The sequence below is a fragment of the Gordonia namibiensis NBRC 108229 genome, assembly GCF_000298235.1.
GTDB classification, from domain to species: Bacteria; Actinomycetota; Actinomycetes; order Mycobacteriales; family Mycobacteriaceae; genus Gordonia; species Gordonia namibiensis.
In genome coordinates this window covers 1-51512 of sequence record NZ_BAHE01000027.1, presented here as the reverse complement: position 1 = coordinate 51512, position 51512 = coordinate 1, and the positions used below count along the sequence as shown (strand labels likewise).

The 51512-nt window shown below is 67.8% G+C and carries 47 protein-coding genes; 9 read left to right on the top strand and 38 right to left on the bottom strand.

What is annotated here, in order from left to right; translation table 11 throughout:
* Positions 1-53: 53 nt before the first annotated feature.
* Positions 54-1556 (bottom strand): phospholipase D-like domain-containing protein, encoded by a 1503-nt coding sequence (locus GONAM_RS15305; RefSeq protein ID WP_040536666.1) that lies wholly within the window; start codon positions 1554-1556, stop codon positions 54-56.
* 260 nt (positions 1557-1816) lie between these two features.
* Here GONAM_RS15305 and GONAM_RS15300 point away from each other — a divergent pair, with 260 nt between their 5' ends.
* From GONAM_RS15300 to GONAM_RS15280, 5 genes are all read left to right on the top strand, one after another.
* Positions 1817-2371, top strand: coding sequence for a CHAP domain-containing protein (locus tag GONAM_RS15300; RefSeq protein ID WP_040536664.1), 555 nt, complete (start codon positions 1817-1819; stop codon positions 2369-2371).
* Positions 2368-3480 (top strand): DUF6670 family protein, encoded by a 1113-nt coding sequence (locus tag GONAM_RS15295; RefSeq protein ID WP_006867664.1) that lies wholly within the window; start codon positions 2368-2370, stop codon positions 3478-3480. Before GONAM_RS15300 ends, GONAM_RS15295 begins: the two co-directional genes overlap by 4 nt.
* Positions 3477-4109, top strand: a complete 633-nt coding sequence (locus GONAM_RS15290) for a DUF2461 domain-containing protein (protein ID WP_006867663.1) — start codon at positions 3477-3479, stop codon at positions 4107-4109. The genes GONAM_RS15295 and GONAM_RS15290 overlap by 4 nt, the downstream gene beginning before the upstream one ends.
* 265 nt (positions 4110-4374) lie before the next feature.
* On the top strand, positions 4375-5772 hold the full coding sequence (locus GONAM_RS15285) for an amidohydrolase family protein (RefSeq protein ID WP_006867662.1): 1398 nt from the start codon (positions 4375-4377) through the stop codon (positions 5770-5772).
* Between the two features lie 8 nt (positions 5773-5780).
* Positions 5781-6725, top strand: coding sequence for a putative antibiotic biosynthesis monooxygenase (locus GONAM_RS15280; protein ID WP_006867661.1), 945 nt, complete (start codon positions 5781-5783; stop codon positions 6723-6725).
* Position 6726: 1 nt separating this feature from the next.
* Here GONAM_RS15280 and GONAM_RS15275 read toward each other — a convergent pair whose 3' ends face one another.
* Positions 6727-7134 carry a YchJ family protein gene (locus GONAM_RS15275; RefSeq protein ID WP_040536662.1) on the bottom strand — a complete coding sequence of 136 codons (408 nt, stop codon included), beginning with the start codon at positions 7132-7134 and terminating at the stop codon, positions 6727-6729.
* A gap of 96 nt (positions 7135-7230) precedes the next feature.
* Between GONAM_RS15275 and GONAM_RS15270 the strand changes: the two genes are divergently transcribed.
* Positions 7231-7443, top strand: coding sequence for a dodecin (locus GONAM_RS15270; protein ID WP_006867659.1), 213 nt, complete (start codon positions 7231-7233; stop codon positions 7441-7443).
* A gap of 18 nt (positions 7444-7461) precedes the next feature.
* On the opposite strand, the gene GONAM_RS15265 is transcribed toward GONAM_RS15270, so the two are convergent.
* Positions 7462-8346 (bottom strand): alpha/beta fold hydrolase, encoded by an 885-nt coding sequence (locus GONAM_RS15265; RefSeq protein ID WP_006867658.1) that lies wholly within the window; start codon positions 8344-8346, stop codon positions 7462-7464.
* 76 nt (positions 8347-8422) lie between these two features.
* Between GONAM_RS15265 and GONAM_RS15260 the strand changes: the two genes are divergently transcribed.
* Entirely contained in the window at positions 8423-9043 is a 621-nt protein-coding gene (locus GONAM_RS15260; protein ID WP_006867657.1) for a TetR/AcrR family transcriptional regulator, read from the top strand.
* Here the strand turns inward: GONAM_RS15260 and GONAM_RS15255 are convergent.
* From GONAM_RS15255 to GONAM_RS15235, 5 genes are all read right to left on the bottom strand, one after another.
* Positions 9017-9691: a TetR/AcrR family transcriptional regulator gene (locus GONAM_RS15255; RefSeq protein WP_006867656.1), complete on the bottom strand. Its 675-nt coding sequence runs from the start codon at positions 9689-9691 to the stop codon at positions 9017-9019. The two genes, GONAM_RS15260 and GONAM_RS15255, sit on opposite strands and share 27 nt — an antisense overlap.
* A 93-nt stretch (positions 9692-9784) precedes the next feature.
* Positions 9785-10930, bottom strand: coding sequence for an acyl-CoA dehydrogenase family protein (locus GONAM_RS15250; RefSeq protein ID WP_006867655.1), 1146 nt, complete (start codon positions 10928-10930; stop codon positions 9785-9787).
* A gap of 21 nt (positions 10931-10951) precedes the next feature.
* Positions 10952-12649, bottom strand: coding sequence for a class I adenylate-forming enzyme family protein (locus GONAM_RS15245; protein ID WP_006867654.1), 1698 nt, complete (start codon positions 12647-12649; stop codon positions 10952-10954).
* Between the two features lie 24 nt (positions 12650-12673).
* Complete coding sequence (locus GONAM_RS15240; RefSeq protein WP_006867653.1) at positions 12674-13423, bottom strand: SDR family NAD(P)-dependent oxidoreductase; 750 nt, start codon at positions 13421-13423, stop codon at positions 12674-12676.
* 33 nt (positions 13424-13456) lie between these two features.
* On the bottom strand, positions 13457-14248 hold the full coding sequence (locus GONAM_RS15235; protein ID WP_006867652.1) for an enoyl-CoA hydratase-related protein: 792 nt from the start codon (positions 14246-14248) through the stop codon (positions 13457-13459).
* Between the two features lie 448 nt (positions 14249-14696).
* Here GONAM_RS15235 and GONAM_RS15230 point away from each other — a divergent pair, with 448 nt between their 5' ends.
* Both GONAM_RS15230 and eutC read left to right on the top strand, forming a co-directional pair.
* The gene (locus GONAM_RS15230) at positions 14697-16106 is read left to right on the top strand and encodes an ethanolamine ammonia-lyase subunit EutB (protein ID WP_006867651.1); all 1410 of its coding nucleotides are present in this window, start codon (positions 14697-14699) and stop codon (positions 16104-16106) included.
* Positions 16103-16915 carry an ethanolamine ammonia-lyase subunit EutC gene (gene eutC, locus GONAM_RS15225; protein ID WP_006867650.1) on the top strand — a complete coding sequence of 271 codons (813 nt, stop codon included), beginning with the start codon at positions 16103-16105 and terminating at the stop codon, positions 16913-16915. Before GONAM_RS15230 ends, eutC begins: the two co-directional genes overlap by 4 nt.
* A 21-nt stretch (positions 16916-16936) precedes the next feature.
* On the opposite strand, the gene GONAM_RS15220 is transcribed toward eutC, so the two are convergent.
* From GONAM_RS15220 to GONAM_RS15075, 30 genes are all read right to left on the bottom strand, one after another.
* A complete protein-coding gene (locus tag GONAM_RS15220) occupies positions 16937-17272 on the bottom strand; it encodes an SHOCT domain-containing protein (protein WP_006867649.1) in 336 nt (111 codons plus the stop codon).
* Positions 17273-17285: 13 nt separating this feature from the next.
* Entirely contained in the window at positions 17286-17723 is a 438-nt protein-coding gene (locus GONAM_RS15215) for a DUF6325 family protein (protein WP_006867648.1), read from the bottom strand.
* On the bottom strand, positions 17720-19558 hold the full coding sequence (locus GONAM_RS15210; RefSeq protein ID WP_006867647.1) for an AMP-dependent synthetase/ligase: 1839 nt from the start codon (positions 19556-19558) through the stop codon (positions 17720-17722). The genes GONAM_RS15215 and GONAM_RS15210 overlap by 4 nt, the downstream gene beginning before the upstream one ends.
* A gap of 110 nt (positions 19559-19668) precedes the next feature.
* On the bottom strand, positions 19669-21651 hold the full coding sequence (locus GONAM_RS15205; protein WP_006867646.1) for an ABC transporter ATP-binding protein/permease: 1983 nt from the start codon (positions 21649-21651) through the stop codon (positions 19669-19671).
* A 202-nt stretch (positions 21652-21853) separates the two neighbouring features.
* Positions 21854-22318, bottom strand: coding sequence for a hypothetical protein (locus tag GONAM_RS15200; protein WP_006867645.1), 465 nt, complete (start codon positions 22316-22318; stop codon positions 21854-21856).
* A 10-nt stretch (positions 22319-22328) separates the two neighbouring features.
* The gene (locus GONAM_RS15195; RefSeq protein WP_005196163.1) at positions 22329-23207 is read right to left on the bottom strand and encodes an acyl-CoA thioesterase; all 879 of its coding nucleotides are present in this window, start codon (positions 23205-23207) and stop codon (positions 22329-22331) included.
* Positions 23208-23243: 36 nt separating this feature from the next.
* Complete coding sequence (pyk, locus tag GONAM_RS15190) at positions 23244-24668, bottom strand: pyruvate kinase (protein ID WP_040536658.1); 1425 nt, start codon at positions 24666-24668, stop codon at positions 23244-23246.
* Positions 24669-24845: 177 nt separating this feature from the next.
* Complete coding sequence (locus GONAM_RS15185; protein ID WP_006867643.1) at positions 24846-26351, bottom strand: glutamate synthase subunit beta; 1506 nt, start codon at positions 26349-26351, stop codon at positions 24846-24848.
* Positions 26344-30915 carry a glutamate synthase large subunit gene (gene gltB / locus GONAM_RS15180; RefSeq protein WP_006867642.1) on the bottom strand — a complete coding sequence of 1524 codons (4572 nt, stop codon included), beginning with the start codon at positions 30913-30915 and terminating at the stop codon, positions 26344-26346. The genes GONAM_RS15185 and gltB overlap by 8 nt, the downstream gene beginning before the upstream one ends.
* A 602-nt stretch (positions 30916-31517) precedes the next feature.
* A complete protein-coding gene (gene lgt / locus GONAM_RS15175; RefSeq protein ID WP_006867641.1) occupies positions 31518-33452 on the bottom strand; it encodes a prolipoprotein diacylglyceryl transferase in 1935 nt (644 codons plus the stop codon).
* 139 nt (positions 33453-33591) lie between these two features.
* Positions 33592-34401 (bottom strand): tryptophan synthase subunit alpha, encoded by an 810-nt coding sequence (gene trpA, locus GONAM_RS15170; RefSeq protein ID WP_006867640.1) that lies wholly within the window; start codon positions 34399-34401, stop codon positions 33592-33594.
* Positions 34398-35729, bottom strand: a complete 1332-nt coding sequence (gene trpB, locus GONAM_RS15165; RefSeq protein ID WP_006867639.1) for a tryptophan synthase subunit beta — start codon at positions 35727-35729, stop codon at positions 34398-34400. Before trpB ends, trpA begins: the two co-directional genes overlap by 4 nt.
* 61 nt (positions 35730-35790) lie before the next feature.
* Positions 35791-36609, bottom strand: coding sequence for an indole-3-glycerol phosphate synthase TrpC (trpC, locus tag GONAM_RS15160; RefSeq protein WP_006867638.1), 819 nt, complete (start codon positions 36607-36609; stop codon positions 35791-35793).
* Positions 36610-36790: 181 nt separating this feature from the next.
* Positions 36791-37552: a Trp biosynthesis-associated membrane protein gene (locus GONAM_RS15155; RefSeq protein WP_006867637.1), complete on the bottom strand. Its 762-nt coding sequence runs from the start codon at positions 37550-37552 to the stop codon at positions 36791-36793.
* Entirely contained in the window at positions 37549-39141 is a 1593-nt protein-coding gene (locus GONAM_RS15150; RefSeq protein WP_006867636.1) for an anthranilate synthase component I, read from the bottom strand. The genes GONAM_RS15155 and GONAM_RS15150 overlap by 4 nt, the downstream gene beginning before the upstream one ends.
* Positions 39138-39317 carry a tautomerase family protein gene (locus tag GONAM_RS15145; protein WP_005196179.1) on the bottom strand — a complete coding sequence of 60 codons (180 nt, stop codon included), beginning with the start codon at positions 39315-39317 and terminating at the stop codon, positions 39138-39140. The genes GONAM_RS15150 and GONAM_RS15145 overlap by 4 nt, the downstream gene beginning before the upstream one ends.
* 39 nt (positions 39318-39356) lie before the next feature.
* Positions 39357-39755, bottom strand: a complete 399-nt coding sequence (gene hisI, locus GONAM_RS15140; protein ID WP_006867635.1) for a phosphoribosyl-AMP cyclohydrolase — start codon at positions 39753-39755, stop codon at positions 39357-39359.
* A 19-nt stretch (positions 39756-39774) separates the two neighbouring features.
* A complete protein-coding gene (gene hisF / locus GONAM_RS15135) occupies positions 39775-40548 on the bottom strand; it encodes an imidazole glycerol phosphate synthase subunit HisF (protein ID WP_006867634.1) in 774 nt (257 codons plus the stop codon).
* 71 nt (positions 40549-40619) lie between these two features.
* Positions 40620-41441, bottom strand: coding sequence for an inositol monophosphatase family protein (locus GONAM_RS15130; RefSeq protein WP_006867633.1), 822 nt, complete (start codon positions 41439-41441; stop codon positions 40620-40622).
* Complete coding sequence (gene priA, locus GONAM_RS15125; RefSeq protein WP_006867632.1) at positions 41441-42184, bottom strand: bifunctional 1-(5-phosphoribosyl)-5-((5-phosphoribosylamino)methylideneamino)imidazole-4-carboxamide isomerase/phosphoribosylanthranilate isomerase PriA; 744 nt, start codon at positions 42182-42184, stop codon at positions 41441-41443. Before priA ends, GONAM_RS15130 begins: the two co-directional genes overlap by 1 nt.
* A 53-nt stretch (positions 42185-42237) precedes the next feature.
* A complete protein-coding gene (locus GONAM_RS15120) occupies positions 42238-42537 on the bottom strand; it encodes a hypothetical protein (RefSeq protein ID WP_006867631.1) in 300 nt (99 codons plus the stop codon).
* The gene (gene hisH, locus GONAM_RS15115; protein WP_006867630.1) at positions 42534-43175 is read right to left on the bottom strand and encodes an imidazole glycerol phosphate synthase subunit HisH; all 642 of its coding nucleotides are present in this window, start codon (positions 43173-43175) and stop codon (positions 42534-42536) included. Before hisH ends, GONAM_RS15120 begins: the two co-directional genes overlap by 4 nt.
* The gene (gene hisB, locus GONAM_RS15110) at positions 43172-43795 is read right to left on the bottom strand and encodes an imidazoleglycerol-phosphate dehydratase HisB (protein WP_006867629.1); all 624 of its coding nucleotides are present in this window, start codon (positions 43793-43795) and stop codon (positions 43172-43174) included. The genes hisH and hisB overlap by 4 nt, the downstream gene beginning before the upstream one ends.
* Positions 43792-44955 carry a histidinol-phosphate transaminase gene (locus tag GONAM_RS15105; protein WP_040536655.1) on the bottom strand — a complete coding sequence of 388 codons (1164 nt, stop codon included), beginning with the start codon at positions 44953-44955 and terminating at the stop codon, positions 43792-43794. Before GONAM_RS15105 ends, hisB begins: the two co-directional genes overlap by 4 nt.
* A complete protein-coding gene (gene hisD / locus GONAM_RS15100) occupies positions 44952-46295 on the bottom strand; it encodes a histidinol dehydrogenase (protein ID WP_006867627.1) in 1344 nt (447 codons plus the stop codon). Before hisD ends, GONAM_RS15105 begins: the two co-directional genes overlap by 4 nt.
* A gap of 171 nt (positions 46296-46466) precedes the next feature.
* Positions 46467-47495, bottom strand: coding sequence for an ABC transporter substrate-binding protein (locus GONAM_RS15095; RefSeq protein ID WP_006867626.1), 1029 nt, complete (start codon positions 47493-47495; stop codon positions 46467-46469).
* A gap of 99 nt (positions 47496-47594) precedes the next feature.
* Positions 47595-47966, bottom strand: coding sequence for a 4Fe-4S dicluster domain-containing protein (locus tag GONAM_RS15090; RefSeq protein ID WP_006867625.1), 372 nt, complete (start codon positions 47964-47966; stop codon positions 47595-47597).
* Positions 47963-49576 carry an FAD-dependent oxidoreductase gene (locus GONAM_RS15085; RefSeq protein WP_006867624.1) on the bottom strand — a complete coding sequence of 538 codons (1614 nt, stop codon included), beginning with the start codon at positions 49574-49576 and terminating at the stop codon, positions 47963-47965. Before GONAM_RS15085 ends, GONAM_RS15090 begins: the two co-directional genes overlap by 4 nt.
* The gene (locus tag GONAM_RS15080) at positions 49569-50324 is read right to left on the bottom strand and encodes an ABC transporter ATP-binding protein (RefSeq protein ID WP_006867623.1); all 756 of its coding nucleotides are present in this window, start codon (positions 50322-50324) and stop codon (positions 49569-49571) included. The genes GONAM_RS15085 and GONAM_RS15080 overlap by 8 nt, the downstream gene beginning before the upstream one ends.
* A gap of 3 nt (positions 50325-50327) precedes the next feature.
* Complete coding sequence (locus GONAM_RS15075; RefSeq protein ID WP_006867622.1) at positions 50328-51203, bottom strand: ABC transporter permease; 876 nt, start codon at positions 51201-51203, stop codon at positions 50328-50330.
* Between the last annotated feature and the right edge of the window lie 309 nt (positions 51204-51512).

The window sequence follows — 51512 nt, the reverse complement described above, 5'->3', positions numbered from 1 at the left end:
GCTGGCGCTCCTCACACCTCGGCAGCGTCAGCGTCTCGTCGCAGGGACGGATTTCAGCGCGTGGAAGTCAAGCGCGTCAGACGTTTTCCGGCTCCCCGCCGGAGCACACTGCGGTAGACCCGTTCGACCAGCGGGGTGCTCGCGTCCTCCGGGTCGACGAGCTCGTTCTCGGCGATGATCGAGGCTTCGTCATCGATGACGTCACGGTCGAACAGTTCGAGTGTGCGGCCCGGGGTGGCCAGCGCCTCGATCGCGCCGACCAGCGAATCCGTCTCTCGCACAGCGTCGTCGAAGACCTCGGCATCGACGCCGAGGTGTTCCGACAGCAGCCGGGTCCGCACCGACGTGATGTTGTCGCGGATGCGTGCATCGTCGGGGTCGTCGCGGCGCGCCTCGATCGCGACGTCGCATTCACTGTCGAAGCCCAGCGATCGGTTGTTCAGATTGGACGAACCGATGCGCAACAGGATGTCGTCGACGACGAGCACCTTGGCGTGGACGTAGATCTCGTCGCCCTCCGAGGTCACCGGATAGTAGGCGCGGAACCGGTCGTGGACGTCGGCACGCCACAGCATCCGGAGCAGTTTGTGCCGTGCACCGTCCATGGCCAGTCGTTCGACCGGGCTGTCGGCATGCCGCGGGAGGACGACGACGATCTCGGGACCATCGGGTTCGGCGAGTCGTTCGGCGAGCGCATCCGCGATCTCGCGGGCCGCCAGGTACTGGCTCTCGATGTAGATCGTGCGTCGGGCCGCTGCGAAGGCTGCCTTGTAGAGTCGGCGGATCTCGTCGACTTCCTCGCGGTCGTTGTAGTGCGGGATGGTTCGGGCGACCCCGACCTCGCAGTCGGTGAACGTGACCCCGAGTTCCTCGGGCCAGATGTCGGGACCCTCGGTGTCGACGAGGGGCGCCAGACGTTCACCGGTCGCCGCTTCCCACCGGTCGACGGCGACACCTGCGACGACACGTGCCGCATCCCCGTCGAGCGCGACGGTCACGTCATGCCAGGGACCATGTGGCTCCCCGTCGGGATCACGACGGAAGTCGTTGTGCGAGAGGTGCTCCGAAGTGTCCCAGCGATCGACAGTCATGTCGATACCGCCGCAGAACGCGAACTGATCGTCGATGACGGCGATCTTCTGGTGATGCGCGGCCGACACCGGATGGGCGGCATCGATCCGAAAATGCAGTCGACGCCCCGTCAACAGGTCCTGGACGAACGGCGGCGCCACACCGCGCAGCATCCCGGTGAAGGCACCCGTGCTCCAGCGCAGCACATAGATCTCGAGTCCCGGCCGGTTCGCGCCGAGCCACTTGAGGAATTCGCCGAGCCGGTCGGGAACGTCTCCCTCCGGTGACCGCGGGTCCAGACTGATCCTCGTGTCGACATCCCAGCCGATCAGGATGACGCGGCGTCGCGCCTGCAGGAGCGCCGACTTTGCGTGCAGGAAGTAATCCGCCGCATCGACGATGCAGGCGACGCGGTCGGCAGTGGCGATCTCCCGACACGTGTCCCCCGCACGCAGTATCGGCTCGTGCCCCGGTTCGTCCGTCATGTGGTGTTCCGCCCCGTTCTTCTCACGGTCGTGATTCGCAGCCCCCGCCAGCCCGTCATTCTGCCAACACCCCGCAGCGCAGCGCGGCACCGCACCGCGTGGCACTCCTTACACTCGTCGGGGTGAGACCCGACTCGGCCAGTGACCTTGCGGAACAGAGGGACCTTGCGGAACAGGGGGACCTCGAAGAACGCAGGGACCTCGGCGAACGCCCAGCCCGTCGACGACGCCGGCCGTTCGTCGTCGCCGCCGCGCTCGTCATGGTCCTGATGTTGGGCGCAGGGGTGATCGCCTGGCGCACCGTCCCCGAGCGGTGGCTGCCGTGGGACACTGCGGAGTTTCCCCAGGTCGACGCCGGCCAGCTGACGCCGACACAGAACCGGATCGTCGAGTTGCTCCGCGACGAGCACGCCGCGCAGCGTCCGGGCACCTTCTACTCCGAAGGCGTCGACGAACCGTGGTGCGCGAACTTCGTCAGCTGGATCATGCGCGAGGCCGGGGCGCCGTTCGCCAACCCACACTCGGGGCACTGGCGGATTCCGGGGGTGTTCACCCTCCAGGAGTATTTCGAGGACAGCCGACGTTTCGAGCCGGTCGGCGACTACACGCCCCGCGTGGGCGACGTCGTCCTCTACGACCGGTCGTCGGCCCTGGGCCAGCACACCAATATCGTGGTCCGGGTCGACGGCGACGAGGCCACGACGGTCGGGGGCAACGAGATGCGCAAGATCCGGGTACACGAACTGGACTGGAGGTCCGACGGCGGCGTCGTCGGGTTCGGACGCCTCGACCTCGAGCGGGATGCCGAGCGATGACCGACGATAGACGGCTGATCTACCGCTCGCGCCCTCCGGGCGCTTTGCGACCCGCACTGGCGGTGGCCCGGCACTTCACCGACTCCGCACACCTCGCCTCGCAGAAGCCGTTCGACGGATCGCTCGATCTCCTGCCGCACACCGAACTGCCGGGCCGCTTCGGGTGGAGCCACTACGGCCTCATGTTGCCGTCTCTGCCCGACCCACACCGATACCTGAGCCTGATGGTCATGGCCGGCATGACCGGTCTCCGCGCCTTCGACTTCCCGCAGGAGGCCACCCCCGACGACCCGCAGGACATCATCGTGGCCTCCGCGTCGAGTGGTGCCGACAGCGCCTACGCGCGGGAGGTGCTCTCCATCCGACGCGACGGGCGGTTCGCACCGAACCGCGCAGAGTTCGGCACCCTGGCGTCGATCACCGGGACGCACCCGCAGTTCGACATCCGGATCCATGCAGATGATCTCCACGTAGAGCTGACGATGACCTGCCGTCCCAATCCCACCTGGTTCGTCAGATCACCTGTCTGGCAGCACATCGGTCACCTGGGACGCTACCGGGGTCAGGTGACGCACCGCGGTGCGACGACCGAGATCTCCGGAGTGGGGAACCTCGAGTACGCGCGATCCATCAGCCCCTACGTGGTACTCCGCCGCGCCACGGACCGGCAGATCCCGCTGGAGTGGTTCAGTTATCACGTCGTCGACCTACCCGGTGAACGCCAGATCCTGTTCACCCAACTGGGGGTCTCCGGAAGCATCGTCGAGACCAACGTCATCCGCCGATCACTCGACGGCGCAGCCGATCACAAGGTCCACGAGGGTTATCACCGCGTCCTGGAGACGGACGACACCCCCACCACGGACTCACACGGGAACGAGCGATTCCTCCCCCGCGTCTTCGAGTTCGGTTGCAGCGGCGTCTCGGTCGTCGGAACCTACGACTGTCCACAGCGATTCGCGGTCGGTCGCGGTTACATCTCCGGTTACGACGCACGGGTGCGCGTCGACGGCGAGGAGTTCACCACGCGGGGGTATTCCGAGCACATCGACGAACGACCCCACCGCCACCGGAACGGGTCCGGTACAGCGAAGACAGGAATGCCATGAGCTTCGACGGATTCCCCGAAGCCGCTCTCGACTTCTACGACGATCTCGAGATCGACAACTCGAAGTTCTTCTGGGAGCAGCACAAAGAGATCTATCGCGCCGCGGTCGCGGAACCGATGACGGCTCTTGCCGAAGAACTCGCCGACGAATTCGGCATCGCCAAGCTGTTCCGCCCGTACCGCGATGTGCGCTTCTCCAAGGACAAGTCTCCGTACAAGACGCACCAGGGTGCATTCGTCGCGGTGGCTCCGGCCACCGGGTACTACATCCAGATCGGCGCACCCGGTGTCCGGGTCGGCGCGGGTTTCTACGAGGCTGCGCCGGCGCGCCTCGCCGAACTGCGGAAGGCCATCGACCACGACCGGCACGGCCCCGAGCTCGAGCGCATCGTTCGAAAACTCGCCAAGGCCGGATGGGAGATCGGCGGCGACCGCCTGAAGACCGCTCCGCGCGGCTACGACATCGATCATCCGCGCATCGAACTGCTGCGCCACAAGTCGCTCTTCGCCGGCCGCGACTACGGCTTCGACGAGGTCATCCACACCCCGGCGCTCGTCGACCGCGTCCGCAAGGATTGGCGCGAGACCAATACGCTCGTCGACTGGATCGTCCGCCACGCCGCCACCTGAACACCGAGCGTCCCGAACGACTTTCGCGTCACGCCCCGAGACATCGGCCATCGGCTACGGGGTCCGCGGGACACGAATCGGTAGCGGTTCGCAATCTGGTCCCTCTCGCTCAGGTCGGCGAGTTCATACTGGCTGCGAGCCTGTGACGATGGCGCCGTCCACTGCGCCACCGTCAAGCCGACCTGCGTCAGCACCTCGGGCGTGCGATTCTTGCTCGGTGATGCCCGTTCACGTGATGTCCGCCTGCGAGCGGAGGAGCCTGTAGATGCCCGATCATGTTCACCACGGTCACATCTTCCATCTGGCCGGCAACCCGTTGATCACCGAAGCGTCGGACGCGCTCGTCGAGATCCCCGACGGGGCGCTGGTGGTCGGGGCCGACGGCACGATCAAGTACTGCGGTGAGAAGTCCCGCCTACCAGCAGAGTTCGCGTCCGCCCAACGGCACGAACACCCCGGCGGCTATCTGATCCCCGGATTCGTCGACACGCACATCCACTTCCCGCAGACCTATGCGGGTGACTCCTACGGTGGCGGACAGCTTCTCGAGTGGCTGAACCTCTGCATCTTCCCGTCCGAATCGCAGTTCGTCGATCCCGAGTTCGCGCGGACCGCGGCAGTCGAATTCACCAAGCGACGGGTCGCGGCCGGGACGACCGCGATGATGGCGTTCGGGTCGGCGTTTCCCCACGCGCAGGACGCGCTGTTCGAGGAGACCCGCAAGGCGGGGCTGCGCCTTGTCTCCGGGCGCGGAATCCAGACCGTCGGAGGCGACACCGCGAAGCCGCTGCTCACGTCGGAGGAGGATGCAATCCGCCTGACGAGGGACGAGATCGAGAAGTGGCACGCCGCCGACACCGGCGACCACCGAACGGCGCTCCTGCACGTCGCGATCGTGCCGAGGTTCTCGTTGTCGGTGACGACCGAAACCCTGCGGAATCTCGGCGAGCTCTACGACGAATACCGCGACCGGGGTGTCTACGTGCACACTCACCTCAACGAGAACCACCGGCCGGGTACCGGCGAGATCGACACGACCAAGGACGTCTATCAGGTCGACTCGTACCTCGACACCTACGACGGCAAGTTCCTTCCCGGCTCGCAAGTCGGCGGCAAGAGCCTGCTCGGGCCGCGCACCATCCTCGCTCACAGCGTCCACTGCCAGGATGCCGAACTCGCGCGTATGGCCGAGACCGGGACCTCGATCTCCCACTGTCCGGTGTCACAGCTGTTCCTCGGGTCCGGGACGATGCCGTGGAAGCGCACGGTCGCCTCCGGGGTCAACATCTCCGCGGGAACCGATTTCGGCGGTGGCGACGAGTGGTTGATCCCACGCGTCCTCGGTGACGCATTCAAACAGCACATCACCGAACCCGGCGAGGCCGGGGTGTCGATGCACCCGGCGGAGATGCTGTTCATCGGGACCCTCGGCGGGGCCCGCGCGCTCGACATGGAGAACCGCTTCGGGAACTTCGACGAGGGCAAGGAAGCAGACTTTCTCGTCATCGAACCGGTCGACGGCCTGAAAGCCATGCTGGACAACGCTGTCCGCTCCGACGACCCCGTACTCGCCCGCGATCAGACCCTCTTCGGGCTGCTCATGGGAATTCGCGAATCCTCGATCGCCGAGGTCTACGTCCAGGGCCGACAAGTGGTCCTGTAGCCAGAGCAATGGTCGTCACCCTGTCGGTCTTCCATCCCGCTTCGCAGGCGGGATTTGCCGACTGGGCGGCATCGCTCGCCGGGTCGGCGGCCGACACCGAGGGTTGCCTCGGTACCGACATCTCGACGGTGACCGACGGGCATTTCGAACCGGCGGTGGCGGCGACGTTCGCAGACCCCGAGGCCTGCGACCGCTGGCTCGACAGCACCCAGCGGGCGGAGATCCTGCGCCGGGGAAGCGATCTGGGCTTTCTGCCGTCGGCGCCGACGCTCCTACTCGTCGACGGCGAGGCTCCCCCAACCGGAGTCGGCGCCTTCCGTCACGACATCCTCCCGGGCAGGTCCGACGAGTTCCTCCGCGCGCAGCGTGAACTGACCGACGCCGCATCGGAGTTCAGCGGATATGAAGGAACCGCCCTGTTCATCGACGACGCCACCGGGTCCGCGCTGTCGGTGTTGCGCTTCCGCACCGCCCGGCAGCTATCGGCCTGGGTGTCATCTCGGGAACGCGGCGAAGCGCTCGACATCTTGCGATCGAGCCTCACCCACGACTTCGAGACGATGTCGGCGACCACCGCCTTCGGCACCACGGTGCGCACCGACAACGGCCGCTTCCGTCAGACGCCGAACTGGAAGTCGGCGATGATGGTCCTGTTGGTGCTGTACCCCACGGTGATGATCCTGTCCCGGTTCCTCGGACCGGTGCTCGACCGTATCGGAGCGGAACCATGGCTGGCACTGTGGCTGAGTCAGGTCGTGAGCGTCGGGTTGATGCAATGGTGGCTCATGCCGTGGGCGGCGAAACCGTTCCGCCGCTGGCTGGATCCGGTGGACGGCAACGGCCTGCGCAGCAATCTGGCCGGGACCGTGACGATTCTGCTGCTCTACATCGTGTGCCTGGTGATCTTCGCCAACGTCACCTGGCTCCAGTTCTGGGATTACGTGGACAGCTGACTCAGCCGAGCACCCCGTCGAGATAGACCCACCGCCCGTCGTACCGGGTGAAACGGCTGCGTTCGTGGAGTGACCCTCGCTCGGAACCGGACTTGTAGTACGCGGTGAAGGTGACCTCCCCCTCGGTGTCGAACGGCGATCCACCGTCCGTCGACTCGACGTCCAAGCGGTACCAGCGCATCGCGTCGTCGAGTTCGAGGTCGTCCGGGCGGGTGTCGGGGTGCCAGCTGACCAACAGGTGGTTGCGGTCACCGAGGGCGAAAGCGGTGAAGCGCGAGCGCATCAGCGCCTCTGCGGTCGGCGCGGCGCGCTCACCGGCGAGGACGGGTCCGCAGCATTCGCCGAAGGCGAATCCGGACAGGCACGGGCACCTCGCGCCGGGATCTCGGTTTGCCGATTCGGTGTTCATTCCCCGCATCTTAGGGGTAGACAGAAACGAGATCACCCAAGAGGCGGTCCGGTTGCCCATGAGGTGACCGGGCCGACCCCAACGGAGGGAGAATCCTTGTCCGACAATGTTTATCGGGTCATCGAAGTGGTCGGTTCGGCCGCGACCGGCACCGACGACGCGATCCGGAACGCCATCGCCCGTGCATCGCAGACGGTCAACCATCTGGACTGGTTCGAGGTGACCGAGACCCGTGGTCACATCGAGGACGGACAGATCGCGCACTTCCAGGTCACCCTGAAAGTCGGCTTCAAGATCGAAGGCTCCTGACTCCGGAGCCCAGACGTACTAGCCCCTGGTGGCGGCGGTGAGGAATGCGCCGATCTCGCGCGCGACTGCCTGCGGTTCGTCGAGCATGGACAGCACCGCCGCGCCGGGGATCTCGGCATAGCGGCCCCGCGGCGCGAGTTCGGCGAGACGTGGTCCGTGCGCCGGTGGCATCACCCGGTTGTCGGGCGACCACAGCACGAGCACCTCTCCGCCGAACCCCCGCAATGCCTCGGTTTTCCGAACCAGCTCGGCGGGATCGAACGACGTCGTCGCGTACTTGGTGACGTCGCGCCGGATACGCGGGTCACGCAGGACCGGGTCCGTCCACCGGCGAATTCGTTCGTCGTCGACGGGCTTGTCGACCATCCATCCCCACAGCACCGGCAATCGCCGAAGCCACCCGACCCGCAGCTGGCGTGCCGCCAGGGTGATGCCCCCGGGCAGGCGCACCGCCAGGGTGGCCATCTTGCCGGGCAACCCGGGCGGGAAGTTCTCGAAGGCCTCGCACGGGAGAACCACCATCCTCGCGACACGCTCGTCCCGCCCGAGCGAGGTGAGGAACAGCGAACCGCCCCAGTCGGAATGAACGAGGGTCACGTCGCGCAGGTCGAGGGCGTCGAGGATGTCCGCGACCAGCCCGACCATCCCGTCCATCGAAAGGACCGCGTCCTCGTTGAGGGGGATACGGTGCGACCCGAGGGGAAGGATCGGGCGGATGTAGCGAAACCCGTTCGGCAGCAACGGGATCACGTCGTCCCACACCGCGTGGTCCATGAGTAGGCCGTGCAGGAACACGACCGGCGGCCCCTCCCCGTCCTCCGCGTACTCGACCGTGCCGGCCGGCGTTTCGATTCGCTGGAGAACACCCGGCGCGGCGCTCGTCTTCCGGTTGAGCTCGGACATGGTGCACGCTCCTCACCTCGGACGGACGAGGCCGACCCGGCCTCTAGAATGATCATTCTAGAATCATTGTTCTAGAATGACCAGGGTGAAGACCGATGAGCGCATCGTGGTGGCGATGACCGAGCTCCTGCGCCGGCAGGGGTACGCCGCGACCGGGATCAAACAGGTCGTCGAGACGTCCGGTGCCCCCATCGGTTCGATCTATCACCACTTCAAAGGCGGCAAGCGGGACATCGCGGCCGCCGCACTCCGACAGTCCGGAACGGCCTACGGCGAGTTGGTCGGCATGCTCCTGGCTCCCTACGACGACCCCGCCGACGGGATCGAGGCGGCGTTCGTCGCCGCCGCGGAGACCATCGAACAGGGCGGGTGGCTGAACATGTGTCCCGTCGGGACCGTCGCCGGCGAGATCGCCGACGCCGAACCCGACCTCCGAGAGATCGCCGCCGAGGTCATGTCGTCGTGGATCGACACCGGCGCGGCCCTGTTCACGGCGCGCGGACTCCCCGAGGCGGACGCCCGCTCACTGATGACCGCGGCGGTGTCGGCGCTCGAGGGAGCGTTCATCGTCGCCCGCACCCAGCGCTCCACCGACGCCATCCTCGCCGCGGGACGGGCGATGGGCTGCTACGCGCGCGCGCTCGCCACACCGGCTCGGGCGGAACCGATCTCAGAGGCGGGCGAGGTACGTCGGTAGGGCGTCCTCGACGACGAGGGACTGCAACGCGAAGCGGAGCTGCGCCGAGACGTACCGGTCGAGGTCGTATCCGGGCGCGAAATGCCAGTGCTTGAGCGCCCATCCGTGCGCCAGCATCATCAGGTCGAAGACCACGAGGTCGGCGTCGACATCGAGGATGAGCCCGGCCTCGATGCCGGCGGTGACCGCGGCCCGCATCGGCGCGGAGGTCTCGACCTCGAGTTCCTTGATCCGCTCACGTCCCGCGGCGTCGAGCGTGCGGCTCTCCCGGTAGGTCAGCACGACGGCGTCGCGGTTCTCGTCGACGATGGTCGCGTATTGCCGGAATCCCGCGATCAACTGTTCGACGGGGTCGTCGCCGGCACGGTCCATGGCGGGCTGGAGCTGATCCCGGAAGGCCTCGAGGATGTCGACGATCGCGGCGAGCAGGATCTCTTCCTTGCCGCCGAAGTACTTGTAGAACAGTCCGACACTGACCTGCGCCTCCTCGGCGAGCGCCTGCATCGACATCTGGTGGAAGCCGGTGCGCTCCATGACCTTCACCGCGGCGTCGAGCAGCTGACGGCGGCGCGTGGACACACGCACCGCGCGCACCGCCTCCTCGACGGCCAGGTCGGCCGACGACCTCGCCGTGGCAGGTTTCGCCATCGCAGTACTTCCTTCTGATCCGCTCGTGAGCGCCGAGTCGATCCACGGGCTGCACCCGGGAAGTTGAATCAGCGTTCACTCACTGTACAAGCCCTAGAGACCGAGGTCCTTGGCGACGATCGTCTTCATGATCTCGGTGGTACCGCCGTAGATGGTCTGGATGCGGGCGTCGACGAACGCGCGCGACACCGGGTACTCCCGCATGTAGCCGTAGCCGCCGTGCAGTTGCAGGCACCGGTCGGCGGTGCGTACCTGCAGCTCGGTGGCCCACCACTTGAGTTTCGCGGCCCGTGCCGGCGTCAGCTCGCCGGCCACGTGTTCGGCTATGCAGTCGTCGAGGAAGGTACGGGCGATGTCGAGTTCGGTCGCGAGCTCGGCGGCGACGAACTGGGTGTTCTGGAACGACGAGATCGGCGACCCGAAGGCGGTGCGCTCCCGCACGTACTCCAGAGTGCGTTCGAACGTACCCTCGGCGGCCGCGACGGCACCGACGGCCAGCGACAGCCGTTCCTGCGGGAGGTTGCGGACGAGCTGGTAGAAACCCTCGCCCTCCTCACCCAGCCGGTTGGCCACGGGCACGCGCATGTCCTCGAAGGACAGTTCGCTGGTGTCCTGCGCGTGCAGCCCGATCTTGTCGAGTTTGCGACCCCGCACAAATCCGGGAGTGTCCGCCTCGACGACGAAAAGCGTAAGCCCCTTGTGTTTTTCGGGGCCGGTCCGGGTCGCGACCACGAAGAGGTCGCCGTTGCGACCGTTGGAGATGAAGGTCTTCGCACCGTTGACGACGTAGTGGTCACCGTCGCGGACCGCGGAGGTACGGATGCCGGCGAGATCGCTGCCCGCCCCGGGTTCGGTCATCGCGATGCCCAGCACGGTGTCACCGCCGACCACACCCGGCAACCAGCGCGCCTTCTGCTCGTCGGTGGTCAGCTCCGTGAGATACGGCAGGACGACGTCGTTCTGCAGGGAGAAGGCGATGGCCTCGGCGGCGGCGCCGGTGCGTGCCACCTCGTCGATGAGGATGGCGTTGTACCGGAAGTCGTCGACGCCGGGACCGCCGAACTGTTCGGGTACGGGAAAGCCGAGAAGGCCGTTCTTGCCTGCTTCGACGAACAGTCCGCGGTCCCACTGTCCGGCGCTCTCCCAGTCGGCGTGCGCGGGGGTGATCTGTTCGGCGACATAACGTCTGACCGTCTCACGGAAGTGTTTGTGTTCGAGGTCGTGGATGAGTGAAGACATCGATTCTCCGGTTCGGATGTGTCAGCCGTGGACGCGGTCGGTGGCCGGCGCGGCGAACACGCCGTCGGCCATCTCTCGTGCCGCGGATTCGGTGGCCTTGTAGTGCAGCTTCTTCCCGGTCGCCGACACCGGCAGCGAGTCGACGATGCGATAGGCGCGCGGACGTTTGAAGCTCGACAACATCGGGTGCGTGCGGCAGTACGCGTCGAGGTCCTCCGGAGTGGGGGCATCCCCGTCGGCGGGCACGATGTAGGCGACGACGAGGCTTCCCCACTGTTCGTCGGGCACACCCACCACGAGCGAATCCGCCACTCCGGGATGACCGTTCAGCGCCTCCTCGACCTGGACCGGGTGGACGTTCTCACCGCCGGACAGGAGCATGTCGTCCTTGCGTCCGACGATGGTGACGAACTCGCCCGCATCCCAGGTGGCCAAATCGCCGATGTACAGCCAGCTGCCGTTGTACTTCGCCTTCTCCTGCTGCGGGGAGTCGTAGTAGGCGGCTGCGCATTTGGGTGACCGGATGATGACCTCGCCGACTTCTTCACCGTCGCGGGCGACGACCTCGTCCGGGCTCGCCAGGTGGCCGTCGTCGTGGACGCGAACCACGCGGACGTCGTCGTCGATGCAGGCCCGCCCGGCGGTTCCGGCGTGGTCGGGCAGGTCGTCGGGACGCAGGAAGGTGTTCCAGAAACCCTCGGTGCTGCCGTAGCCGTTGAAGATCCGCGGGGTGAGCACCTCTTGGTAGCGCAGTGCGGCCTCGCGTTCGAGCGGTGCGCCCATCGTGACGATGCCGCGCAAACTGGAGAGGTCACGCGGGTTCGCCGACTGTGCGGTGGCGAGCATCGCCAGGTTGGTCGGCGCACCGATGAGGAACGTCAGGCGGTACTTCTCCACCCAGTCGAGGGTGAGCTCCGGGTCGAAGGTGCGCATCGGAACGACCGAGGAGCCCAGGTAGAACGACGGATTGGGCCCGGCACAGTAAAGGCCGCCACGGTGGAACCACGGGGTCATGTTCAGCGTCCGGTCGTCCGGTGACAGCGGGAAGTGCATGATCACGTCGTGCGCCGAGAAGATCTCGATGGCCGAGTTCATCGGCACCGCTTTGGGCATACCCGTGGTCCCCGAGGTGTACAACCGGGTCGTCTCGTCGAAGACACCGCGCGTGACCGTCGGCGTCGCACGACCGGCGACGGGTAGGTCGTCGAAGCGGATGGAGCCGGGGACGAGTTCCCCCTCACCGACCCCGACCAGCAATTCCGGTGTGTGCTCGGCGAGCGCGATCGCCTCACCGACCATGGCGCCGAGACCGGCGTCGTAGACGTAGACCTTCGGTCGACTGATGTCGAGGATGACGGCCGTCTCGCCGGCCGCGAGCCGGAAGTTCACCGGTGACCCGACCGCTCCGGCCGCCTGCGTCGCCAGGTAGAGCTGTGCGAACTCCGGGCCGTTCAGCAGCTGATAACCCACCACGTCGCCGTCGGTCACCCCGCGGTCGGCGAGACCGGCCGCGAGTTCGTCGACCGCAGAACCGAGTTCGGCGTACGTCCACTTCCGGTCGGTGAGCGGGTCGATCATCGCGATCTCGCCGGCGTATCGGCCGACGTTGCGACGGAATCCGTTCAGGTAGGTGAACTCGTGCTCGAAGAAACTGCGGTACGCGTGTGCGTCGTAGACGTAACTCGTGTCGGGGGTCATGTCGATTCCCTCAGTTGTCATCTCGGTCCTCCGGTGCTGGGCCGGTCAGCCGGCCATGGTGAGACCGCCGCTGACGCTGACCACCTGGCCGGTGATGAACGACGCCGCGGAGGAGGCGAAGAACAGGACGGGTGCGGCGACCTCGTCGGGTCGTGCGAGCCGGCGGAACGGGATCGCCTTCACCAGAGCTTCTTTCAGCTTCTCCGGCTGGGCCTGGAACAGCGGGGTGTCGGTGGGCCCGGGGCAGACCGCGTTGACGGTGATCTGGTACCGGGCCATCTCCCGCGCGAGCGACTTCGAGAGGGCGATGACGCCGCCCTTGGCTCCGGCGTAGATGGTCTCGCCCGCCGATCCGACACGACCGGCGTCGGAGGCGAGGTTGATGACACGGCCGCCCTGCCAGCCGTCGGTCTTCGACGCCTCCACCATGCCGGGCAGGAATGCGCTGGCCATGTGCACGGGACCGAGGTAGTTGATGGCCACCACCTTCTCGGCGAATTCGGTGGTGGCGTTGAGGAACTGGTCCGTGCGGTCCCACCCGGCGGCGTTGATGAGGATGTCGGGGACGCCGACCTCGGCGTTCACGGCGTCCCGGAGTTCGTCGACCTTCGTCCGGTCGGCGACGTCGACGGCCATCGGGACGATGGAACCGGCCTCCTCTGCGGTGCGCTTGGCGGCCTCGAGGTCGAGGTCTGCGGCGACCACCGTGGTGCCCTGCGCCGCGAAGCCGAGCGCGATGGCCTTGCCGATGCCGGACCCGGCGCCGGTCACGACGGCGATGTGCTTGTCACTCATGAGGTTTCCTCTGTCCTGTCGCGGGGACGGTGATCAGGCACCGACGTACTGGTTGAACTGCGGCGCGCGCTTCTCCGCGAAGGCATTGGCTCCCTCGAGCCCTTCCGGGGAATGGGTGAAGAGGTCGAGCGCGCTCATCGCGAGATTCGACAGCCCGGCCTGGTGGTCGGTGTCGGCATTGAAGCTCTGCTTGAGGAAACGCAGCGTGGTGGGCGACTTCTCGGCGATCTCGGCGGCGATCTTCTTCGCCTCGTCGAGCAGGTCCGCAGCCGGGACGACCCAGTTGACCAGGCCCCACCGTTCGGCGGTCTCGGCGTCGTACTGCCGGCACAGGTACCAGATCTCCCGGGCCCGCTTCTCCCCCACCACACGAGCGAGGAAGGCCGAGCCGAACCCCGCGTCGAAGGAGCCGACCTTGGGTCCGGACTGACCGAAGCGTGCGGTGTCGGCGGCGATGGTGAGGTCGCACAGGACATGCAACACGTGACCACCGCCGATGGCGAGTCCGTTGACCGCGGCGATGACCGGCTTGGGGATGTCACGGATCGTCTTGTGCAGGTTGCCGATCTCGAACATGCCGCTCTCGCTGGGACCGTAATCACCGGTCTCCGCACGCTGTTTCACGTCGCCACCGGTGCAGAACGCCTTCTCGCCGGCCCCGGTCAGGATCACCGCCTGCACGCCGTTGTCGGCCCAGGCGCGTCGGAAGGCGTTGATCATCTCCTCGACCGTCTTGGCACGGAAGGCGTTGTACCGGTGCGGCCGGTTCATCGTGATGATCGCGGTGGGACCTTCGACCGTGTAGTCGATGTCTTCGTAATCCATCCTGTTCACTCCTTGCGGTGGGGAATCGCCCGAGGCACGTCCGTGCGGGCATCTGCGGTGATCAGCGGTGATTTTTCGAGAGGTACGAGTCTCTTGATGAACTCATGTGTTGGTATGAGTGAACGTACATTCATCGGTTCGGATGTGTCAAGGGTCACTCCCGTGCCGGTGTTCCCGCTGGTCCATTTCCTTCCCGCGGACCGGATTCCTTCCCGCGTGTCAGGCCTGACCCGCGGGAGGGAATCAGTCCGGCGGGAGGGAAACCCGCACGCGGGAGGGCGTCGGGGCCGGCCTCGCGTTCCCGCGCATCCGTTTCCAATCCGCTGATTGAGCTCAAGCAGCGCGAGGGAATCAGTCCGGCGGGAGGGAAACCCGCACGCGGGAGGTCACTCGAAGAGCCACTGTTCGTCATGCACAGCGGGCCGGGCGAACCTAGACTTCGGGGACCATGCGATTCACCCAGACCATCTCCGGGACGACCTACGAGTTCGACGGCCTCGTCGAACTGATGGCAAAGGCCACGCCGCGGCGCTCCGGCGACGAGCTGGCCGGTTGCGCCGCCACCTCGGATGCCGAACGTGCTGCTGCGGCATGGCAATTGGCCGATGTCCCGCTGTCGGCGTTTCTCGACGACCTTCTCGTCCCGTACGAGTCGGACGAGGTGACCCGCCTCATCGTCGACACCCACGACCGCGCGGCTTTCGCGGAGATCTCGCATCTGACGGTCGGCGGGTTCCGCGACTGGCTGCTCGAGATCTCCACCCGCTCCGACGCGGCCGAACGCATCGCCCGCGTCTCCCCCGCCGTCACCCCCGAGATGGCCGCTGCGACATCGAAGATCATGCGCAACCAGGACCTGATCCTGGTTGCCTCGGCCATTCGGGTCACCTCGGCTTTCCGGACCACGATCGGCCTCCCCGGCCGCATCGCCACCCGACTTCAGCCCAACCACCCGACCGACGATCCACGCGGTATCGCCGCAGCCACCCTCGACGGCCTGCTGATGGGTTGCGGCGACGCCGTGATCGGGATCAACCCGGCCTCGGACTCACCACAGGCGACCGCCGACCTGCTGCACATGCTCGACGACATCCGGCAGCGGTTCGAGATCCCGATGCAGTCCTGCGTCCTCTCGCACGTCACCACCACCGTCGACCTGATCGCTCAGGGCGTCCCGGTGGACCTCGTGTTCCAGTCCATCGCCGGAACCGAGGGAGCCAACACGGGATTCGGGGTGAACCTGTCGATCTTGCAGGAGGCCAACGAGGCCGGCCGATCGCTGCGGCGGGGCACGGTCGGCGACAACGTCATGTATCTAGAGACCGGTCAGGGGTCCGCGTTGTCGGCGGGCGCCCACCTCGGCACCGGCGGCAAACCCGTCGACCAGCAGACCCTCGAGACGAGGGCGTACGCGGTGGCACGCGCCCTGGACCCGTTGCTGATCAACACCGTCGTCGGGTTCATCGGCCCCGAATACCTCTACGACGGCAAGCAGATCATCCGCGCCGGACTGGAAGATCACTTCTGCGGCAAGCTTCTCGGCCTCCCGATGGGCGTCGACGTCTGCTACACCAACCATGCCGAGGCCGACCAGGACGACATGGACACCCTGCTCACGCTCCTCGGCGTCGCGGGCGCGGCCTTCGTCATCGCGGTACCCGGCGCCGACGACGTCATGCTCGGCTACCAGAGCCTGGCCTTCCACGACGCGCTGTACGTCCGGCAGGCACTCCGGTTGCGTCCCGCACCGGAGTTCGAGGCATGGCTCGCCCGTCTCGGCATGTCCGACGCCGACGGCCGAATCCTGCCGGTCGACCCGGCCGCCTCCCCGCTACTGCCCCTGGCGGCCGGTCGATGAGCACGCCCGACGAGTCTCGACAGTCCCCGGCCCCCGACGGCGGTGACGACGTCTGGGCCGCGATGCGGCGGACCACCCAGGCGCGCATCGGTCTGGGACGCGCCGGCAGCTCGTTGCCGTCGCGTCGCGTACTGGAGTTCCAGGCAGCGCACGCGGCAGCGCGGGATGCGGTCCACGAACCCCTCGACGCCGAGGCCTTCGCCGAGACGCTCTCCGGTCTCGACCTCGGCGATCCGGTCGTCGTGACGAGCCGGGCCTCCGACCGTGGCGAGTATCTGCGCCGACCGGATCTGGGCCGCATGCCCGAGGATCTGTCCGCCCTCTCCGAAACCGGCGCGGAGATCGGCATCGTCATCGCCGACGGGCTGTCGCCACGCGCGGTCGTCGACCATGCCCACGGCCTGGTGGCCGCCCTCCTCGACGCCTTCGAGGGTCGCTACACCATCGCCCCGCCGGTCATCGCCACCCAGGCGCGCGTGGCGCTCGGCGACCACATCGGCGAGGCACTCGGCGTCACGACCCTCATCGTGATCATCGGTGAGCGACCGGGACTCTCGGTCGCCGACAGCCTCGGCATCTACCTGACCCACCTGCCCCGACCCGGCCGCACCGACGCCGATCGCAACTGCATCTCCAACATCCACCCGCCTGACGGACTGCATTACGAGGTCGCCGCACGGGTCACCGCAGCGCTGGTCGACGGCGCCCGCAAACTCGGCCGGTCGGGCGTGGCGCTCAAGGACACCTCGCGCCAGGCCGCCGTCGAGAACGTCGACGCCGCAGACGAACGCACCGTCGACCCGTCCTGACCGGACACCAGACCCGAGGTGTCACGTCCCGAGGATCTTGGCCTTCTGCGCGGCGAACTCGGCCTCGGTGAGGATGCCCTGCTGGTACAGCGCACCGAGCTCCTTCAGGGCGGCGATCGTGTCCATGCCGCTCGACTGCGCCGGTGGTTGGGGCGGCTGGGGCGGAGGAGGTGATTCCGGGTAGGGCGTCGGCGCGTACTGCGGGTCGGGATACCGCTGAGCAGTCGGGTCCTGCTGGGTGACGGTCCCCTGCTGTGCCCACCGACTGGCCTGGCGTCGGGACACCCGGTTGCTCACCGCCGTGGCGGTTCCGGAGATCACGGCCGTGCGGGCGACCCCGCGGATCAGACCTGGCATGACATCTGTCCCTTCATTCCTCGATTGCGTCGAGCGTCTCGAGCAGCGCGTCGACCGGTATCCGGCCCGACGCGACCACTCGCCCGCCGTTGTTGCGCAGGGCGGTGGCGAACGGAGCCGCCCACAGGTTCTCCCACACGAGAATCGCCGCGCTGGAGCCGGGTTCCAGCGCGGCGGCGGCCTCGCCGATGTCGGTGTCGTCGAGGATCGACGTCGCCGCCCCGTCGAAGATCGCGAATTCGGCGCTCAGCTCCCCGATCTCGAGTTCGGCGATGGAGCCGTCGTCCGCCTTGGTCAGGAAGACGATGTCGATGAGTCGCACGATCCCGCGGTCGATCAGGTCCATCAGGTAGGGCAGCGCCTCACCCGTCGGCTGGGTTCCCGCCCACTCGACGACCACGTAGTCGACCGGGCCGAGTTCGCGATCCGCCGACTCGTCTCCGTTGGTCATGACCGCAGATCCACGACGGACCCGCTCGGCTCGGACTCGTACAGCGCGCCGATCTCGGCTGCATACTTGGTCGCGATCGGGTTGCGGCGCAGCTTCATCGTCGGGGTCAACTCGTCGCCGCCCGGGTCCCACGCGGCCGGGACGATGGTGAAGCGTTTCACCTGTTCGACCCGGGACAGCTTCCCGTTGCCGGCCCGGATCGCCGCGGAGACCTCCTCGACGATCTCGGGATGAGCCGACAGTTCGACGAGATCGGCGCCGGGCATGTCCAGTTTGTTCGCCCGCATCGCAACCGCCTCCGGGTCGAGGACCACCAGCGCCGACACATACGGCTTCGCGTCGCCGATGGCCACGACCTGACTGATCAACGACGATGCCGCCTTCATCGCGTTCTCGATGTTGGTGGGCGACATGTTCTTTCCGGACTCGTTGATGATGAGTTCCTTCTTGCGGTCGACGATCGTGACGTTGCCGTCGTCGTCGATCGTCGCGATGTCGCCGGTCGACAGCCAACCCTCGGCGTCGATCGTCTCGGCCGTCTTCTCCGGTTGTTTGCGATAACCACGCATGACCACCGGACCGCGGACGAGCAACTCCCCGTCGGCGGCGAGCTTGACCTCCATGCCACGCACCGGGGAACCCACGGTGCCGACCCGCAGATTGTCCGGGGTGGTCATCGTCGAGACGCCGGTGGTCTCCGACATGCCCCACACCTCGAGCACGGGAATCCCCAGGCCCAGGAAGAACTTCAGCACTTCCGGCGGGATGGCGGCCGCTCCCGAGCCGGCGAACGACACCTCGTCGAGCCCAAGGGCGGCGCGCACCTTGTGCAAGACCAGCTTGTCGGCCAGTCCGTGCTGGACCCCACCGAGGAGGCCTGTCCCCTTGCCGTCGATGCGCGCCTGCGCGTTGGCCGCGCCGACCCCGAAAGCCCAACCGGCAAGTGCCTTTTTGACCGGACTCGACTCCTCGGCGAGTTTGGCCTCGATGCCGGCGCGGATCTTCTGCCACACGCGCGGTACCCCGAAGAAGAACGTCGGGTGCACATCGGGCAGCGCTGCGGCGATCTCACGCGGATCGGGCACGGTGGTGATCTGGATGCCGCGCATCATGTTCGCCGCATGCGACGACACGCGATCGGCGATGTGCGCGGCCGGGAGGTAGGAGATGGCGCGATCGTCGAACCCGACCTCGAGCTTCTCGGCCAGCGCGGCCATCTCCGCGACGATGTTCCGATGGGTGATCTCGACACCCTTGGGCGGGCCGGTGGTGCCCGACGTGTAGATCAGTGTCGCGAGGTCCTCGGGTTCCACCGCTTGCCAGGACGCGGCGAAGTCGAAATCCGCAGGAGGAGGCGTGTGTTCGAGCTCGTCGAGTGAGATGGTGCCGTCGGCCATGCCGTCGACGACCACGATGCGTTCGACGCCGGTGTTCGCGGCGGTGATCACCGGCAGGAAGACCTGCTCGGTGATCACGACCTTGTTCTCGGCGTTGCCGAACAGGTACTCGATCTGGTCGGGAGCGCTGGTGTTGTAGATCGAGAACGGGACCGCACCGAGGTGGAGCGCCGCGGTGTCGACGAGATGGAACTCCGGCCGGTTGGTGAGCATGATGCCGACGGTGTCCCCGCGCCCCACGCCGAGGGCGGCGAGACCGCCGGCGATCGCCTCCACGCGGGTGGCGTACTGCGACCAGGTGATCTTCTGGATGCCGCCGACGGTACGGATCGCCACGGCGTCCGGACGGACGGTGACGGTCTGTTGGAACGCGGCCGGGAGAGTCGACACGTCGACTCCGGTTTCATGGGGAAAGGTGATCAGGTCTGCTGTGGTCATCTGGGCCCCTACTCGCCGGTGCGATGGTTGTGGTGCGCATCACACTAGCGAGTAGGTGCGGGAGCCAGGATCAGATCACGCAAACACGCCCATGATCGACAACCTGCAGGTCAAGACCGTTTGTCAAGCGAAGGACTCGAGTCGATCGGCGACAGCGTCCAGGCCCCGTCGCCGGTCAGTTCGAGCACTTCGGTGTGGTGCTGATCGGTGGTGCTGCGGTGGCTGACCGACACCAGGATCGTGTCCGGGAGTTCGGTGCGAACAAGTCGGTAGAGCGCGTACTCGAGGCCTTCGTCGACCGCCGAGGTCGCCTCGTCCATGAACACCGCCTGCGGCTTCGTCAGCAGGATGCGGGCGAAGGCCACGCGCTGCTGCTCACCCGGTGACAGGACCTTGGCCCAGTCCTCCTCGTCGTACAGGCGTCCGACCAGATGCGGCAGGAAGACCTTCTCCAGAGCCTGTTTGATGCCCTCGTCGCCGACGTCGTCGGGCAGCGCCGGGTAGGCGACGGCCGTGCGGAGGTCACCGAGCGGGATGTAGGGCATCTGGGACAGGAACAGGGTGTGCGCGTCCGGCGGTCGGGAGAACTCGCCGTCGATGAACGGCCACAGGCCGGCGAGCCCCCGGAGCAGAGTGGTCTTGCCAGAACCGGACCGGCCCTTGACGACGAGTGCGTCGCCCGGGTCGAGGGAGACGTTGAGCGCGCGGATCAATTCGTCGCCGGTCGGGGTCGTGACGGTGATGTCGGCGAGACGAACCGCCCGGTCCCGATCGACCGTGGTGATCTCGGGCATGGCACGCGACTTGACGTCGGCATCGGCGAGTCCGTCGAGACGGATGATCGAGGCGCGCAGACCGGTGAAGTCGTCGTACGCGGTCCGGAAGAACGACAGCGCGTCGTGCATCTCGCCGAAGGCCGACGCCGTCTGCTGCATGTCGCCGAGTTTGATCTGACCGTCGAAGAACCGAGGGATCTGAACCAGGTACGGGAACACCACCGCGAGCTGGCTGACACTGAAGTTCCAGCCGACGAAGGCCATCTGGACGTGGATGATCTGCCAGTAGTTCTTGATCACCGCAGCGAAACGCGACATCAGGCCGTTGTGCTCGACGCGCTCGCCGCGGTAGAACGCGATGTTCTCGGCCCCGTCGCGGACCCGGACGAGGGCGTAGCGGAAGTTCGCGGTGAGACGTTCCTGCCAGAAGTTGAGTCGGATGAGCGGGCGGCCGATGGCGAAGGCCACGACGCTTGTCACGAGCACGTACACCAGGACCAGCCACATCATCATCCGGGGGATCTCGACGCCGAGGAGCGTCACCGGCCCGGACAGGTCCCACAGGATCTTCGAGAACGACACGATCGAGGCGACCGCGGTCAGCACGCCGTTGGTCGACGAGCCACCGCCACCCCAGAGCAGCGACGATCCGACCGAGGCGACATTGGTGATGTCGGCCTGGATGCGCTGGTCGGGGTTGTCCACGCCGGGATGGATGTCGGTCGGCTTCTGCGACGGCTCCGACGTTCGGCGGAACCACTTCCGGCGCATGAGACCCGCGCTGAGGTCGACGAAACGGTTGCGGTAGAAGGCGCGCCCGTTCATCCAGTCCGCCGCCGCGCCGCCGGTCATCCAGCGGCGGAGGTTGATCTCGAAGGCGGCGCCGACGTAGATCTCGATCATCGTGCGCACGACGTGGATCGTCGCGAGGATGCCGAAGACCGCCATCGAATGCCAGAAGGCGTCCTTGCCCATCTGGAGCATCTCGGCCCCTTGCGGGCCGCCGGCCCCCAGCCCCTCGGCCGCGGTCTGGAGCCCGGTGAACAGGTCGTTGCTGAAGTAGGAGAAGAGCACGGTGATCCGTACACCAAGCAGGGCGAGCACCGTGAGCAGGGCGGCCAGCCCCCAGGCCTTGAGCCGCGTACCCGGTTCGGTGAAGAACCCACCGATCACGCGCCACAGGGGTCGGCCCCATCGGCTGAAGCGGGCGAGCAGGAAACCGATGACGAGCATCGCGACCGCGGCGATCCCGAATGCGATGGCCAGCCACTTCAGGCTGGCCCAGACCTCGTTGCCCCAGTCGATGCTGTACTCCACGCACGCTCCCTACGCCTCGGATGTCGCAACCGGGAACCCGGACGACATCATGGTCCGACTGAATACAAAATGTCGAAAGCTGAATCGACACAACGGGTCCGGGCCCTACATTGATCGGGCGAAGTTTAACCCGGGGTTCACCGCCTGTCCGGACAACCGCCACCCATGTCGCGGCGCGAGATCGTCGGAAATCCGCTGGAACTCAGCCGAGGGGTCGAAGGACCGCGCCCTCCTGGAGAGCGCTGGTCGAGACCGGCTGGGAGAAGCGCTCTCCGACGCGGACGAGGTAGCCGGCGTCGGTGTACTCCACCCCGTCCACCTCGAACGTCAGTTGGCAGCCCGTGTCGCTGCGGAGGAACCCGGTCAGCGCGCTCTTCGCCACCTCGCCGCCCGCGGCGTCGTAGATGAACACCGGTGCCCCGCGGGCGATCTGTCCGCCGCCGGGTTGTGCGGCGACCTCCGTTGCACAGTCGGCGACGACACCGCCCTTCGCGGTGAAGGTCGGGGTGCGGAGCACGCCCAGCAGCAGGGCGCCGATCGCGACGGCGGCGAAGAGCACCATCGCGATCGTCGTACCCACGATGACCGGCACCCGGGTCTTGCGCTGCCAGGTGCGGCGCGGCAGCGGAGGGCCCGGGTCGAGCCACATCTCCTGGCCGGTGGTCATTTCGGGTGCATCACTTCTTCGGCGGGAAGTACTTGATCAGTGCCTCTTGGACCACCGAGGTCGCGAGCGTGCCGTCGCGCGTCCAGAACCGCCCCGATCCCATGCCGCGGGAGCCGGTCGCCACCGGTGAACGCGTCGCGTACAGCAGCCAGTCGTCGAAGCGGAACTCGCGGTGGAACCACATCGAGTGGTTGACGGTCGCCGCGAACAGCCGGTCGATCCCCCACGACAATCCGTGCGTCGTGATGATCGAGTCGAGCACGGTGGTGTCCGAGGCGTAACACATTGCGGCGACGTGCATCACGGGATCGTCGGGCATCACGCCGTCGGCCTTCATCCACACCCGGTTGTCGGTGAGCTTGCGGCCCGCCTCCTTCGCCTTCCAGCTCGGGTCGTTGGCGAAGCGGATGTCGACGGGGTGAAGCGCGTTGACGAAGGTCGCGATGCGGTCCTCGTAACCCTTGAAATGCTCACCGAGAGGAGGCAACTCCTCCGGGTAGGGCACCTGCGGGATCTCGACGGCGTGCTCGAGCCCGGCGGTGTTGTCCTGGAATGCCACCAGCATCGTGAAGATCTCTTCGCCGTCCTGCTTGGCGGTGACCTGCCGATTGGCGAAGGACTTGCCGTCGCGGAACCGATCGACGTGGTACTCCATCGGCTTGGTGACGTCGCCACCGCGGATGAAGTGTGCGTGCAGAGCGTGGATCGGCGGATTGCCGCGGGTGAGGCTGCGCGAAGCGGCCACCACACCCTGCCCGAGGAGCTGCCCGCCGAAAGTTCGAGCGGTGACCTGCTCCGGGTGGTGCCCGATGAACACGTCCTCGTCGCGACGTTCGACGTCGAGCAGTGCCAGCAGCTTGCCGAGATCCCCGGTCTGTTCCACGGTCATGGCCTTCACCCTAGTGACAGACCGGGGACCTTTGTGTCAGTGGTCCTGCTCGCCGATCCGGTGCACGTGGATCATGTTGGTCGAGCCGACGGTGCCGGGCGGGGCGCCGGCCACGATGACCACCACGTCGCCCTCGGACAGGCGGCCGATGCGCAGCAGTTGATGATCGACCTGATCGATCATGTGATCGGTGGTGTCGACGTGGTCGACGATGAAGGTCTCCGTGCCCCAGCTCAGGGCGAGCTGGCTCCGCACCTCCTGCGTGGGGGTGAAGGCCAGCAACGGCAGGCGCGAGTGCAAACGGGCGAGGCGTCGGACGGTGTCTCCGGACTGGGTGAACGCCACGAGGGCCTTCACCTCGAGCCGCTCACCGATGTCACGGGCCGCGTAGGAGATGACGCCACGCTTGGTGCGGGGCACATGCGACAGCGGCGGGACATCACGCGGGCCGGTCTCGACGGCCCGGCAGATGCGGTCCATCGTGCGGACGGTCTCGAGCGGGAACTTGCCCACCGACGTCTCGCCGGACAGCATGACCGCGTCGGCGCCGTCGAGCACCGCGTTCGCGACGTCGGAGGCCTCGGCGCGGGTGGGGCGCGAGTTCTCGATCATCGAGTCGAGCATCTGGGTCGCGACGATCACCGGCTTGGCGTTCTCGCGGGCCATCTGGATGGCCCGCTTCTGCACCAGCGGCACCTCCTCCAGCGGCAGCTCGACACCCAGATCGCCGCGGGCGACCATGATCGCGTCGAACGCCAGGACGATGGCCTCGAGGTTCTCGATGGCCTCCGGCTTCTCCAGCTTCGCGATGACCGGCACCCGGCGACCCACGCGGTCCATGACCTCGTGGACGAGTTCGATGTCGGACGGGCTGCGCACGAACGACAGTGCGACGAGGTCGACGCCCAGACCGAGTGCGAATTCGAGGTCGGCGATGTCCTTCTCGGACAGCGCCGGCACCGAGACGCTCATACCCGGCAGCGACAGACCCTTGTTGTTGCTGACCGGACCGCCCTCGGTGACGGTGCAGACCACGTCGTTGCCGTCGATCGAGGCGACCGTCAGCCCGACCTTGCCGTCGTCGACGAGGAGTCGATCGCCGGGGCTCGCGTCCTCGGACAGGTTCTTGTACGTGGTGGAGACGCGGTCGTGGGTGCCCTCGACATCGTCGACGGTGATCCGCACCTCCTCGCCGGTCTCCCAGACGGTGGCGCCGTCGCAGCCGTCGAAACGGCCCAGCCGGATCTTGGGACCCTGCAGGTCGGCGAGGATGCCGACGGCCTTCTCCGCAGCATCGGAGGCCTTGCGGACACGCGCGTAGACGGCAGCATGGTCCTCATGCTTGCCGTGGCTGAAGTTCATCCGGGCCACATCCATACCGCTGGCGACGAGTTCTTTGAGTTTTTCGTCGCTGGAAGTGGCCGGACCCATGGTGCAGACAATCTTGGTTCGCCGAGTCACAACCTCACCTTAGTCCCGTCGGGAACGCATCTCCACGCGCCGCCGGAGTCGTCACCCCGGGGTCACGTGGTGTTGTCGCTGGTGACAGCCCGCTACTTTCCGGTACGGATTTCGCGTCACACGGGGAGCCCGCGCGTGTTCCCCGTCCTCGCCGGCCGGCGATCCCGACGGCGCCGGTCAGCGCACCGACAGCGGCAGTGCTGCCGGACGAACCGGTGACGGCAGGTCGGATTCACCGACGAGGAACTCGTCGACGGCCCGGGCCGCCGATCTGCCCTCGGCGATCGCCCACACCACCAGCGACGCACCACGGTGGGCGTCACCACACACGAAAACGCCGGGAGCGTCGGTCTGCCAATCACTTCCGCACGAGATGGCCCCTCGCTTGTTGGGTTCGATCTCCAAACCCGACAACAGCTCGCCCCGTTCCACACCGGCGAAGCCGATCGCGAAAAGCGCCAGCTCACAGGGAATTTCGAACTCCTCGCCGATGGGTTTGATCTCGCGTCGGCCGTCGGCGTCGCGCTGTACCTCGACCTCGGCGAGCACCATCGTGGTGACGTTGCCCTCGTCGTCTCCGACGAAACGCTGCACCGCGACCTGATGCATGCGCTCGCCGCCCTCGGCATGGGCGCTCGAGGTCCGCATGACCAGCGGCCAGGTCGGCCACGGGGACCGTTCGTCGTCGCGTTCACCGGGCAGTTCCGGGTTGTAGTCGAGCTGCACCACCGACGCAGCACCCTGCCGATGGGCGGTGCCCAGGCAGTCCGCGCCGGTGTCGCCGCCGCCGATGATCACGACGTGCTTTCCGGCCGCGGTGATCGGCGACGGGCCGTCACCCTCGCATTCGCGGTTGGCGGGTACGAGGTGTTCCATCGCCAGGTGGACGCCGTTGAGCTCACGGCCGGGCACCGGGTTGTCGCGGGCCTCCATCGCGCCGATGGCCAGGACGACGGCATCGTGTCGGACCTTGAGGTCCTCCACCGACAATTCGGTTCCGACGTCGCAGTTGGTGACGAATTCCGTTCCCTCGGCACGCATCTGCGCGATGCGTCGGTCGATGTCGGACTTCTGCAGCTTGTACTCCGGGATGCCGTAACGCAGCAACCCGCCGAGCCGGTCGTCCCGCTCGTAGACGGTCACGTCGTGGCCCGCACGCGTGAGCTGTTGCGCCGCAGCGAGTCCCGCCGGACCGGAACCGACCACACCCACCGACTTCCCGGTCTTGGACTCCGGCGGCTCGGGGCCGATGACGCCTTCGGCCCACGACTCGTAGGCGATGGTCTTCTCGATGCGCTTGATGGTGACGCTGCCACCGGTCGCGCGCTCGGAGATCGACAGGACACAGGCGGCCTCACACGGCGCCGGGCACACCATTCCGGTGAACTCGGGGAAGTTGTTGGTCGCGTGCAGGCGGCTGCTCGCCGCATCCCACCGGCCGCGGCGGACCAGGTCGTTCCATTCCGGGATCAGGTTGCCCAGCGGACAACCCGCGGTTCCGGAGTGACAGAACGGGATACCGCAGTCCATACACCGGCGCGCCTGGGTGCTGACCTCCGCGAGCACCTTCGTCGGGTCGTCGGCGTGCACGTAGACGTCGTCCCAGTCCTGGACGCGCTCGGCGACCGGACGGTACTTCGCTTCTTTCTTCGGGACCTCCAGGAACCCGCGTGGATCAGCCACGTGCCGCCTCCATGATCGCTGAATCGACGTCGCGCCCCTCGGCCTCGGCCATCCGGGCCGCGTCCAGGACACGCTTGTAATCGGTCGGCATGACCTTCGTGAACGCCAGGCAGCGCCGGGGCCAGTCCGCGAGGATCGACGCACCGATCGCCGAACCGGTCAGTTCGGTGTGCTTGGTGATGGTCGCCTTGAGCCAGGCCAGGTCGTCGGAGTCGGGGCGCATGAGTTTGACCATCGCCATGTTGACCTTGTCGGGGTCGAGGTCGTGCACGAAGGCGATGCCACCTGACATCCCGGCCGCGAGGTTGCGTCCGGTGGGCCCGAGGACCACCACACGCCCGCCGGTCATGTATTCGCAGGCATGGTCGCCCACGCCCTCGACGACCGCGGTCGCGCCCGAGTTGCGAACCGAGAATCGCTCGCCGACGCGGCCGCGCAGGAACACCTCGCCCGATGTCGCGCCGTAGAGGATGGTGTTGCCGGCGATGACCTGGTCCTCGGCGACGAACCACGAGTCGGGATGCGGGGCGACGACGATCTTGCCGCCGCACAGCCCCTTGCCGACATAGTCGTTCGTGTCGCCGCTGAGCTTGATCGTCACGCCCGGCGGCAGGAACGCGCCGAGCGACTGCCCCGCCGAACCCTCGAGTTTCACCACGATCGTGTCCTCGGCCAGGCCCTCGGCGCCGTAGCGACGGGTGACCTCGGCGCCGAGCAGCGTGCCGACGGTCCGGTTGACGTTGCGCACCGGCAGTTCGAGCGTCACCGGGTGGGCGTCCTCGAGGGCCCCTTCGGCGAGCTGGATGAGCGTCTGGTCGAGCGCGCGGTCCAGGGCGTGATACTGCTCCCGCACCCGCCGGGCCGGCCCCTTGCCCTCGACCTTCCGGAAGATCGGCGACAGATCGAGACCCTTCGACTTCCAGTGCGCGACAGCGGAATCGGTGTGCAGGCGTTGCGACTGCCCGATCGCCTCGTCGAGCGTGCGGTAACCCAGCTGCGCCAGATACTTCCGGACATCCTCGGCGATGAACCGGAAGAAGTTCACCAGATGGTCCACCTGGCCGGTGAAACGTGAACGCAGCTGCGGGTTCTGGGTTGCCACACCGACCGGGCAGGTGTCGAGGTGACACACGCGCATCATGATGCAACCCGCCACGATGAGCGGCGCGGTCGAGAAGCCGTACTCCTCGGCGCCGAGCAGTGCGGCCATGATGACGTCGCGGCCGGTGCGCAGCGCACCGTCGCACTGCACGGTGATTCGGTCGCGCAGACCGTTGAGCATGAGCGTCTGCTGAGCGTCGGCGAGGCCGATCTCCCACGGCGTACCAGCATGCTTCAGCGAGGTCAGCGGCGAGGCGCCGGTGCCGCCGTCATGCCCGGAGATGAGCACGACGTCGGCATGGGCCTTGGAGACGCCGGTCGCGACCGTGCCCACGCCGACCGCACTGACCAGCTTCACGTGGATGCGGGCCTGCGAGTTGGCGTTCTTCAGATCGTGGATCAGCTGCGCGAGGTCCTCGATCGAGTAGATGTCGTGGTGCGGCGGCGGCGAGATCAGCGCGACACCGGGCGTCGAGTGCCGGGTCTTGGCGATCCACGGGTACACCTTGTACGCCGGAAGCTGGCCGCCCTCACCGGGTTTCGCGCCCTGCGCCATCTTGATCTGGATGTCGGTGGCGTTGATCAGGTAGTCGCTGGTGACACCGAACCGACCGGAAGCGACCTGCTTGACCGCGCTGCGTCGTTCCGGGTCGTAGAGGCGGTCGACGTCCTCGCCGCCCTCCCCCGAGTTCGACCGGCCGCCGATCTTGTTCATCGCCATCGCGATCGTCTCGTGCGCCTCGGCGGAGATAGAGCCGTAACTCATGGCGCCGGTGTTGAAGCGCTTCATGATCTCCTCGACCGGTTCCACCTCCTCGATCGGGACCGGTTCGCGCGCATCGAGATCGAACTCGAAAAGGCCGCGGAGCGTGCCGCCCTTGCGCGACAGACGATCGACCTCGTCGGAGTACTTCTGGAAGATCTCGGCCCGCCCGGTCTTGGTGGCGTGCTGCAGCAGGAACACGGTCTCCGGGGTGAACAGGTGCAGCTCGCCTTCCCGGCGGTACTGGTACTCGCCGCCCGAGTCGAGACGCCGGTATACCTGCTCGGTCGGGTTCTCCGGGAACGCCCGATGATGCCGGATGCGTACTTCTTCGGCGAGTTCGTCGAGACCGACGCCCTCGATGCGCGACACCGTGCGGGTGAAATATTCGCGCACGACCTCCGACGAGAGGCCGACGGCCTCGAAAGCCTGTGCGGCGGTATACGAGCCGATGGTCGAGATCCCCATCTTGCTCATCACCTTCAGCACCCCCTTGCCGAGCGCCTCGAGGTAGTTGCGGATGGCCTTCGACGGGGTGACGCCGATCAGCTCACCCTCCGCGATGAGGTCCTCGATCGTCTCCAGTGCCAGATACGGATTGACCGCGGCCGCACCGAAACCGATGAGCGTGGCGATGTGGTGGACCTCGCGGGCGTCGCCGGATTCGACGACCAGCGCGACCCGGGTGCGCTCCTTGGTGCGCACCAGGTGATGGTGGACGGCGGAGATGGCGAGCAACGACGGGATCGGTGCGTGATCCTTGTCGGTCAGACGATCGGAGATGACGAGGGTGGTGTGGCCCTCGGCGATCGCCTGGCTCGCCCGCCGGCGCAGGTCCTCGAGGGCGAGCCGAAGTCCTTCTCCCCCTTCGTTCACCTCATACAACGCGCGCAACACCTTGGCCGACAGGCCGGGGTGATCACCGTCGTCGTTGATGTGGACCAGCTTGGCGAGGTCGGCGTTGTCGAGGACCGGCCAGTGGAGCATGATCTGGCGGCACGACGCCGCGGTGGGGTCGAGCAGGTTCTGCTCCGGACCCATCACACGCCCCATCGAGGTCACGATCTCCTCGCGGATCGCGTCCAGCGGCGGGTTGGTGACCTGGGCGAACAACTCCACGAAGTAGTCGTAGAGCAACCGGGAACGCCGCGACAGCACGGCGATCGGGGTGTCGGTACCCATCGAGCCGAGCGGCTCGTATCCCGACGCCGCCATCGGCGTCAGCAACACCCGCAGATCCTCTTCGGTGTACCCGAACGAGAGCTGGCGTCGGACCACGGTGTCGTGGTTGGGCTGGAAGACCGGGCGCTCGGGCAGCGTGGCGATGTCGAGGAGGCCCGCGTGCAGCCACTCGTCGTACGCCTCGGCGTTCATCAGCTCGCCCTTGATCTCCTCGTCGGGGATGATCCGGCCCTGGGCGGTGTCGACGAGGAACATGCGGCCCGGTTCGAGCCGGCCCTTGCTGATGACGTCGTCGACCGGGACGTCGAGGACACCCGCCTCGGAAGCGAGGATGATGCGGCCGTCGCGGGTCTGCCACCAGCGGCCGGGACGCAGGCCGTTGCGGTCGAGGACCGCGCCGACGACGGTGCCGTCGGTGAAGGTGACGCACGCCGGGCCGTCCCACGCTTCCATCAACGACGCGTTGAACTGCAGGAAGGCGCGGCGCTTCGGGTCCATGTCGGGGACGTTCTCCCACGCCTCGGGGACCATCATCATCACCGCGTGCGGCACGCTCCGACCGCCGAGATGCAGCAACTCGAGCACCTCGTCGAGCGACGCCGAATCCGACGCCTCGGGCGTGCAGATCGGGAAGGCGCGCGCGAGGTCGCCGGGGATGAGGTCGGTCTCGAGCAGTGCCTCGCGGGCGCGCATGCGGTTGCGGTTGCCGCGCACCGTGTTGATCTCACCGTTGTGGGCGACGAATCGGAACGGATGCGCGAGCGGCCACGACGGGAAGGTGTTGGTCGAGAAGCGCGAGTGGACGATCGCGATGGCGCTCTGGCACCGGTCGTCGCGCAGATCCGCGTAGTACAGCGGCAGCTGCATCGTGGTGAGCATGCCCTTGTAGACCATGGTGCGGCTCGACAGCGACGGGAAGTAGACGCCGGTGCCCGCCTCTTCGATCTCCGGGGTGACGCGCTCGGCCTGCTTGCGGAATGGGTAGATGAAGCGGTCGAGGGTGACGCCGCCGATGCGCTCGGCGCCGGGCTCGGGGTCGACGGTGACGAACAGCTGCATCATGTAAGGCATACAGGCGACGGCGGTGCCGCCGATGTCGGCGTGCTCGTGGTCGACCGGGACGTCGCGCCAGCCGAGGATCGTGATGCCCTCGTCGGCGGCGAGGGCTTCCACCCGCGCGATCGCCTGCCTGCGCAGTTCCTCGTCCATCGGCAGGAAGCAGGTACCGGCGGCGTAGGTGTGGGAACCGTCGGCGGTCGGCTCGGGGAGCTCGAAGTCGACGGTGGCACGCAGCAATTCGTCGGGCAGCTGGATCAGGATGCCTGCGCCGTCACCGCTGTTGGTCTCGGCACCGGCAGCCCCGCGGTGCTCGAGGTTCTCCAGCGCCAGCAGGCCGTCTGCGACGATCGAATGCGATCTGCGACCGTGGATGTCGGTCACCATCGCGACGCCACACGAGTCGACCTCGGCCTCCGGGTCGTACAGGCCCTGCTTGGCCGGGAGCGCAGAAAAGAGCATCACTACCTCCACTCGATCCGGAACGGATCGCTGCTGAGTGTCCACTGGGACAGCACTGGCCCGAGGAGTATTGCGCGGCGAGCGAGTGACCGTGCCGAGATCGGTACCGGGCTGAGTCGAAACCGTCGCGACCCGAGGGTCGAGGCGGTCGGTACCGGGCGGTCGGAGATCGCGCGTCGTGAAATTCGATCGTATCCGAACACCATGGCGGGTGCGGGTGCTCGACGGCTGTGATATCCGCGACCGGGAGCGGCCCGGGTAACCAGGCGTCGGCGGTAGTTCGGCGCGGGCTGTCTCCTGGGCGCGGCTGAAAACCGCCCCTGGAATGCGCCCTGTACAGCTGCGCCGGCGACATATCGTCGACGGTCGCCCTCTGGAGGGCGCAGATCAGGGGCGGATTTCAGGGGTGGATTTCGGGCTCAAGGATCGGCACCCAGAGGTCAGACAGCTGCAGCACGACCGCGCCACTGAAAACCGCCCGGAAACAACCCTCCACAGACACACCAACGACGTATCGTCGCCCGCCGCCCCCTGGAGGGCGCAGATCAGGGGCGGATTTCAGGGGCGGTTTTCGGGCTCGGTTTCTCCCAGCGCTCGAAAGATCAGGAACGACGCCGACGACCGAACCGGGAGCCGAGCCGGCGGCGGAGACTGCTCGTCGCAGCGGTCCCGCCGGCATCGGGGGCTTTCGCATCGGCCGGTTCGGCGACTGGCGAATCTGCTTCGCCGCCGTGTACGTCACCGGCTTCTACGTCACCGGTTGCAGCGTCAGACGGTTCCGGGTCGGTAGCAGCCACGCCTGGTGTGGCGTCCTCGGAATCCGCGGCGCCGGTTGCTGTGTCCTCGGGTTCGATGACACTGCTTGCCGTGTCCTCGGGTTCGATGACACTGCCTGCCGCGTCCTCGGTCTCGCCGACACTGCTTGCCGCGTCCTCTGTCGCGGCGGCGCCGGTTGCAGGGTCCTCCGACTCGACGACATCGGCTGCCTCGTCCTCAGATTCGACGACATCGGTCACGTCGTCCCCGGTCTCGACAGCGCTGGTCACTTCGTCCTCAGATTCGACGACGCTGCCCGCCTCGTCCGCCGCTGCTTCAACCGACGCTCCGCCCGCGGCCTCGGTGGCCGTTGCTTCCGCATCGGCGGGCGCGTCGTCCTCTGCCTCGGCTTCCCCGACCTCGGCGTCAGCAACCTCGGCGGGCTCAGCTTCGTCGGGCTCAGCTTCGTCGGGCTCCGCCACCTCGGCATCAGCTGCGTCCGGGACCACTTCGGCTTCGCCGACCTCGCCTTCCCCGACCTCGGGTTCCGCGGTGTCGGTCTCCTCGACTGTGGCATCGTTGACCGCGGCATCGTCGACCACCGGGACCACCGGCTCGGCAGCCTCGCCGGCCTCCGCCGACTCATCCTCCGGGCTCGGCTCCTCGGCGGCTTCGGCCGTGGGCTCGTCGTCCGACACCTTCGGCGCGACCGCGGGTGCGGCGGGGACACGAGTGGTCTCGATCTTGTCGGCCTCGGCGTCGAGAGCGTCCAGGGTGTCCACCTCCGACGACGGCTGCTCGTCTTCGACAGCGTCGAGGTCGTCGAAATCCTCGTCGTACCAGTCATCCACGTACCCGGCGACGCCCTGTTCCTCGAGTTCGGCGGCGCGTTCGGGGTGGTACATCTCCAGGCCCTGCTCGCGACCCTTGGGTGCGACCACGAAGTAGACGATCGCGCACACGAACACGAGAGCTGCGGTGAAGAGGTTCGGGCGGATGCCGGCGATGTAGTTGGCGACGGCGGCACGGTCATCGCGCAGCATCTCGATGAAGAACCGGCCGAGGCAGTAGCCGGCGATGTACAACGCGAACAGCCGGCCGTGGCCGATGCGGAACCTGCGGTCGATGACGACGAGGAGGATCACGATCAGGACGTTCCACAGCAGCTCGTAGAGGAACGTCGGCTGGACGACGGCGACCACGACACCGTTCGATCTGCCGTCGATCAGACCCGCGTTGGCGTACCCGGCCTTGTTGACCCGCTCGTAGATCTCCAGGCCCCACGGCAGGGTGGTCTCCCGGCCGTACAGCTCCTGGTTGAAGTAGTTGCCGAGCCGACCGATGGCCTGGGCCAACAAGATCGGCGGAGCGATCGCATCACCGAAGGCCGGAAGCCGGATGCCGCGGCGTCGGGCGCCGATCCAGGCACCGACCGCGCCGAGCGCGACCGCACCCCAGATTCCGAGACCGCCGTCCCAGATCCGCAGCGCGTCGAGCGGCTCCTTGGGGGCGTCGGCGCCGAAGTAGGTCTTCCAGTCGGTGATCAGGTGGTACAGACGCCCGCCGAGAAGACCGAACGGGACGGCCCAGATCGCGACGTCGAGGACCTCGCCTTCCTGTCCCCCGCGTGCCACCCACCGGCGGTTGCCCCACCAGATGGCGACGATGATCCCCGCGATGATGCACAGCGCGTACGCGCGCAGCGGGAACGGTCCGATTTCCCACACACCCTGAGGTGGGCTGGGGATGTAGGCGAGCATCGTCGTGGTCGGCGCGTTCACGGTGCAACCCTAACCGACACGGCACCCACTCCCGTGAGGTCTGGTTGTCGGGGCGCGCCCGGCCTCGATACGGACCTCGGGCAGCCCTCGGCACTACTCGACCAGCGGCCGGGTGGCCCCCGCAACTGGTGGAGCGATCTCAGACAGCAGCGTGGCGCGAACGCACACCCTCCGCGAGTTCGCCGACGAGCGCGGCCAAGCGGTCCTGACCGGCCTTGGCGGCGGTCACCAGAGCCGACCCGACGATGACGCCGTCGGAATAGGACGCGATCTGGGCGGCCTGCTCACGGTTGCGGACACCGAGTCCGACGCCGATCGGGATGTCGGAGTACTCACGGACGCGGGCACACAGTTCGGGAGCCATGTCCGACACCGCGTCACGCGCACCGGTGACACCCATCGTTGATGCGGCATAGACGAATCCACGGGACGCGTCGACGGTCAGCGCAATGCGCTCGGTGGTCGACGACGGTGCGACGAGGTAGATGCGGTCGAGCTCGTACTCATCGGAGGCCGCGTGCCACTGGGCCCCCTCCTCGGGGATCAGGTTCGGGGTGATGAGGCCGGCACCGCCCGCGTTGGCGAGGTCCCGCGCGAAGTTCTCGACGCCGTACTGCAGCACCGGGTTCCAGTAGCTCATGACGACCGCGGTGCCGCCGGCCGAGCTGATCGCCTCGACCGCCGTGAACACGTCGCGCACCCGCACGCCGTTGGTGAGGGCGAGGTCGGCGGCCTCCTGGATCGTCGGGCCGTCCATCACCGGATCGGAGTAGGGCACGCCCACCTCGATGATGTCGCATCCGGCGTCGACCATCGTCCGAAACGAGGTCAGCGAGTCGTCGAGCGTCGGATAACCCACGGGGAGATATCCGATGAGGGCGCTGCGGTTCTCCTCGCGGCACTTTGCGAAGACCGGTCCGGTCTTCGACGAGATCGTGTCTGCGCTCATGCCTGCTCTCCCGGCTGTCCGTCGGTGGCCTTTGCCTCGTCCTGCGACGGCGGCGGGTCGAAGAGACCGAACCAGCGCGCAGCGGTGTCGACGTCCTTGTCGCCGCGTCCGGAGAGGCTGACGACGATGATCGCACCCTCGCCGAGTTCCTTGCCGAGCTTGAGTGCACCGGCGACCGCGTGCGCGGACTCGATGGCGGGGATGATTCCCTCGCGACGGCTCAACAGCGCGAGCGCGTCCATCGCCTCGGTGTCGGTGATCGGTCGGTACTCGGCCCGGCCGGTGTCCTTGAGGTAGGCGTGCTCGGGTCCGACGCCCGGGTAGTCGAGACCCGCGGAGATCGAATGGGATTCGGTGGTCTGCCCGTCCTCGTCCTGCAGCAGATACGAATAGGCACCCTGGAACGCACCCGGCGTTCCGCCGGTGAAAGTCGCTGCGTGACGGCCGGTTTCGACGCCGTCACCGGCCGCCTCGAAACCGACGAGACGAACGTCTTCGTCATCGATGAACGGGTGGAAGATGCCGATGGCATTGGAACCGCCGCCGACGCAGGCGGTCACCGCGTCGGGCAGGCGTCCGGCCTTGTCGAGGATCTGGGCACGGGCCTCGAGACCGACGACGCGCTGGAGGTCGCGGACCATCACCGGGAACGGGTGCGGGCCGGCGGCGGTGCCGAAGCAGTAATAGGTGTTGTGCGCGTTGGTGACCCAGTCACGCATGGCCTCGTTGATGGCGTCCTTCAGCGTGGCCGAACCGTTGTCGACGGCGATGACCTCGGCGCCCAGCAGACGCATCCGGGCGACGTTGAGCGCCTGGCGATCGGTGTCGACGCGACCCATGTAGATCACGCACTCGAGGCCCAGGAGCGCACATGCGGTGGCGGTGGCCACGCCGTGCTGGCCGGCGCCGGTCTCGGCGATGATGCGGTTCTTGCCCATCCGCTGGGCCAGGAGCGCCTGCCCGAGGACGTTGTTGATCTTGTGGGAGCCGGTGTGGTTCAGGTCTTCGCGCTTGAGGAAGATCCGGGCTCCCCCGGCGTGCTCGGCGAGACGCTTCGCCTCGTACAGCGGCGATGGCCGGCCGGCGTAATCGCGCTGCAGTCGGTCGAGTTCGTTCAGGAAGTCGTCATCGCTGCGGATCTTGTAGAAGGTCGTGGTGACCTCGTCGATGACCGCCATCAGCGCTTCCGGAACGTGGCGTCCGCCGTAGACGCCGAAGTGACCGCCCTCGTCGGGTTCGATCGACGTACGCGTCGTCAGGCCGGTGCTGGCCGGCGGGAGCACGGTCGCGGAAGTGTCGGGATGGGCCGAATCAGGTTGGGCGGTCACTACATCTCACAGTCGATCGGGCCGACGACGACATGGACCGAACCCGGCCCGAAGACGTATGTCAGCGAACTGGTTTCGGGCACGACGGGTGGGTACCCGCGGTGACCAGCTCACGCACGGCGGCGCGGGGGTCACCACTTGTCACGAGTCCCTCACCCACCAGGACGGCGTCGGCGCCCGCGCCGGCATAGGCCAGCAGGTCGGCGGTGCCGCGCACGCCCGACTCCGCGATGCGGATGATCTCGGTCGGCAGGCCGGGGGCGATCCGCGAGAAGGTGTCCCGCTCGACCTGGAGGGTCTTGAGATTGCGGGCGTTCACGCCGACGACCGAGGCGCCGGCCTCGAGGGCACGGTCGGCCTCCTCCTCGGTGTGGACCTCCACGAGGGCGGTCATGCCGAGGCTCTCGGTGCGGTCGAGCAGCGAGGCGAGGACATTCTGTTCGAGGGCCGCGACGATCAGCAGGATGACGTCGGCGCCGTGGGCGCGGGCCTCGTGGATCTGGTACGGACCGACGATGAAGTCCTTGCGCAGGACCGGGATGTCGACCGCTGCGCGAACGGCGTCGAGGTCGGCGAGCGAGCCGTGGAAGCGACGCTCCTCGGTCAGCACGCTGATGATGCGGGCGCCGCCGTCTTCGTAGGCCTTGGCCAGGTCGGCGGGGTCGCCGATCGTGGCCAGCTCACCCTTCGACGGGCTGGCGCGCTTCACCTCGGCGATCACACCGATGCCGGGCTGACGGAGTGCGGCCATGGCGTCCCGGGGAGCGGGAGCCTTCGCCGAGGCGGCCTTGACGGCAGCGAAATCGGTCACCGCTTCACGTGCGGCGACGTCGGCTTTGACTCCCTCGATGATCGACTCGAGAACGTTGGGCATGCTCACAGCGACTCCGCTCCCTTCCGCTCGTCGTGTGGTCTCAGGGTAGACCGACAGTCGCGGCGACCTGTCGCCGGGTTGGCCGATTCTCCCCGAAACGGGAGCGGTCCTGGACTGTTGCGCATATCTCAGCCTGTCGTGCGCGTCTCAGCGAGACGTCGGACCGGGTCACTGCTCGCCCGGAGGGTCAGCGGTCGTCCGGATCGGACGGATCGGTGGGGTCGATGCCCGTGTCGAGCGCGTCCCACATCATGCGCTCGTTGGCGTCCGGGTCGTCGGCGGACCGCCCGTCCTTTCCGCCGGTCGCGGCGCCGCCGGCAACCGGGGTGTCCCCGGCTTTCGTGGCGTCGGCCGCGGCTGCCTTCTTCCGCCGCTCGTAGTCGGCGAAGATCTCGGTCTCGAGTTCCTCGCGCCGGGCTGCGGGGGTCTTGTACTTGGATGACATGGTCGCACCTTTGGCGACCCGGAGCAGCACAACCGCGGCGGCGACGGCGCACACGGTGCCGAGGAGGACCAGCGCGGCGGGCAGCCACTGCGTGTCGGTGTAGAGCACGACGTACCGGTCCGGGATGTCTCCGGCGTCGGCGGCGTACTCGGAATCGGTGCCGCCGGCGATCAGGGAGATCGCCGGGAAAGCGGCGAGTACACCCCCGGCGGCCACGAGCAACGCGACGAGGCGCAGACCCCAGCCCCGCACCGACAGCACCGCGGCGATGCCGGCGAGGTAGACCAGGGCGAGCGGCGTGAGCCACGGACTCCAGTCCGCGCCCTTGACGTCGAAGGCGCGCTGCGGTGACAGGCCGTCTTCGGCCGAGACGATCGCCCAGGTCAACCGGCTCGCACCCCAGAACGCGGCCGCGGTGGCCAGCATCAGGATCGCCGCGATCATCTGCGGCCGTCGTGAGGACTTCGGCGTGGTCTGGGATGCCTCGTGCTCCGCGGATGTCACGCGCTGTCTCCTGACGGGGTCTCCCCGACCCTGTTCATCGTCGACGCGGCGGCGACGGCGTTGAGCACCGCGGTCGCCTTGTTGCGCGCCTCGTTGTACTCGTATTCGGGTTCGCTGTCGGCGACCACTCCGCCACCGGCCTGCACGTAGGCCTGGCCACGCGCGAGGAGCGCGGTGCGGATGGCGATCGCGGTGTCGGCGTTGCCGGCGAAGTCGAGGTAGCCGACGATGCCGCCGTAGAGGCCGCGCCGAGTCTTCTCGTGTTCGTCGATGAGCTCCATCGCGCGCACCTTGGGCGCGCCGGTGAGCGTGCCGGCCGGGAAACAGGCGGTCACCGCGTCGAGCGCATGCTTGTCCTCACGCAGGGTGCCCGACACCGTCGACACCAGGTGCATGACGTGGCTGTACCGCTCGATGTGGCGGTAGTCGCTGACCTTCACCGTGCCGGGGACGCACACCCGCCCGAGATCGTTGCGGCCGAGATCGACGAGCATGAGGTGCTCGGCGTTCTCCTTCTCGTCCTCGAGCAGGCCCTTGCCGAGCAGCTGGTCCTCTTCCTCGGTCGCGCCGCGCCAACGCGTGCCGGCGATGGGGTGCGTGGTGGCGATGCGGTCGGAGACCGTGACCAGGGCCTCCGGGCTGCTGCCGACGATCGTGAACGGCTTGCGGGCGATCGCGTCGGGGGCCGCGGTGTCGCTGTTGGCCTCGGTTCCCGGCATCCGCAGCAGATACATGTACGGGCTGGGATTGGAGGCGCGGAGCACGCGGTAGACGTCGAGCGGATCGGCGTCGGAGTCCATCTCGAACCGCATCGACGGCACGACCTGGAAGGCCTCACCCGCCTCGATCTCGCCGACGAGACTCGTGACGATCTCGCTGTACTCCTCGAGCGTGCGCTGCGCGGTGAAGTCCGGCTTGGGCCGGTCGAAGGTCGAGACGGTCGACGACGCGGGTGCGGCCAGCGCCTCGGTCATCCGGTCCAGTCGGGCCACGGCGTCGGCGTAGGCCTCCTCGACGCGCTCGTCGGAACCGTCCCAGTTGACCGCATTGGCGATCAGCGTGATCGTGCCCTCGTGGTGGTCGACGGCAGCGAGATCGGTGGCCAGCACCATCATCAGGTCCGGCAGGCCGAGGTCGTCGACGGTGGTCTCGGGAAGTCGTTCGAGGCGGCGGACCATGTCGTAGGCCATGAAGCCGACGAATCCGCCGGTCAGCGGCGGCATGCCCGGTAGCGGATCGGTCTTGAGCACGCGCAGCGACTCGGCCAGCACCTCGAGGGCGTCGCCACCCTCGGGAGCGCCCACCGGCACCGAACCCCACCAGTGCGCCTGGCCGTCGACGACGGTCAGCGCCGAGGGCGCCCCGGCCCCGATGAAGGACCAGCGCGACCAGGACCGGCCGTTCTCCGCCGACTCCAGCAGGAAGGTCCCGGGGCGATCACCGGCGAGCTTGCGGTACGCCGACAGCGGCGTCTCCGAGTCGGCGAGCACCTTGCGGGTCACCGGCACCACGCGATGGTCACGGGCGAGGTCGAGGAATTCCGCGAGGGACGTCGTGTGCGCCCCGGCCGTCGCGTTCACGCCGCTCATCCGAGAGGCTCGCCGCCGACGCCCCACTGGGTGCGCGGCACCTCGGTGATCGTCACCCAGACCGAATCCGGGTTCTTTCCGGTCGCCTTGGCGTACGCCTCGGTCACCGCCGCGATGGTCTCGCGCTTGACGCGGTCGGAGAGTCCGGGGGTCTGCGAGATCTGGATGAGGGGCATGCAGCGTCACCGCCTTTCGGGTGTGATCACGATGGAAATCTACTGTGCGGAGTCGACCGGACGGGCTTCTACGCCGCTTGGCGCCGGAGGCGCGTCGACACCGAAGGCCAGCGACTCGGTGTCGAAGCACGAGTGGTTCCCGGTGTGGCAGGCCGCGCCGACCTGGTCGACGACGAGCAACACGGTGTCGCCGTCGCAGTCGAGGCGTGCGTCGTGCACGTACTGGGTGTGGCCGCTCGTCTCGCCCTTGACCCAGTACTCCTGCCGCGAGCGCGAGTAGTAGGTCGCCTTGCGCGTGGCGAGGGTCCGCTCGAGAGCGGCGTCGTCCATCCACGCGACCATCAGGACGTCGCCGGTGGAGCGTTCCTGCGCGACCGCGCTGAACAGCCCGTCGGCGTTGCGCTTGAGACGTGCGGCGAGCTCCGGATCGAGTGCCATCAGCGTTCTCCTGCCTGTGTCATCGGACGGTGATCCCGGCCTCGGCCATGGCCGCCTTCACCTCGTGGATGGTGAGTTCGCCGAAGTGGAAGACCGAGGCGGCGAGCACCGCGTCGGCACCGGCCTGGACCGCGGGTGCGAAGTCCTCGACCTTGCCCGCACCGCCGCTGGCGATGACCGGGACCTGTACGGCCGCGCGTACCGCTTTGAGCATGCGCAGGTCGAAGCCCTGCTTGGTGCCGTCGGCGTCCATCGAGTTCAGCAGGATCTCGCCCACTCCGAGATCCTGGCCGCGTCGGGCCCATTCGACGGCGTCGATGCCGGTGCCCTTGCGACCGCCGTGGGTCGTGACCTCCCAGCCGGACGGCGTCGGCTCCGAGCCCTCCGGCACGGTCCGCGCGTCGACCGACAGGACGATGCACTGCGAGCCGAATCGTCGGCTCATCTCGCCGAGGACCTCGGGGCGGGCGATCGCGGCGGTGTTGACGCTGACCTTGTCCGCGCCCGCGCGCAGCATCATGTCGACATCCTCGACGGTGCGGATGCCGCCGCCGACGGTCAGCGGGATGAACACCTGGTCGGCGGTCCGCTTGACGACGTCGATCATCGTGGAGCGTCCCGAGCTCGACGCGGTGACATCGAGGAAGGTCAGTTCGTCGGCGCCCTCGCGGTCATAGCGCTCGGCCAGCTCGACGGGATCCCCGGCGTCGCGGAGGTTCTCGAAGTTGACGCCCTTCACGACGCGGCCGTCGTCGACGTCGAGGCACGGGATGACCCGGGTCGCCAGCGTCATCGTCGTGTCTCCTTCGCGTGCTCGTTCTTCATGGGATGCTCTCGCGCCTGTCTCATCGGTTGCCGGGGTGCTCATTTCGCCCACTCCCCGACCGTTTCCTCGATCACTGCCATCAGACCCGCGTGCACGGTCGGAGTACCCGCGACCAGGGACGGAGAGGCGACCGTCCAGCGCTCGCCCGCGATGTCGGTGGCGACCCCGCCGGCCGCCCGGACCAGCGCGGCACCCGCCGCGTTGTCCCACGGATGCCGGCCGAACGCGACGGCCCCGCCGAAGACGCCCGAGGCGGTGAACGCCATGTCGACGCCCGTGCTCCCCGTCATCCGGATGCGGGCGACGCGGGAACTCAACGCGCGCAACAGGTCTGCGCGACGATCCCCCGCATAGCGACCGCGCCCGGCCGCGTTGAACGGACCGAAGGCGATCGCGGCCTCCTCCAGCGGCAGGTCCGGCAGCGGATCGGCGACCTCGCCGTTGATCATCAGCGGACCGTCGGCGTGGGCGGCGTACTTCCGGTCCAGCAGCGGCAGCCACGTCAGGCCGAGTGTCGCCTCGCCGTCGACGACGAGGCCGAGCAGGATGCCGGTCAGCGGCATGCCCGCCGAGTAGTTGAAGGTGCCGTCGACCGGGTCGAGCACCCACACCGGGCCGTCGACCGGATCTGCGCCGCCGAATTCCTCACCGTGGACCGGGATCTCCGTCCGGTCCTCGAGCTCGGCCGAGATCCGCCGCTCGAGGTCGAGGTCCACCTGGGTGGCGAAGTCCGTACCGCCCTTGTGCACCGCGCTCGGCGCGCCCAGACCCTCGACGAAGGTCTCGACGGCGGCGTCGAGCACCGATCCCGCGGTGTCGAGCAACCGCGGGAGGTCGAGCGAGCTCTCGGTTGCGCTCATCAGACCCCGGCGACGGCCGTGAGTGCCTCGGGCAGGGTGAAGCGGCCGGCGTAGAGGGCCTTGCCGACGATCGCGCCCTCGACACCCTGGTCGACGAGACCGGCGATGGCGACGAGGTCGTCGATGGCCGAGACACCCCCGGAGGCGACGATCGGGGCGTCGGTGGCCGCGGCGACCTCGGCGAGCAGTTCGAGGTTCGGACCCTTGAGGGTGCCGTCCTTGGACACGTCGGTCACGACGTAGCGCGAGCAGCCGTCGCGGTTGAGTCGCTCGAGGACCTCCCACAGGTCTCCGCCGTCGGTGACCCAGCCGCGGCCGCGCAGCCGGTAGGAGTCGCCGTCGCGGATGACGTCGAGGCCGACGGCGATCCGGTCACCGTGCTCGGCGATCGCGCGGGCGCACCATTCCGGGTTCTCGAGGGCGGCGGTGCCCAGGTTGACGCGGGTGCAACCGGTCGCGAGTGCGGCGGCGAGCGAGTCGTCGTCGCGGATACCGCCCGACAGCTCGACCTTCACGTCGAGTTCGCCGACGACACCGGCGAGGAGCTCACGGTTGTCGCCGCGACCGAAGGCCGCGTCGAGGTCGACGAGATGGATCCACTCCGCACCGTCGTTCTGCCACGCCAGCGCCGCATCGCGCGGCGAGCCGTAGGAGGTCTCGGTGCCGGCCGCGCCCTGGACGAGGCGGACCGCCTGCCCGTCGGCGACGTCGACGGCGGGAAGGAGTTCGAGGGTGCTACCCATGGGTGGAGTGTTCCTGTCTGTTCTCGGGTCGGGCTGTTGTGTGTCGGGCGGGGTCAGGCGGGCGGGTGTCCGTCACGGGCGGCGATCAGGTCCGCCCGCGCGCGGTTGACCATGCGGTTTGCCACGGTACCGATGGCCGCGATCATCGCGACCACTGCGGCCAGCGCGGCGATCAGGCCGGCGACCGGTGACCAGTTCGCCAGCAGGAGGATCAGCGGTATGCACACCGCCAGGACCAGCACACCGGCGCCGAGAGCGTAGAACGCGAGCTTGGCGATCGAGAAACCGCCGCCCGCAGACGGGGTGTCGGAGATGTTCCCGTCTGCGTCGCCGACCGGTGTGCCGTCGGTCATGAGAGGCCCTTCACCCAGTTCTCCAGGAGTTGGGCACCGGCGTCGCCGGATTTCTCCGGGTGGAACTGAGTGGCCGAGAGCGGTCCGTTCTCGACCGCGGCCAGGAAGCGTCCGCCGTGCTCGGCCCAGGTCAGCTTCGGCGCCGTGAGCGGCGAACCGACGTTGTCCATCTCCCAGTCCTGGGCGGCGTAGGAGTGCACGAAGTAGAAGCGGGTGTCGGCGTCGAGGCCGTCGAACAGCACCGATCCCTCCGGGGCGTCCACGGTGTTCCAGCCCATGTGCGGCAGGACCGGCGCGGGCAGTTGGGTGACGCTGCCGGGCCACTCACCGCAACCGTCGGCCTCGACCCCGAACTCGACGCCGCGTTCGAAGAGGATCTGCATGCCGACGCAGATGCCCAGGACCGGACGTCCGCCGGCGAGACGGCGACCGATGATCCGGTCGCCCTTCACCGCACGTAGGCCTTCCATGCACGCGGCGAACGCACCCACACCGGGGACGACCAGGCCGGTCGCCTCCAGCGCGGTGTGGAAGTCGGAGGTCACCGTCACCTGTGCGCCGGTGCGTTCGAGCGCCCGCTGCGCCGAGCGCAGGTTGCCCGAACCGTAGTCGAGGATCGTAACGTCGGTTGCGCTCACAGGGCTCCCTTCGTCGACGGGACGCCGCTGACGCGGGCGTCGTATTCGGTGGCCGTGCGCAGTGCGCGCGCCACGGCCTTGAACTCGGCTTCGGTGATGTGGTGCTGGTCGCGGCCGTAGAGCACCCGCACGTGCAGGGCGATGCGGGCGTTGAGCGCGATCGACTCGAACACGTGCCGGTTGATGATCGTCGAGTACGGCACCCCCGGGTACCCGCCGATCACCGCGGTGAGCAGGTGTTCCGGTTCGCCGGTGTGCACGCAGTACGGGCGACCGGAGACGTCGACAATGGCCTGCGCGAGGGTCTCGTCCATGGGGATCCACGCGTCGCCGAAGCGGCGGATGCCCCGCTTGTCGCCGAGGGCCTGACCGAGCGCCTGGCCGAGGACGATGGCAGTGTCCTCGATGGTGTGGTGCCCCTCGACCTCGATGTCGCCCTCGGCCTTGACGGTGAGGTCGAAGCTGCCGTGCTGACCGAACGCCGTCAGCATGTGGTCGTAGAACGCGATGCCCGTGGAGATGTCGGTGATCCCGGTCCCGTCGAGGTTCAGTTCGACCGAGATCGAGGATTCCTTGGTGGTCCGTTCGACCTTCGCGATGCGAGGCGCGGGGATGCTCACTGAGAGTTCTCCAGATCTGTTGTGGCGAGCGTGCGGCTGACGTCGAGGAATGCGTCGTTCTCGTGTGGGAGTCCGATGGTCACCCGCAGGTGGCCGGTGATCCCGACGTCCCGGATGAGGACACCGGCATCGAGGTAACGCTGCCACGACGCCGGAGCATCCCGGAAGCCGCCGAACAGGACGAAGTTCGAGTCCGAGTCGACAACGCGGTAGCCGAAGCCGGTGAGCGCCGTCACCACGCGTTCGCGCTCGGCGATGATCGCGGCGACCCCGGCGAGGGTGTCGTCGCTGTGCCGCAGTGCGGCGCGTGCGGCGGCCTGCGTGAGCACCGACAGGTGGTACGGCAGACGGACGAGCTGGATGGAGTCGACGACGGCGGGGGCGGCGGCCAGGTAGCCGAGGCGGCCGCCGGCGAAGGCGAAGGCCTTGGACATGGTGCGGCTGACGACGACCTTGGTCGGGAACTCGTCGATCAGCTCGGTCGCGCTCGGCGCTGCGGAGAACTCGGCGTAGGCCTCGTCGACGATCACGATGCCGGGCGCGGCCTCGACGATGCGTCGGAGATCGGCGAGCGGGAGCGAGCCACCGGTCGGGTTGTTGGGCGAGGTCACGAAGACCACATCGGGTTCGCGGTTGGTCACCTCGGCGACGGCGTAGTCGACGTCGAGCCCGAAGTCGGGCGACCGGGCCGCGACCAGCCAGGTGGTGTCGGTGCCGTCGGAGATGATCGGGTGCATCGAGTACGACGGCACGAAACCGAGCGCAGACCGCCCGGGACCACCGAACGCCTGCAACAGCTGCTGCAGGATCTCGTTGGAACCGTTTGCCGCCCAAAGGTTCTCGACGCCGAGCTGCACGCCGGTGGCCCGGGTCAGGTAGTCGGCGAGGTCGGTGCGCAACGCGACCGCGTCCCGGTCCGGGTAGCGGTGCAGTTCCGCGGCGGCCTGGCGCGCCGACTCGGCGACGTCGTCGATCAGCGCCTGCGACGGCGGGTGCGGGTTCTCGTTGGTGTTGAGGATGACCGGCACCTTGAGTTGCGGTGCGCCATAGGCGGATTTGCCGCGCAGGTTCTCCCGCAGCGGCAGGTCGTCGACGCTGATCTGCGATCCGGGGACCGGACTCCCCGTCCCACCCCTCACCGTCGCGTCCGATGCGGTCACGGGCGCACGCTTCCGGCGAAACGCTGCTTCACCGCGTCGCCGTGACCGGGCAGGTCCTCGGCGTCGGCGAGGGTGACGACCTTGTCGGCGACCTCACGCAACGCGGCCTCGTCGTAGTCGATGACGTGGACGCCCTTGAGGAAGGTCTGCACCGACAGGCCCGACGCGAAGCGCGCCGAACCAGAGGTCGGCAGAACGTGATTCGAGCCCGCGCAGTAGTCGCCGAGACTGACCGGCGCGTACGGGCCGACGAAGATCGCACCGGCGTTGTGCACGCGGTCGGCCACGGCGGCGGCGTCGCGCGTCTGGATCTCCAGGTGTTCGGCTGCATAGGCGTCGACGACGGCGAGACCGGCTTCGACGTCGTCGACGAGGACGATGCCCGACTGCTCCCCCGACAGCGCCGTGGTGACCCGCTCGCGGTGCTTGGTCGCGGCGACCTGTTGCTCGAGAGCGGCGTCGACGGCGTCGGCGAGTTCGACGCTGTCGGTGACCAGCACCGAGGCGGCCAGGACGTCGTGTTCGGCCTGGCTGATGAGGTCGGAGGCGATGATGCCCGCGTCGGCCGAGTCGTCGGCGAGGATCGCGATCTCGGTGGGTCCGGCCTCCGAGTCGATGCCGACCACGCTGCGGCACAACCGCTTGGCGGCGGTGACGTAGATGTTGCCCGGACCGGTGATCAGGTCGACGGGATCGAGGACGGCGCCCGGCTCGTCGGCCGCATCCGTATCGGTGCCGCCGTAGGCGAGGAGCGCGACGCCCTGGGCGCCGCCGACTGCCCACACCTCGTCGACGCCGAGGAGCGCGCAGGCGGCGAGGATGGTCGGGTGCGGCCAGCCGCCGAAGTCCTTCTGAGGAGGCGACGCGACGACCAGTGAGCCGACGCCGGCCTCCTGGGCCGGGACGACGTTCATGATCACCGACGAGGGGTAGACCGCGTTGCCGCCGGGGACGTAGAGGCCCACGCGGCGGACCGGAATCCACTTCTCGCTGACGACGCCGCCGTCGACGACCTGCGTGCGGGTGGTCGCACGGCGCTGGTCGGCGTGGACCCGGCGGGCACGGGCGATGGACTCACGCAGCGCGTCGGCGACCTGCTCGTCCAGACCGGCCAGCGCGTCGGCGATGACCTGTGCCGGAACCCGCACCGACGTCGGCTTCACCCCGTCGAACTTCTCCCCGAACTCCAGCGCCGCGGGCGTGCCGGTCTCGGCCACCGCATGCACCACCGGCGTCACCGTGTCGAGTACGGCATTGACGTCGGTACCCCCACGGGGCAGCGCACGACGCAATTCGGCGAGCGTCGGCGTGCTACCGCGCAGGTCAGTTCGGGCGAGCATGATCTCTCCTGGTCGGTGCGGGAAATTACCCATCCAGGATACGGGTCGGTGGCCAGCGGGTTTCTGGTGCGGGTGATCACCGGCGTGTGGTGTGTCGGGCGCCACGCCCCCACGACGCAGGTCGGCGACCCGGTCGGTACCCGGGTCGCCGACGTTGTGGCCGGCCTGATGTCAGGGGTTCTTGTCTCCGGCGGAGCGTTGGAACCAGGTGTCGAGGTCGAAGTCGGACTTGATGCTGCCCTGGTCGACGAGGAACGCCTTCGTGCCGGTGAGCAGCTCGACGGCCTGCGCCGGGAACGGTTCCTCGGAGTACCCGTCGGGGTTCGCCGCGGCGCGGACCGCTGCCTCGGGGGCCTTCGAGTTGGCGAGTTCGAACTCCAGGTACTCGTCCCAGTGGGCCTTGGCGTACCTGACGGCGGCGGCGTGCAGTTTCTGCCAGGTGGGGGCGAACTCGGGGTTCTTGGTGAGGAAGTCCTCGCTGCTGACCGTCACACTCGTCCCGGCGAGGTTCGGACGATCCCGGTAGACCGAGTCGACCAGCTGGAAGCCCTTGCTCTGGAACGTCTGCAGCGCGACCGACGGGATGACGCCCGGAAGCGCCGCTGCGTCGATCTCCCCGGAGTTGAGCGGCGCCTCCTGATCTGCCGGATACAGATGGATCAGGTTCGCCGTGATCCCCTCCTCCGCCAGAGCGCCCTGCAGATACCGATCGATGTAGGAACCCTTGGGGACCCCGATGTTCTTGCCCTTCAGATCCGCGAGGCTTTTGATCGACGGGTCCTTCACGACGACACCGGCGTCGTTGTCGAACTGCTGTACCGCGACGAGACGTGTCTGCAGACCGGAGCCGCGGGCCACCAGCGCCGGTGTGTCGCCGTAGTTGGCCACGTCCAGCCGGCCGCCGATGAGCGCCTGGTTGAGGTCGGGTCCGTTGGGGAAGCTGAAGACCTCCACCTTGCTGACGCCGAGCGGCGCGAACGCCTCGACGAGTTCGCCGCGACTGTGCGCGAAGCCCACCGGACCCGCGATGATGTTGCTCGATCCGATGACCCCGATGCGGAGGGTGTCGATGACGTCGCGCTGGGCCGAGGACGTGTCGTCGGACCCGCACGCCGCAACGGCCATCACTGCGGAGACGGCCGCGAGGACGGCGACCGTGCGCTTGGCTCTGCGGATCGGTGTACGGAGGTCGATCTTCATGGGCGCTTTCTCTGTTCCTCGGCGATCGGCGGGTGCGGGCATCCGAGATCGCTGGTTCGGTGAACCGGGTTGTGGTTCAGAGGAATTCGGATGAGGTGGTCAGCTGATGGAGGGAGTGCGTTCGTCGATGATTCGCTCGACGAGTCGTGGCGGGGGATCCCCGTGCGGGATGGGCGGTCCGACGGCTGTTCGGCTTCCCGGTTGACGCCCCTTCCCCCAGCCCAGCTTCTCGCGGTAGCTGCCGATGAGCTCGTCGCGAACCGCGTCCCCGGAACCGGCCGGCGACGATTGCGGGCTGACGTAGAGCGCGTCCGTCGGGCAGTACGCCTCGCACATGAAACACGTCTGGCAGTCGGACTGCCGGGAGATCACCGGCACACCGTCCGCGCCGATGTCGAAGACGTTCGTCGGGCAGACGTTCACGCATTTGTCGCAGGCGATGCAGGCGGATGCGATGACGAGTTCGATCATGCCGGGATCCTCGCGAGCGCCTCGGTCTCGGCGTGGCCTGCCGAGCGTGCGGCGGACACCCACACGTCGTCTAGCCCACCCGTGCGCACATGCGACTGCTGGGCGGGATCGAGGCCGGGGAGGTCGTCGCGCTTGCTCATCCCCCGGGATTCGGTACGCGCCAACGCCGACCGATAGATCCACCGCCCGACGGCGGTGATCGCGGCTGCCTCTCTGGCCCGGATACGACCCGCGGGGGTCGCGGCACCGTAGGAGCCGTCGGACACCCGGCCCCAGAGGGAGTCCAGTTCTCGCAGGGCCGACGCCATCCGGTCGCCGGTGCGAATGTAGTTCTTGTCGAACGGGATCAGCTCGGACTGTGCCGCCGCGACGACCTCGTCGGAGCTCAGCGAGCCGCGGCTGATGGACAGTCCGACGGTGCCCGCGCCGCGGAGACGATCGACCGGCGCCGCGCCGCCCCCACTGCGGGACGCCCGTGCGGCAGCCGCTCCGGCGAAACTGCCCGAGGACATCGCCCACGCCGAATTGTGGCTCCCGCCACCGGTGAAGCCGCCACAGATGCGTTCTCGGGTTGCGGCGTCGCCGGCCGCGTACAGTCCCGGCACGCCGGTCCAGCAGTCGTCGTCGACGATGTCGATGCCGCCGGTTCCCCGAACGGTCCCCTCGGCGAGCAGGTCGACCTCGAAACGCTGGGTGAACGGATCGATTCCACGACGATCGAACTGGAGGAAGAAGTTGGGCTGACCCTGTCGCATCTTCGCGGCGACCTGCTCGTCGGCACGGTCGAGTTGCGCGAAGACGGGTTCGTTCAGCAGGGTCCGGGCGATCATGGACCGCCCCTTCATCGACCCGGCGCCCTCGACGATGCGCCCGTCGGCGTGGAAGAAGGTCGCGTATCCGTAGTACGCGGTCTTCGTCACGGTCGAACCCTTGGGAACGATGGCATAGGCGTTCGCGAACTCCATGCCGGAGAACGACGCTCCGACCTCGGCGGCCATCAGGGCGCCATCCCCGGTGTCGACGTTCGTGCCCAGCGCCTTCGACAGGAAGGCGCACCCGCCGGTGGCGAGGACGACCGCACCCGCGGCGATACGGAAGTCGCGATCGGCCTGACGCTGGTACCCGGCCGCTCCCCGCACCGCGCCGGACGCGTCGGTGAGGAGTTCGAGCACCGGCGAATGGTCCAGGATCTGTACGCCCCGGCGCTGGACCCAGGCACGCATCCGACGCATGTACTCGGGGCCCTGCACACCGGTGCGGATGGGCTCGCCGGTCCGGTCGTCGATCGGGAACGGGTAGCGCCCTTCGGTACCGAGTCGGTGCATGTTGGCGTACGTCTGGTCGAGCACGCGGTCCATCCACGAATGCTCCGCCAGGTGCCCGCCCAACGTCTCGCGGCTCGCCTTGGCCTTGGCGCGCGCTTCCGGTTCGGGAACCACGTACCAGACACCGGTCCCGGCCGGTGCCGTCGTGCCCGAGGTACCGCAGTAACCCTTGTCCACGAGGATGACGTCGGCGCCGGCGTCGCGAGCATGGATGGCCGCCCAGGCGGCGGCCGGGCCGCCGCCGATCACGAGCACATCGGTGGACAGCGTCAGTTGTTCAGACATGTGTGTACTCCTGATCGGTGGTGGTCGTGCGGATGGGTTCGCCGTCGCCGACCCCGAGACCGGCGAGCAGACGTGAACGCAGGGCGACGAATTCGGGATCGGTGACCCGACGCGGACGGGGAAGATCGACGACGATCTCCTCGGCGATGCGGCCGCCTCGCAGGATGAGTGCCCGATCAGCGAGCAGCAATGCCTCTTCCACGTCGTGGGTGACGAGAAGCGTTGCCGGACGATGAGTTTCCCAGAGTCGAGCGACGAGTTTCTGCGCGTTGATCCGGGTCAGCGCATCCAGCGCGCCGAACGGTTCGTCGAGCAACAGCAGTTCGGGCTCGCGGACGAGGCCACGGGCCAGTGCCGTCCGTTGCGCCTCGCCACCCGAGAGGGTCGAGGGCCACGCGTCGGACTTCGATGCGAGACCTACCTCGTCGAGAGCACGGAGGGCACGTTCCCGGGTGTTTCCACCGCGAAGTCCGAGAGCGACGTTGCGCCACACGGACAACCACGGCATGAGCCGGTGCTCCTGGAACACGATCGCCTTGGCAGCCGGCGCCTCGATCGTGCCGGTGAATCCGCGGTCGAGCCCGCCGATCCCACGCAGCAGCGTGCTCTTGCCGGAGCCGCTCGCGCCGAGCAGAGCGACGAACTCCCCCGGTTCGATGGTCAGATCGACGTCGGCCAAGACGGTCCGCCCGTCGAACTCACGACCCGCACCAGAGACCACTACCCTGTTGGCGTCACCGATGGTCACGGGTCACCGACCTTCGAATCCGTTGCGCCATGACAGGAATCGGCGCTCGAGCACGCGAACCCCGATGTCGGTCAGCAGACCGAGGATCGCGTAGATGACGAGGACCAGGAAGATCTGGTCGGTCCTCAGATACTCCTTGGCGTCGTTCATCAGGAACCCGAGACCGACAGGTGTCGTCTGCATCTCGGCGACGACGAGCACCAGCCAGCCGATGCCGAGAGCCTGACGGAGGCCGACGAAGATCTGCGGCAGAGCACCCGGGAGGACGACGTAACGGATCAGCTCGAAACGGGTGAGTTCCAACGACTCCGCGGCCTCGATCAACTTCTGGTCGACGCCTCGGATGCCGGCGACGACGTTCAGATAGATCGGGAAGATCGGCGCCACGATGATGAGTGCGATCTTGAACTCGTCGCCGATCCCGAACCAGATGATGAAGACCGGCACCAGTGCGACCGCCGGCATCATGCGCAGCACCTGAACGGGCGCATTGACCAGGTCTTCGGCGACCTTGAACAGCCCGGCCGCGGCGCCGAGGATCGCCCCGATGGCTATACCGATGGCCAGACCGATCGCCACTCGACGTCCGGATGCGGCGAGGTGTGTCCACAGTTCGCCGGTACGGATGAGGTCCCACCCTGCGGTGACGACCTCGGTCGGCGCGGGCGTCGTGGCCCCCAACCAATCTCGCGCACCGAGTTGCCAGATGCCGACCACGAGGATCAGACCGATGGACTGCCGTAGGGCACGAGTCGCCTTTGCACGTGGGACCGAAAGTCGCCGAGCACGCGGCGTCGAACTCGCCGGCGCGGCCTCGGTCGCTGGCGCCGCGGGCACGGCACCGACGACGCCCGGAGGCGTCGAGAGCTGGAGGGTCATGGAGAATCCGCCTGGAAGTGGGCTGGTCAGGACTCGTCGGACGCTACTGACAATCCGGACGGCGAGGGACCTTTTGACTCAGGGTGATTCGGAACACCCGACAGTCATCCGAGAGCACGGTCTGTGGTCATCATGCACCGCAACCCCCGAGTGAGGGACGGTCCGGCCCGGCAGCTGTGTCCCCCACACCTACCATGCGACACCGACAGATTCTGTTCCGTGAACTGTTGCCGACAATCGTTGCACCGCAGTGCAATCGGGCTTAGTGTCGAACATACATTCGCACTATCGGTTCAGGGGGGTGACCGT

Bases quoted from the DNA above. Each gene is read 5' to 3' on its own strand.
- trpA (WP_006867640.1), bottom strand. From the start codon at position 34,401: ATGAGCGCAGACACGATCTCGTCGAAGACCGGACCGGTCTTCGCAAAG.
- GONAM_RS15245 (WP_006867654.1), bottom strand. From the start codon at position 12,649: ATGACAACTGAGGGAATCGACATGACCCCCGACACGAGTTACGTCTAC.
- GONAM_RS15240 (WP_006867653.1), bottom strand. From the start codon at position 13,423: ATGAGTGACAAGCACATCGCCGTCGTGACCGGCGCCGGGTCCGGCATC.
- GONAM_RS15215 (WP_006867648.1), bottom strand. From the start codon at position 17,723: ATGACCAACGGAGACGAGTCGGCGGATCGCGAACTCGGCCCGGTCGAC.
- hisI (WP_006867635.1), bottom strand. From the start codon at position 39,755: ATGGCACTCGATCCGGAGCTCGCCGCACGTCTCAAGCGCAACGCCGAC.
- GONAM_RS15305 (WP_040536666.1), bottom strand. From the start codon at position 1,556: ATGACGGACGAACCGGGGCACGAGCCGATACTGCGTGCGGGGGACACG.
- GONAM_RS15275 (WP_040536662.1), bottom strand. From the start codon at position 7,134: ATGAACACCGAATCGGCAAACCGAGATCCCGGCGCGAGGTGCCCGTGC.
- GONAM_RS15230 (WP_006867651.1), top strand. From the start codon at position 14,697: ATGCGATTCACCCAGACCATCTCCGGGACGACCTACGAGTTCGACGGC.
- priA (WP_006867632.1), bottom strand. From the start codon at position 42,184: ATGGGTAGCACCCTCGAACTCCTTCCCGCCGTCGACGTCGCCGACGGG.
- GONAM_RS15075 (WP_006867622.1), bottom strand. From the start codon at position 51,203: ATGACCCTCCAGCTCTCGACGCCTCCGGGCGTCGTCGGTGCCGTGCCC.
- GONAM_RS15095 (WP_006867626.1), bottom strand. From the start codon at position 47,495: ATGAAGATCGACCTCCGTACACCGATCCGCAGAGCCAAGCGCACGGTC.
- GONAM_RS15285 (WP_006867662.1), top strand. From the start codon at position 4,375: ATGCCCGATCATGTTCACCACGGTCACATCTTCCATCTGGCCGGCAAC.
- GONAM_RS15300 (WP_040536664.1), top strand. From the start codon at position 1,817: ATGGTCCTGATGTTGGGCGCAGGGGTGATCGCCTGGCGCACCGTCCCC.
- GONAM_RS15260 (WP_006867657.1), top strand. From the start codon at position 8,423: ATGACCAGGGTGAAGACCGATGAGCGCATCGTGGTGGCGATGACCGAG.
- GONAM_RS15255 (WP_006867656.1), bottom strand. From the start codon at position 9,691: ATGGCGAAACCTGCCACGGCGAGGTCGTCGGCCGACCTGGCCGTCGAG.
- GONAM_RS15130 (WP_006867633.1), bottom strand. From the start codon at position 41,441: ATGAGCGCAACCGAGAGCTCGCTCGACCTCCCGCGGTTGCTCGACACC.
- GONAM_RS15085 (WP_006867624.1), bottom strand. From the start codon at position 49,576: ATGTCTGAACAACTGACGCTGTCCACCGATGTGCTCGTGATCGGCGGC.
- hisD (WP_006867627.1), bottom strand. From the start codon at position 46,295: ATGCTCGCCCGAACTGACCTGCGCGGTAGCACGCCGACGCTCGCCGAA.
- GONAM_RS15195 (WP_005196163.1), bottom strand. From the start codon at position 23,207: ATGACCGTGGAACAGACCGGGGATCTCGGCAAGCTGCTGGCACTGCTC.
- GONAM_RS15145 (WP_005196179.1), bottom strand. From the start codon at position 39,317: ATGCCCCTCATCCAGATCTCGCAGACCCCCGGACTCTCCGACCGCGTC.
- GONAM_RS15090 (WP_006867625.1), bottom strand. From the start codon at position 47,966: ATGATCGAACTCGTCATCGCATCCGCCTGCATCGCCTGCGACAAATGC.
- GONAM_RS15120 (WP_006867631.1), bottom strand. From the start codon at position 42,537: ATGACCGACGGCACACCGGTCGGCGACGCAGACGGGAACATCTCCGAC.
- GONAM_RS15200 (WP_006867645.1), bottom strand. From the start codon at position 22,318: ATGACCACCGGCCAGGAGATGTGGCTCGACCCGGGCCCTCCGCTGCCG.
- GONAM_RS15150 (WP_006867636.1), bottom strand. From the start codon at position 39,141: ATGAGCGGCGTGAACGCGACGGCCGGGGCGCACACGACGTCCCTCGCG.
- GONAM_RS15290 (WP_006867663.1), top strand. From the start codon at position 3,477: ATGAGCTTCGACGGATTCCCCGAAGCCGCTCTCGACTTCTACGACGAT.
- GONAM_RS15210 (WP_006867647.1), bottom strand. From the start codon at position 19,558: ATGACCACAGCAGACCTGATCACCTTTCCCCATGAAACCGGAGTCGAC.
- eutC (WP_006867650.1), top strand. From the start codon at position 16,103: ATGAGCACGCCCGACGAGTCTCGACAGTCCCCGGCCCCCGACGGCGGT.
- GONAM_RS15220 (WP_006867649.1), bottom strand. From the start codon at position 17,272: ATGCCAGGTCTGATCCGCGGGGTCGCCCGCACGGCCGTGATCTCCGGA.
- GONAM_RS15265 (WP_006867658.1), bottom strand. From the start codon at position 8,346: ATGTCCGAGCTCAACCGGAAGACGAGCGCCGCGCCGGGTGTTCTCCAG.
- GONAM_RS15295 (WP_006867664.1), top strand. From the start codon at position 2,368: ATGACCGACGATAGACGGCTGATCTACCGCTCGCGCCCTCCGGGCGCT.
- hisF (WP_006867634.1), bottom strand. From the start codon at position 40,548: ATGACGCTGGCGACCCGGGTCATCCCGTGCCTCGACGTCGACGACGGC.
- gltB (WP_006867642.1), bottom strand. From the start codon at position 30,915: ATGCTCTTTTCTGCGCTCCCGGCCAAGCAGGGCCTGTACGACCCGGAG.
- GONAM_RS15235 (WP_006867652.1), bottom strand. From the start codon at position 14,248: ATGGATTACGAAGACATCGACTACACGGTCGAAGGTCCCACCGCGATC.
- GONAM_RS15280 (WP_006867661.1), top strand. From the start codon at position 5,781: ATGGTCGTCACCCTGTCGGTCTTCCATCCCGCTTCGCAGGCGGGATTT.
- GONAM_RS15250 (WP_006867655.1), bottom strand. From the start codon at position 10,930: ATGTCTTCACTCATCCACGACCTCGAACACAAACACTTCCGTGAGACG.